This window comes from Pseudomonas sp. NPDC087029 (genome assembly GCF_044745345.1).
Lineage (GTDB): Bacteria > Pseudomonadota > Gammaproteobacteria > Pseudomonadales > Pseudomonadaceae > Aquipseudomonas > Aquipseudomonas faucium.
The window spans coordinates 405,968-463,638 of the sequence record NZ_JBIVAB010000003.1; the positions used below are offsets into that span (position 1 = coordinate 405,968).

47 protein-coding genes (2 of these 47 running past the window's edge) are annotated in these 57,671 nt (G+C 65.0%); 22 read left to right on the top strand and 25 right to left on the bottom strand.

Annotated elements, in window-relative coordinates; all coding sequences use genetic code 11:
* A protein-coding gene (locus ACIPG5_RS07775) for a lipoprotein UxpA (protein WP_401374104.1) crosses the window boundary here: on the bottom strand, window positions 1-1,370 show its 5' portion. 271 nt of this gene lie to the left of the window's left edge; 1,370 of the gene's 1,641 nt are visible here — the first part of the coding sequence; the start codon lies at window positions 1,368-1,370; the stop codon falls past the left edge of the window.
* Between the two features lie 223 nt (window positions 1,371-1,593).
* Here ACIPG5_RS07775 and ACIPG5_RS07780 point away from each other — a divergent pair, with 223 nt between their 5' ends.
* Window positions 1,594-3,666 (top strand): PhoX family protein, encoded by a 2,073-nt coding sequence (locus ACIPG5_RS07780; protein ID WP_401374107.1) that lies wholly within the window; start codon window positions 1,594-1,596, stop codon window positions 3,664-3,666.
* 133 nt (window positions 3,667-3,799) lie between these two features.
* Here ACIPG5_RS07780 and gspK read toward each other — a convergent pair whose 3' ends face one another.
* On the bottom strand, window positions 3,800-4,765 hold the full coding sequence (gene gspK, locus ACIPG5_RS07785; RefSeq protein ID WP_401374110.1) for a type II secretion system minor pseudopilin GspK: 966 nt from the start codon (window positions 4,763-4,765) through the stop codon (window positions 3,800-3,802).
* A 143-nt stretch (window positions 4,766-4,908) separates the two neighbouring features.
* Between gspK and tatA the strand changes: the two genes are divergently transcribed.
* Genes tatA through tatC form a run of 3 tightly spaced genes read left to right on the top strand, consistent with a single transcriptional unit; the run spans window position 4,909 to window position 6,169 of the window.
* Window positions 4,909-5,136 carry a twin-arginine translocase TatA/TatE family subunit gene (gene tatA, locus ACIPG5_RS07790; protein ID WP_286914445.1) on the top strand — a complete coding sequence of 76 codons (228 nt, stop codon included), beginning with the start codon at window positions 4,909-4,911 and terminating at the stop codon, window positions 5,134-5,136.
* A complete protein-coding gene (gene tatB, locus ACIPG5_RS07795) occupies window positions 5,136-5,426 on the top strand; it encodes a Sec-independent protein translocase protein TatB (protein WP_286914443.1) in 291 nt (96 codons plus the stop codon). The genes tatA and tatB overlap by 1 nt, the downstream gene beginning before the upstream one ends.
* A complete protein-coding gene (gene tatC, locus ACIPG5_RS07800; RefSeq protein WP_401374114.1) occupies window positions 5,423-6,169 on the top strand; it encodes a twin-arginine translocase subunit TatC in 747 nt (248 codons plus the stop codon). The genes tatB and tatC overlap by 4 nt, the downstream gene beginning before the upstream one ends.
* Here tatC and ACIPG5_RS07805 read toward each other — a convergent pair.
* The gene (locus ACIPG5_RS07805) at window positions 6,166-6,477 is read right to left on the bottom strand and encodes an NGG1p interacting factor NIF3 (protein ID WP_176514702.1); all 312 of its coding nucleotides are present in this window, start codon (window positions 6,475-6,477) and stop codon (window positions 6,166-6,168) included. The two genes, tatC and ACIPG5_RS07805, sit on opposite strands and share 4 nt — an antisense overlap.
* Before the next feature lie 3 nt (window positions 6,478-6,480).
* Window positions 6,481-10,380: a phosphoribosylformylglycinamidine synthase gene (gene purL / locus ACIPG5_RS07810; RefSeq protein WP_176514700.1), complete on the bottom strand. Its 3,900-nt coding sequence runs from the start codon at window positions 10,378-10,380 to the stop codon at window positions 6,481-6,483.
* A 242-nt stretch (window positions 10,381-10,622) separates the two neighbouring features.
* Between purL and mltF the strand changes: the two genes are divergently transcribed.
* The gene (gene mltF, locus ACIPG5_RS07815; protein WP_176514699.1) at window positions 10,623-12,080 is read left to right on the top strand and encodes a membrane-bound lytic murein transglycosylase MltF; all 1,458 of its coding nucleotides are present in this window, start codon (window positions 10,623-10,625) and stop codon (window positions 12,078-12,080) included.
* Window positions 12,081-12,128: 48 nt separating this feature from the next.
* Here mltF and tadA read toward each other — a convergent pair whose 3' ends face one another.
* Both tadA and ACIPG5_RS07825 read right to left on the bottom strand, forming a co-directional pair.
* The gene (gene tadA, locus ACIPG5_RS07820; protein WP_401374119.1) at window positions 12,129-12,608 is read right to left on the bottom strand and encodes a tRNA adenosine(34) deaminase TadA; all 480 of its coding nucleotides are present in this window, start codon (window positions 12,606-12,608) and stop codon (window positions 12,129-12,131) included.
* Window positions 12,608-13,990, bottom strand: a complete 1,383-nt coding sequence (locus ACIPG5_RS07825) for a multicopper oxidase family protein (protein WP_314620079.1) — start codon at window positions 13,988-13,990, stop codon at window positions 12,608-12,610. The genes tadA and ACIPG5_RS07825 overlap by 1 nt, the downstream gene beginning before the upstream one ends.
* Window positions 13,991-14,207: 217 nt before the next feature.
* Here ACIPG5_RS07825 and ACIPG5_RS07830 point away from each other — a divergent pair, with 217 nt between their 5' ends.
* The 3 genes from ACIPG5_RS07830 to ACIPG5_RS07840 all read left to right on the top strand — a co-directional run bounded on the left by ACIPG5_RS07830 (window position 14,208) and on the right by ACIPG5_RS07840 (window position 17,699).
* On the top strand, window positions 14,208-15,197 hold the full coding sequence (locus tag ACIPG5_RS07830) for a hypothetical protein (RefSeq protein ID WP_401374122.1): 990 nt from the start codon (window positions 14,208-14,210) through the stop codon (window positions 15,195-15,197).
* Window positions 15,198-15,247: 50 nt separating this feature from the next.
* A complete protein-coding gene (locus ACIPG5_RS07835; RefSeq protein WP_401374125.1) occupies window positions 15,248-16,423 on the top strand; it encodes a hypothetical protein in 1,176 nt (391 codons plus the stop codon).
* Window positions 16,424-16,505: 82 nt separating this feature from the next.
* Complete coding sequence (locus tag ACIPG5_RS07840) at window positions 16,506-17,699, top strand: hypothetical protein (RefSeq protein ID WP_176514691.1); 1,194 nt, start codon at window positions 16,506-16,508, stop codon at window positions 17,697-17,699.
* 91 nt (window positions 17,700-17,790) lie between these two features.
* On the opposite strand, the gene guaA is transcribed toward ACIPG5_RS07840, so the two are convergent.
* The 4 genes from guaA to ACIPG5_RS07860 form a co-directional block, all read right to left on the bottom strand.
* Entirely contained in the window at window positions 17,791-19,368 is a 1,578-nt protein-coding gene (gene guaA, locus ACIPG5_RS07845; RefSeq protein WP_176514690.1) for a glutamine-hydrolyzing GMP synthase, read from the bottom strand.
* Window positions 19,369-19,445: 77 nt separating this feature from the next.
* Window positions 19,446-20,915 (bottom strand): IMP dehydrogenase, encoded by a 1,470-nt coding sequence (guaB, locus tag ACIPG5_RS07850; RefSeq protein ID WP_176514689.1) that lies wholly within the window; start codon window positions 20,913-20,915, stop codon window positions 19,446-19,448.
* Between the two features lie 86 nt (window positions 20,916-21,001).
* Window positions 21,002-21,559, bottom strand: a complete 558-nt coding sequence (locus ACIPG5_RS07855; protein WP_401374130.1) for a sugar ABC transporter ATPase — start codon at window positions 21,557-21,559, stop codon at window positions 21,002-21,004.
* A gap of 45 nt (window positions 21,560-21,604) precedes the next feature.
* Window positions 21,605-22,360, bottom strand: a complete 756-nt coding sequence (locus ACIPG5_RS07860) for a sulfite exporter TauE/SafE family protein (protein ID WP_286913701.1) — start codon at window positions 22,358-22,360, stop codon at window positions 21,605-21,607.
* A 159-nt stretch (window positions 22,361-22,519) separates the two neighbouring features.
* Here ACIPG5_RS07860 and xseA point away from each other — a divergent pair, with 159 nt between their 5' ends.
* The 3 genes from xseA (at window position 22,520) to leuA (ending at window position 26,766) form a co-directional block, all read left to right on the top strand.
* The gene (gene xseA / locus ACIPG5_RS07865) at window positions 22,520-23,899 is read left to right on the top strand and encodes an exodeoxyribonuclease VII large subunit (RefSeq protein WP_176514686.1); all 1,380 of its coding nucleotides are present in this window, start codon (window positions 22,520-22,522) and stop codon (window positions 23,897-23,899) included.
* Between the two features lie 3 nt (window positions 23,900-23,902).
* Window positions 23,903-24,730, top strand: coding sequence for a peptidoglycan DD-metalloendopeptidase family protein (locus ACIPG5_RS07870; protein ID WP_401374134.1), 828 nt, complete (start codon window positions 23,903-23,905; stop codon window positions 24,728-24,730).
* Between the two features lie 362 nt (window positions 24,731-25,092).
* Window positions 25,093-26,766 (top strand): 2-isopropylmalate synthase, encoded by a 1,674-nt coding sequence (gene leuA / locus ACIPG5_RS07875; protein ID WP_176514682.1) that lies wholly within the window; start codon window positions 25,093-25,095, stop codon window positions 26,764-26,766.
* A 224-nt stretch (window positions 26,767-26,990) separates the two neighbouring features.
* Here the strand turns inward: leuA and ACIPG5_RS07880 are convergent, their stop codons facing one another.
* From ACIPG5_RS07880 to zwf, 3 genes are read right to left on the bottom strand one after another with little or no spacing between them, the layout of a single operon-like run.
* A complete protein-coding gene (locus tag ACIPG5_RS07880; protein WP_176514680.1) occupies window positions 26,991-27,665 on the bottom strand; it encodes a bifunctional 4-hydroxy-2-oxoglutarate aldolase/2-dehydro-3-deoxy-phosphogluconate aldolase in 675 nt (224 codons plus the stop codon).
* 17 nt (window positions 27,666-27,682) lie between these two features.
* Window positions 27,683-28,396 carry a 6-phosphogluconolactonase gene (pgl, locus tag ACIPG5_RS07885; protein ID WP_401374138.1) on the bottom strand — a complete coding sequence of 238 codons (714 nt, stop codon included), beginning with the start codon at window positions 28,394-28,396 and terminating at the stop codon, window positions 27,683-27,685.
* A complete protein-coding gene (gene zwf, locus ACIPG5_RS07890) occupies window positions 28,383-29,852 on the bottom strand; it encodes a glucose-6-phosphate dehydrogenase (RefSeq protein ID WP_176514678.1) in 1,470 nt (489 codons plus the stop codon). Before zwf ends, pgl begins: the two co-directional genes overlap by 14 nt.
* A 211-nt stretch (window positions 29,853-30,063) precedes the next feature.
* Here zwf and hexR point away from each other — a divergent pair, with 211 nt between their 5' ends.
* Complete coding sequence (hexR, locus tag ACIPG5_RS07895) at window positions 30,064-30,927, top strand: DNA-binding transcriptional regulator HexR (RefSeq protein ID WP_176514750.1); 864 nt, start codon at window positions 30,064-30,066, stop codon at window positions 30,925-30,927.
* Here the strand turns inward: hexR and ACIPG5_RS07900 are convergent.
* From ACIPG5_RS07900 to edd, 11 genes are all read right to left on the bottom strand, one after another.
* Window positions 30,920-31,774 carry a D-hexose-6-phosphate mutarotase gene (locus ACIPG5_RS07900; RefSeq protein ID WP_236236834.1) on the bottom strand — a complete coding sequence of 285 codons (855 nt, stop codon included), beginning with the start codon at window positions 31,772-31,774 and terminating at the stop codon, window positions 30,920-30,922. The genes hexR and ACIPG5_RS07900 overlap by 8 nt on opposite strands.
* A gap of 116 nt (window positions 31,775-31,890) precedes the next feature.
* The gene (locus ACIPG5_RS07905; protein WP_401374142.1) at window positions 31,891-33,234 is read right to left on the bottom strand and encodes a carbohydrate porin; all 1,344 of its coding nucleotides are present in this window, start codon (window positions 33,232-33,234) and stop codon (window positions 31,891-31,893) included.
* A 41-nt stretch (window positions 33,235-33,275) separates the two neighbouring features.
* Window positions 33,276-34,430 (bottom strand): ABC transporter ATP-binding protein, encoded by a 1,155-nt coding sequence (locus ACIPG5_RS07910; protein ID WP_176514675.1) that lies wholly within the window; start codon window positions 34,428-34,430, stop codon window positions 33,276-33,278.
* Between the two features lie 3 nt (window positions 34,431-34,433).
* Entirely contained in the window at window positions 34,434-35,273 is an 840-nt protein-coding gene (locus tag ACIPG5_RS07915; RefSeq protein ID WP_176514674.1) for a carbohydrate ABC transporter permease, read from the bottom strand.
* Window positions 35,266-36,174: a carbohydrate ABC transporter permease gene (locus ACIPG5_RS07920; protein WP_176514673.1), complete on the bottom strand. Its 909-nt coding sequence runs from the start codon at window positions 36,172-36,174 to the stop codon at window positions 35,266-35,268. The genes ACIPG5_RS07915 and ACIPG5_RS07920 overlap by 8 nt, the downstream gene beginning before the upstream one ends.
* Window positions 36,175-36,308: 134 nt before the next feature.
* The gene (locus ACIPG5_RS07925; RefSeq protein ID WP_401374146.1) at window positions 36,309-37,595 is read right to left on the bottom strand and encodes an ABC transporter substrate-binding protein; all 1,287 of its coding nucleotides are present in this window, start codon (window positions 37,593-37,595) and stop codon (window positions 36,309-36,311) included.
* Between the two features lie 103 nt (window positions 37,596-37,698).
* Complete coding sequence (locus tag ACIPG5_RS07930; protein ID WP_401374149.1) at window positions 37,699-38,922, bottom strand: AGE family epimerase/isomerase; 1,224 nt, start codon at window positions 38,920-38,922, stop codon at window positions 37,699-37,701.
* A 182-nt stretch (window positions 38,923-39,104) separates the two neighbouring features.
* Window positions 39,105-40,559, bottom strand: coding sequence for an ATP-binding protein (locus tag ACIPG5_RS07935; RefSeq protein ID WP_401374151.1), 1,455 nt, complete (start codon window positions 40,557-40,559; stop codon window positions 39,105-39,107).
* The gene (gltR, locus tag ACIPG5_RS07940; protein WP_286912050.1) at window positions 40,540-41,265 is read right to left on the bottom strand and encodes a two-component system response regulator GltR; all 726 of its coding nucleotides are present in this window, start codon (window positions 41,263-41,265) and stop codon (window positions 40,540-40,542) included. The genes ACIPG5_RS07935 and gltR overlap by 20 nt, the downstream gene beginning before the upstream one ends.
* A 159-nt stretch (window positions 41,266-41,424) precedes the next feature.
* Window positions 41,425-42,384 carry a glucokinase gene (locus ACIPG5_RS07945; RefSeq protein WP_176514663.1) on the bottom strand — a complete coding sequence of 320 codons (960 nt, stop codon included), beginning with the start codon at window positions 42,382-42,384 and terminating at the stop codon, window positions 41,425-41,427.
* A complete protein-coding gene (gene edd / locus ACIPG5_RS07950; RefSeq protein ID WP_314616373.1) occupies window positions 42,381-44,207 on the bottom strand; it encodes a phosphogluconate dehydratase in 1,827 nt (608 codons plus the stop codon). Before edd ends, ACIPG5_RS07945 begins: the two co-directional genes overlap by 4 nt.
* A gap of 264 nt (window positions 44,208-44,471) precedes the next feature.
* Here edd and gap point away from each other — a divergent pair, with 264 nt between their 5' ends.
* The 6 genes from gap (at window position 44,472) to ACIPG5_RS07980 (ending at window position 51,245) form a co-directional block, all read left to right on the top strand.
* The gene (gene gap, locus ACIPG5_RS07955) at window positions 44,472-45,473 is read left to right on the top strand and encodes a type I glyceraldehyde-3-phosphate dehydrogenase (protein WP_401374154.1); all 1,002 of its coding nucleotides are present in this window, start codon (window positions 44,472-44,474) and stop codon (window positions 45,471-45,473) included.
* 225 nt (window positions 45,474-45,698) lie between these two features.
* Entirely contained in the window at window positions 45,699-46,211 is a 513-nt protein-coding gene (locus ACIPG5_RS07960; RefSeq protein ID WP_176514657.1) for an RNA polymerase sigma factor, read from the top strand.
* Window positions 46,212-46,301: 90 nt separating this feature from the next.
* Window positions 46,302-47,264, top strand: a complete 963-nt coding sequence (locus ACIPG5_RS07965; RefSeq protein WP_176514655.1) for a FecR domain-containing protein — start codon at window positions 46,302-46,304, stop codon at window positions 47,262-47,264.
* A 125-nt stretch (window positions 47,265-47,389) separates the two neighbouring features.
* Entirely contained in the window at window positions 47,390-49,978 is a 2,589-nt protein-coding gene (locus tag ACIPG5_RS07970; protein WP_401374158.1) for a TonB-dependent receptor, read from the top strand.
* 206 nt (window positions 49,979-50,184) lie between these two features.
* Window positions 50,185-50,778, top strand: a complete 594-nt coding sequence (locus ACIPG5_RS07975) for a biliverdin-producing heme oxygenase (protein ID WP_176514651.1) — start codon at window positions 50,185-50,187, stop codon at window positions 50,776-50,778.
* 53 nt (window positions 50,779-50,831) lie between these two features.
* Window positions 50,832-51,245, top strand: a complete 414-nt coding sequence (locus ACIPG5_RS07980; protein WP_176514649.1) for a YbaN family protein — start codon at window positions 50,832-50,834, stop codon at window positions 51,243-51,245.
* On the opposite strand, the gene arcD (ACIPG5_RS07985) is transcribed toward ACIPG5_RS07980, so the two are convergent.
* Window positions 51,225-52,652, bottom strand: a complete 1,428-nt coding sequence (gene arcD / locus ACIPG5_RS07985; RefSeq protein ID WP_176514647.1) for an arginine-ornithine antiporter — start codon at window positions 52,650-52,652, stop codon at window positions 51,225-51,227. The two genes, ACIPG5_RS07980 and arcD (ACIPG5_RS07985), sit on opposite strands and share 21 nt — an antisense overlap.
* 432 nt (window positions 52,653-53,084) lie before the next feature.
* Between arcD (ACIPG5_RS07985) and arcD (ACIPG5_RS07990) the strand changes: the two genes are divergently transcribed.
* The 4 genes from arcD (ACIPG5_RS07990) to arcC all read left to right on the top strand — a co-directional run.
* Window positions 53,085-54,512 (top strand): arginine-ornithine antiporter, encoded by a 1,428-nt coding sequence (arcD, locus tag ACIPG5_RS07990; protein ID WP_176514645.1) that lies wholly within the window; start codon window positions 53,085-53,087, stop codon window positions 54,510-54,512.
* A 33-nt stretch (window positions 54,513-54,545) separates the two neighbouring features.
* Window positions 54,546-55,802 (top strand): arginine deiminase, encoded by a 1,257-nt coding sequence (gene arcA / locus ACIPG5_RS07995; protein WP_176514643.1) that lies wholly within the window; start codon window positions 54,546-54,548, stop codon window positions 55,800-55,802.
* A 69-nt stretch (window positions 55,803-55,871) separates the two neighbouring features.
* Window positions 55,872-56,882: an ornithine carbamoyltransferase gene (locus ACIPG5_RS08000; protein ID WP_176514641.1), complete on the top strand. Its 1,011-nt coding sequence runs from the start codon at window positions 55,872-55,874 to the stop codon at window positions 56,880-56,882.
* A 69-nt stretch (window positions 56,883-56,951) separates the two neighbouring features.
* Window positions 56,952-57,671: the 5' portion of a carbamate kinase gene (gene arcC / locus ACIPG5_RS08005; RefSeq protein ID WP_176514640.1), read on the top strand. The gene runs 219 nt beyond the window's last position; 720 of the gene's 939 nt are visible here — the first part of the coding sequence; its start codon is at window positions 56,952-56,954; its stop codon lies off the right edge, out of view.

Below are 57,671 nucleotides of genomic sequence, written 5' to 3' on the forward strand. Positions count from 1 at the left end.
TTGTCCAGCAGCAGCGGGTCGCCGAACAATTGCTCGGCGGCGTTTTCCAGCACTTGCTCGACCTGCCGCGCCGGGGCTTCGACCACCGCGGCCGGGTAGCCGCCGGTGAGGCTGATCAGGTGCTCGCGGGTGATCGTTTCGCCGGCGGCCAGCGGGTAGTCATAGCGCAGGCCCGGCAACAGCACCGGCATGCTGCTGTCATCGGCCAGGGCCTGGTGCAGCAGGCGGTCCCAACTGCCGCCACGGGTATCGCGGCGCCACAGCGCCTGCGGTGCGCGGGCCAGGGGTTGGTCGAGCCAGGCCGCGTGGCCTGCGCGCTGCTGCTGCAGCTCGCCATGCAACTGGCTGGCACGCAGCTGCGCGGCAGGCGTGAGTTGCTGGGCGAAGGCCGGGAAGAAGCGCCCCTCGAACTGCCACTGCCCGGCCACCTGCTGGCAACGCAGGCGGAACGCCCCACTGGCCCGGCAGCCGGCAAACAGCACCGGCACGCGGCGGCCACTGGCCTGGCTGGCGTACACCGGCGCCGGCCACAGGTCCTGGCCACGGGCGCACAGCAGCACATCGATTTCAGGCACCCGCTCGGCCAGCCACAGGCCCGGGCCGGTGCCCACGTCGGCCAGCGCCACCACCAAGTCCGCTTCGCGGCGCGCGCGTTCGAAGGTCGGCAGCAAGGCCTGGTACCACTGTTTCAGGGAGGCTTTCTGGTCCTGGGCGTAAGGGTCGCTGATGCCGACCACCGCGATCCGCGCACCGCCCCGTTCGAAGGTGTGCAGCGGCTCGAGGCCCAGGGCCTTGCGTTGTTCGTCGGCAAGCCCGGCGCCGAGGGTGATGGCCGAAGCTTGGCGATACAGGCCGGCACTGCGTTGCGGCCAGAGCACGCGCTCGTCGCTGCTGACCCGCACGTCGCTGCCCAGCAACTGGCTGCCCTGCACACCGCTTTCGCCGTGGGTGAGGTAGGCCAGGCCACTGCCGTTCCAGCCCTGGCCGTTTTCCAGGGTCAGGCTATTGCCCTGGCCCGCCTCGCCGCGCAACTGTTCCAACAGCGCCGCCAGTACCGCGTAACCGCCCAGGCGCACGTTCTGGGCCTGGCTGGCATCGAGCAAGGGCGCCAGTTGCGGTTGCGCGAGGCTGGCGCTGGCGCCGGTCATCCACGGCGCACGCCCCAGGTGGCTGACCGGGCCCAGGCGCGTGGCCGGCACCACGGGCAGGCCGGGCTGGCGCGCATCGAGGGTGTCGGCGACATACAGCAAATCGACGCTGGCAGCACCGCCACGCTGGCCCGGCAACGCGGAACAGGCGCCGAGCAACGGCGCCAGCGCACCGACACCCATCCAGCTGATTACTTCGCGCCTGTGCACACTGCTTGACATCGGGCTCGCCGTCCTTATCCGAGTTCACTTTGGGCCCCGGATGTTGCGGCGTTGGCATGACAGTTTGATGGCAGAAATCCGACAGCCATTCCAAATGGTTCTGTCGTGCGCAGTAGTAAGAACTTACAGTTTTAAAACCCCGTTAATATTTTTGCCAAGGAAACATCATACTTGCGCTCTAAAGTCGCGGTTTCTTACAACTCAGCCAAATCAAGGACACCTGATGAGTCGAGAATCCGGCGACAACCTGGACCGCAACCACAGCGGCAACCTGCCAATGGCCAACGTCATGGATGCTTACCTGAGCCGGCGCAGCGTGATGCGCGGCAGCCTGGGCGCGGCCATCGCCATGATCGCCGGTACCGGCCTGAGCGGCTGCTTCGACAGCGGCGGCTCCGACCATGACGACCCCGTCACCGAGCCACCGGTCACCGAGCCACCCGTGCCTGAACCGGAGCCGAAAATGGCCCTGGGCTTCCAGTCCATCCCCGGCTCGCGCACCGATGCCTGCGTCGTCGCCGCCGGTTACAGCGCCTATGTGCTGGCGCCGTGGGGCACGCCGCTGAACAGCAACGGCAACCCGTGGAAATCGGACGGCAGCAACACCTCGACCGACCAGGCCAACGCCATGGGCATGCACCATGACGGCATGCATTTCTTCCCGATCAATGGCAGCTCCGAAGACGGCCTGCTGGCGATCAACTTCGAATACATCGACACCGCCGCGCTGCACCCCAACGGCTCGACCACCGACGCCAACGGCAAGCGCCCGGTCGAGGAAGTGCGCAAGGAAATCAACGCCCACGGCGCCGGCATGGTGCGCCTGCAAAAGCTCAACGGCCGTTGGCAGGTGGTCGACAACGACCCGCTCAACCGCCGCTTCACCACCGCCTCGCGCATGGAAATCACTGGCCCCCTGCGCGGCACCGAGCACGTCAAGACCAAGTACTCGACGGTCGGTACCCACTGCCGCGGCACCAACAACAACTGCGGCAACGGCTACACCCCGTGGGGCACCTACCTGACCTGCGAAGAGAACTGGCCAGGCATCTTCGTCAACAAGGGCACCCGCCCGGAAGACCAGCGCCGCATCGGCGTCGGCACCTCCAGCGGCCAGTACAAGTGGGAGAGCGCCGCCGGCGACAGCAGCGAGGTGGCCGATGAGTTCGCGCGCTTCGACGTGACCGTCAAGGGCGCCAGCGCCAGCGACGACTACCGCAACGAAGCCAGCACCTATGGCTACATCGTCGAGATCGACCCGTACAACAGCAGCACCCTGGCCACCAAGCGCACCGCCCTGGGCCGCTTCCGCCACGAAGGCTGCTGCCCGGGCCTGCCGGTGGTGGGCAAGCCACTGGTCTGGTACATGGGCGACGACTCCAACAACGAGTACCTGTACAAGTTCGTTTCCACCGCGGTGTGGGACGCCGCCGACGCCACCCCGGCCGACCGCCTGGCCACCGGCGCCAAGTACATGGACCAGGGCAAGCTCTACGTGGCGCGCTTCAATGCCGATGGCACGGGTATCTGGCTGCTGCTGGACGTGGCCACGCCGACCAAGGATGGCCGCACCCTGGGGGCGCTGTACGGCGACCTGCCAGGCATCATCCTCAACACCCGCGGCGCCGGCGATGCCGTGGGCGCAACGCCGATGGACCGCCCGGAGTGGACGGCGGTCAACCCGCTCAATGGCGATGTCTACCTGACCCTGACCAACAACAGCGCGCGTACCCCGGAAAAGGTCGACGCCGCCAACCCGCGCGGGCCGAACCGCCACGGCCACATCATCCGCTGGCACGACAGCGACGACCAGGCGAGCTTCACCTGGGACATCTTCGTGTTCGGCGCCAACGCCGCCGGCACCGCCGACATCAACCGCTCGGGCCTGACCGAGCTCAACCAGTTCGCCAGCCCCGACGGCATGAGCTTCGATAGCCGCGGCGTGCTGTGGTTCGAAACCGACAACGGTGAAACCACGCTGACCGACTACACCAACGACCAGCTGCTGGCGGTGATCCCCACCGACCTGGTGGATGCCACGGGCAAGCAGGTGCCGATCAATGCCACCAACCAGGTGGACCTGCGCCGCTTCTTCGTCGGGCCGAACGGCTGCGAGGTGACGGGGATTGCCTTCACCCCGGACAACAAGTCGATGTTCGTCAACATCCAGCACCCGGACAACTGGCCTTACACCGACAAGGCCACCGATGCTACCCCGGCGGGTGGCAAGGTGCGGCCGCGGGCTTCGACGGTGGTGATCCAGCGCAATGATGGTGGCGAGATCGGCACGGTCTGATTCGGATCTTCAAGGGGCCGCTGCGCGGCCCAATCGCCGGCAAGCCGGCTCCCACAGATGGGCTGCGGCCTCCCACAGCCGGGTGGGAGCCGGCTTGCCGGCGATTGGGCTGCAACGCAGCCCCTAGGCCTGCTCACCAGGCAATCGGCTCGCGGCTCTTCACCCGCACCTGCTGCGCCGGCACCCGCGCATGCCACTGCACCACCCCCAGCGCTTCCACCTGAAACACGCTGCGCATCGTCCGCCCCTGCTCCTCGAACGACAGCTGCAACAGGAAATGCCCACTGTTGAGCAGCAACCCCTCGCTCAACCGCTCGAAGGTTTCGTCATCCACCGCCCCCAACGCCTGGCGCAACGCCGAGGCATCCTCGTACCCCGATGCCGGCCGGCCGCTGATGATGCGGCTGAGCAACGCGCGCGGGTAGCGCCCTTCATACAACGCCTCGAGCAATGGCAAGTTCTCAAGCCCCAAGGCGTTGGCATTCAGGCGCCAGCCGGTGGTCTGCGGCAATGCGCACAGCATCGGGTAACGCCGCTGGCGCCCGGCATCGGGCTCCAGCAACAGGTTCAATTCGCTGGTATCGAGCATCGGCTGGTTGGCCGCCAGGCGCGGCGGTTGCTGGCGCAGGTACTGGGCACTTTCGGCGCCTTGCAGGCGCGTGTCGCTGTCGTGGTCGAGCCAGTCGGCCAAGGCATCGACCAGCCGTTGTGCGGCCATGTCATCCCCCAGCAAGTGGCGCAACTGGCGCTCGGCCCGTTCACCGTCAGCGCCGAGCAGCGCGTTGACGTTGAAACAGGCATGTTGGTCGCGCACCCGCAATTGCGCCTGGCCGGCGCCAAAATCATAGGTCAGCGGCTGCCCGCGCAAGGCCTGCCAGAACAGCGGGCTGAGGCGCCAGGCAGGGTCGCGCAGGGCCTGTTCGGCGTAGGCCAGGCCAGCCTGCTCCATGGCCCGCACCTGCACCCGCTGGCGCAGCAACTGCACCTCATCGACCTGGCGCCGGCCATCCTCCACCAGCCAGGCCATGCCCGCGGCGAGCATCGCCAGCACCACCATCACCATCAGCAGCGCCGCGCCCTGCTGTCGCTTGCGCGTCATCCCTACCCCTCCTGGTTGCGTGAAGGCGCCAGTCAACACGGCGGCTGTTGCAAGCAGATGGCAATGGCCTTGCAGTCATGTTCGCGTCATCTGCATGCGGCAGGATTGGCCTTTCTTTTCATGGCCTTACAGGAGTATTCGAAATGGGTGGGATTGGAATCTGGCAACTGGTGATCGTGCTGCTGATCGTGTTTCTGCTGTTTGGCACCAAGCGCCTCAAAGGCCTGGGCAGTGATGTCGGCGAAGCGATCCAGGGCTTTCGCAAGTCGATGGGGGGTGAGCCTGACGCGGGTGGCGCTGCCCCCTCGCAGCCGCAGACCCCCGTGACTCGCCAGGCTGACGCGCAGCCACAAACGGATCGCCAAGCCTGATGTTCGAGGTAGGTTTCAGCGAGCTGCTGCTGGTGGGCGTCGTCGCCCTGCTGGTGCTCGGGCCGGAGCGCCTGCCGGTCGCCGCCCGCACCCTGGGGCGCGGCCTGGGCCAGGCGCGCCGGGCCATGCATGGCCTGCGCGCGCAGATGGAACGCGAGATCGCCATGCCCGACCTGGACAGCCAACCCTTGCAGCGCCTCGAGCAGGAAATCCGCCAGGGCATCCGCCTGCAGGCCGAGCCGGCGCTGGACGCCAAGCCCATCAACCTGCCCCAGGAGAACACGCCATGAGCACGGCCCTGGACACCGCGGCGCGCATGCCGCTGACCGACCACCTGCGCGACCTGCGCAAACGCCTGGTGCGCTGCCTGCTGCTGCTGGCACTGGTGTTCGTCGGCCTGTTTCCGTTTGCCCAGCAGCTGTACACGTTGGTGTCGCAACCGCTGCGCCGCTTCCTGCCCGAAGGCGCGAGCATGATCGCCACCAGCGTCACGTCGCCCTTTCTCACGCCATTCAAACTGACGGCCATGTGCGCGCTGTTCATCGCCATGCCGCTGCTGCTGCACCAGGCCTGGGGCTTCATCGCGCCGGGGCTGTACCGCCAGGAACGGCGCATTGCGCTGGGGCTGCTGATGTCGAGCATCGTGCTGTTCTATGCCGGCATGGCGTTCGCCTTCTACCTGGTGTTCCCGATGATGTTCGGCTTCTTCGCCAGCGTGACGCCCGAGGGCGTGGCGATGATGACCGACATCAGCCAGTACCTGGACTTCATCCTGGCGCTGTTTCTGGCGTTCGGCCTGGCGTTCGAGATCCCGGTGGCGACGTTCATCGTGGTCTGGGTGGGGTTGGCCGATGTGGCCACGTTGCGACGTAGCAGGCCCTACGTGATCGTCGGGTGCTTTGTGGTGGGGATGATACTTACACCGCCGGATGTGTTTTCGCAGACGATGCTGGCGGTGCCGATGTGGCTGTTGTTCGAGGTGGGGTTGCTGGCCTGTGCGGGCTTGCCCCGCGAAGGGGCCCGCGCAGTCTAGAACTCGGCGAGCCGCCAGGCCTCATAGGCCGGCGTCTCGTAGGGGTGGCTCTGCTTGAGCGCAGCGACGACCTGAACGATCAGGTCGTCAGCCACCACCAGCTCCACCTTCCACTCCTCGACCACCTCGACCTGGCCGGCCTGCCCGAGGAACGGCTGGCTGCCGTCCAACGGGCGGAACTGGCCCTGGCCCAAGGTCTGCCAGGCGCAGTGGTCGTAGTCACCGATCCGTCCGCCACCGGCGGCGAACACGGCGGCCTTGACCACTTCGACATGGCTGGCCGGGACGAAGAAGGCGAGCTTGTACACGCCTTAGTTCACCCACACCCGCGCATTGCGGAACATGCGCATCAGCGCGGCGTCTTCCTGCCACTCATCCGGGCGCCAGGAGTTCTGCACGGCGCGGAACACACGCTCCGGGTGCGGCATCATGATGGTCACGCGGCCGTCACGGCTGGTCAGGCCGGTGATGCCACGCGGCGAGCCGTTCGGGTTGGCCGGGTAGGCTTCGGTGACCTTGCCGTGGTTGTCGACGTAGCGCAGGGCCACGCAACCGGACAGGTCGGCTTCCAGCAGTGCCTCTTCGCTGGCGAACTCGGCATGGCCTTCACCGTGGGCGATGGCGATCGGCATGCGCGAACCGGCCATGCCCTGCAGGAAGATCGAGTTGGACTTCTGCACCTCGACCATGGCCACGCGGGCCTCGAACTGCTCCGAGCGGTTGCGCACGAAGTGCGGCCAGTACTCGGTGCCCGGAATCAGCTCGTGCAGGTTGGACATCATCTGGCAACCGTTGCACACGCCCAGGGCGAAGCTGTCGGTACGCTCGAAGAAGGCCTGGAAGGCATCGCGGGCACGGGTGTTGAACAGCGCCGACTTGGCCCAGCCTTCACCGGCGCCCAGCACGTCACCGTAGGAGAAGCCGCCGCAGGCGACCAGGCCCTTGAAGGCTTCGAAGTCCACGCGCCCGGCGAGGATGTCGCTCATGTGCACATCGATGGCGGCAAACCCTGCGCGGTCGAAGGCGGCTGCCATCTCGACCTGGCCGTTGACGCCCTGCTCGCGCAGGATCGCCACTTGCGGGCGCACGCCTTTCTTGATGTACGGCGCGGCGATGTCGTCGTTGACGTCGAAGCCAAGCTTGACCGACAGGCCCGGGTTGTCTTCTTCGAGCAGCGCGTCGAATTCCTGGTCGGCGCAGTCGGCGTTGTCACGCAGGCGCTGCACCTGGTAGCTGGTTTCGGCCCACTGGCGCTGCAGCATGCGGCGGTCGTCGTCGAACAGCACTTCGCCATTGAGGCTGATGGACACTTCGGCGTTGTTGACCGGCTTGCCGATCACCGCCACGCAACCTTCGCCCAGGCCGGCTGCGCTGAACTGCGCGAGCACGTCCGGGGTGGCGTCCTGGCGTACCTGGATGACCGCACCGAGCTCTTCGTTGAAGAGGATGGCCGGCACGTCATTGCGGTTGTCGGTCAGTGGGTCGAGCTGCAGGTCGAGGCCGCAGTGGCCGGCAAAGGCCATTTCCACCACGGTGGTCAGCAGGCCGCCGTCGGAGCGGTCGTGGTAGGCCAGCAGGTGGCCGTCGGCGTTCAGGCCCTGGATCACGGCGAAGAAGGCCTTGAGGTCTTCGGCGTCGTCGACGTCCGGTGCCTGGGCAGCGATCTTGCCGTAGGTCTGCGCCAGGATCGATGCGCCCATGCGGTTCTTGCCGCGGCCCAGGTCGATCAGGATCAGGTCGGTCTCGCCCTTGTCCATGCGCAGTTGCGGGGTCAGGGTGTTGCGGATGTCGGTGACCGGGGCGAAGCCGGTGATGATCAGCGACAGCGGCGAAGTGACGCTCTTCTCGACGCCATCCTCGCTCCACTTGGTCTTCATCGACATCGAGTCCTTGCCGACCGGGATGGTGATCCCCAGCTCCGGGCACAGCTCCATGCCGACGGCCTTGACGGTGTCGTACAGGCGGGCGTCTTCGCCCGGGTGGCCGGCAGCGGACATCCAGTTGGCCGAGAGCTTGATGTCGGACAGCTTGTCGATTTGCGCGGCGGCCAGGTTGGTCAGGGTCTCGCCGATCGCCATGCGCCCGGACGCCGGGGCGTCGAGCAGGGCCAGCGGGGTACGCTCGCCCATGGCCATGGCTTCACCGGTGTAGACGTCGAAGCTGGTGGCGGTGACGGCGCAGTCGGCGACCGGGACCTGCCACGGGCCGACCATCTGGTCGCGGGCGACCAGGCCGGTGATGGTGCGGTCGCCGATGGTGATCAGGAAGCTCTTGCTGGCCACGGCCGGGTGGTTGAGGACACGCTGCACGGCGTTGTCCAGGTCCACCTGGCTCGGGTCGAAGTCATCGCCCAGCTCCGCTTCGCGGGTCACCGAACGGTGCATGCGTGGCGGCTTGCCCAGCAGCACGTCGAGCGGCATGTCCACCGGCGTGTTGTCGAAGTGGCTGTCGGTCACGGTCAGGTGCGGCTCTTCGGTGGCTTCGCCGACCACGGCGAACGGGCAGCGCTCGCGTTCGCAGATGGCCTGGAAGCGTTCGAAGTCGGCGGCGCTGACGGCCAGCACGTAGCGTTCCTGCGATTCGTTGCTCCAGATTTCGTGCGGGGCCATGCCCGGCTCGTCATTGGGCACGTTGCGCAGTTCGAAACGGCCACCGCGGCCGCCGTCGTTGACCAGCTCCGGGAAGGCGTTGGAGATGCCACCGGCGCCGACGTCATGGATGAAGGCGATCGGGTTCTCGTCGCCCAGCTGCCAGCAACGGTCGATGACCTCCTGGCAACGGCGCTCCATTTCCGGGTTTTCGCGCTGTACCGAGGCGAAATCCAGGTCAGCCGAGCTGGCACCGGTGGCCACCGATGAAGCGGCGCCGCCGCCCAGGCCGATGAGCATGGCCGGGCCGCCGAGCACGATCAGCTTGGCGCCGACGGTGATCTCGCCCTTCTGCACGTGGTCTTCACGGATGTTGCCCATGCCGCCGGCGAGCATGATCGGCTTGTGGTAGCCGCGCACTTCTTCACCGTGCGGGGTGTTGATCGACTGCTCGAAGGTGCGGAAGTAACCGGTCAGGGCCGGGCGGCCGAATTCGTTGTTGAACGCAGCGCCACCCAGCGGGCCTTCGATCATGATGTCGAGGGCGTCGACGATGCGCTCGGGCTTGCCATAGGCCTGCTCCCAAGGCTGTTCGAAGCCCGGGATGCGCAGGTTGGATACGGTGAAGCCGGTCAGGCCGGCCTTGGGCTTGGCGCCACGGCCGGTGGCGCCTTCGTCGCGGATTTCGCCGCCGGAGCCGGTGGAGGCGCCGGAGAACGGGGCGATGGCGGTCGGGTGGTTGTGCGTCTCGACCTTCATCAGGATGTGCACCGGCTCCTGCACCGCGCCGTACTGGCGGGTTTCAGGGTTCGGGAAGAAACGGCCGGCGACGTTGCCGACGATCACCGAGGCGTTGTCCTTGTACGCAGACAGCACGCCGTCGCTGTGCATCTGGTAGGTGTTCTTGATCATGCCGAACAGGCTCTTTTCCTGAGCCTGGCCGTCGATGTCCCAACTGGCGTTGAAGATCTTGTGGCGGCAGTGCTCGGAGTTGGCCTGGGCGAACATCATCAGTTCGATGTCGTTCGGGTTGCGCTTGAGCCCCTGGAAGGCGTTGACCAGGTAGTCGATCTCGTCTTCGGCCAGGGCCAGGCCCAGGTCGATGTTGGCCTGGGCCAGGGCGGCGCGGCCACCTGCGAGGATGTCGACCGAGGTCATCGGCTTGGGCTGGGCGTGGCTGAACAGGTCCGATGCCTGCTCCAGCTGGGCCAGCACGCGCTGGGTCATGCGGTCGTGCAGCTCGGCGGCGACCAGCGCGGCGTCGGCCTCGCTCAGTTCACCGGCCACGTAGTAGGCGATGCCGCGCTCCAGGCGCTGGATCGACTGCAGGCCGCAGTTGTGGGCGATGTCGCTGGCCTTGCTGGCCCAGGGCGAAATGGTGCCCAGGCGCGGCACCACCAGGAACAGGCGGCCGGTGGGCTCCTGTACCGGCACGCTCGGGCCGTACTTGAGCAGACGGCCCAGCACCTGCTGCTGGTCGGCGGTCAGCTCGCCGGCAACGTCGGCGAAGTGGGCGAATTCGGCATACAAACCAGTAACAGCGGGGACTTTCTGGCTCAGTTGCTCGAGTAATTTACCGTGGCGAAAGGCAGAAAGGGCAGGAGCGCCGCGCAGGATCAACATCGTCGGGACAGCCTCAGGAAGGGGTGTGCTTAGAGGCCGTGCATTCTAGCCTAATTCGATGGCTTTCGGCACCCGCTCTACGCCAAGCCTGCCGGGCGGTGGAACCGGACTTTCGGGTCAAAAAAAATGGCCTGCAAAGCCCTGCGCTGGCGACAGGGGCGGGCCACCACATAACGCGCTAGCAGACAAGCTATCTGTTGTCGAGATATGGCTGGGCCAGTCCTTTGCGTATACTGCAACCTATGTTCGCCCACACTGCTTTGCGCCAGCGTTGCGCCAAATGGCTCTTCGCAACCGGACTCTTTCTGATGCTCGGTGCCTGTGTTGAAAAACCCAGCACCCTCGAGCGCGTGAAGGAGGATGGTGTGCTGCGTGTAATTACCCGCAACAGCCCGGCCACCTACTTCCAGGACCGCAACGGCGAAACCGGCTTCGAATACGAACTGGTCAAGCATTTTGCCGACGATCTCGGCGTCAAGCTGGAGATCGAGACGGCCGACAACCTCGACGAGCTGTTCGACGACCTCGGCAAGCCCTCCGGCCCGGTACTGGCGGCAGCGGGCCTGGTCAGCAGCGAGCGGCGCAAGGCCCAGGCCAAGTTCTCCCACCCTTACCTCGAAGTCACCCCGCAGGTCATCTACCGCAACGGCCGGCCGCGCCCCACCGATGCCAAGGGCCTGGTGGGCAAGAAGATCATGGTGCTCAAGGGCAGCAGCCACGCCGACCAGCTGGCCGAGCTGAAAAAGCAGTACCCGGGCCTGGAATACGAAGAATCCGATGCGGTCGAGGTGGTCGACCTGCTGCGCATGGTCGATGAAGGCCAGATCGACCTGACCCTGGTCGATTCCAACGAACTGGCGATGAACCAGGTGTACTTCCCCAACGTGCGGGTCGCCTTCGACCTGGGCGACACCCGCGACCAGCGCTGGGCCGTGGCGGCAGGCGATGACAACAGCCTGCTCAACGAGGTCAACGAATACCTCGACAAGGCGCAGAAGAACGGCACCCTGCAGCGCCTGAAAGACCGCTACTACGGCCATGTCGATGTATTGGGCTATGTCGGTGCCTATACCTTCGCCCAGCACCTGCAGCAGCGCCTGCCCAAGTACGAGAAGCACTTCAAGAGCTACGCCAAGGTCGAGCAGGTCGACTGGCGCCTGCTGGCGGCGATCGGCTACCAGGAATCGATGTGGCAGCCCGAGGTCACCTCCAAGACCGGCGTGCGCGGCCTGATGATGCTGACCCAGCGCACCGCCCAGGCCATGGGCGTGTCCAACCGCCTGGACCCCCGCCAGAGCATCCAGGGCGGCGCCAAGTACTTCATGAAGATCAAGGCCGAACTCGACGACAGCATTCAGGAGCCGGACCGCACCTGGTTCGCCCTGGCCGCCTACAACGTCGGCACCGGCCACCTGGAAGACGCCCGCACGCTGGCCAAGCGCGAGAAGCTCAACCCGAACAAGTGGCTGGACGTGAAGAAGATGCTGCCGCGCCTGTCGCAGAAGCAGTGGTACCGGCAGACCAAGTACGGTTATGCCCGCGGGGGCGAGCCCGTGCACTTCGTGGCCAACATCCGCCGTTACTACGACATCCTTACCTGGGTGACCCAGCCGCAGCTCGAAGGCCAGATGGCCGAGGGCAACTTGCATGTGCCTGGGGTCAACAAGGACAAGCCGGCGGATCAGTCGCCGCCGATGTAAGGCTTCAGCGCGCTGTCGCCGGCAAGCCGGCGACAGGGCCAGAACCTATCAGCCCTTGGCCCGCCGGGCCTTGAAGAACTCGCTCAAGATCTGCCCGCACTCCTCGGCCAGCACCCCACCCTCGAACATCACCCGGTGGTTGAGAAAACCTTGGCTGAAGAACTGCCCCTGGCTCTGCACGATCCCCGCCTTGGGCTCCAGCGCTCCGTACACCACCCGCGCCACCCGCGAATGCACGATCAACCCTGCGCACATGCTGCAAGGCTCCAGCGTCACGTACAACGTACTGCCCGGCAGGCGATAATTGCTCGCGGCCTTGGCCGCCGCGCGGATGGCCACCATCTCGGCATGGGCGCTGGGGTCGCTGTCGAGGATCGGCCGGTTGAAACCCTGCCCGATCACCTGGCCATGCTGCACCACCACCGCCCCCACCGGCACCTCGCCCAGTGCGGCGCCTTCTGCCGCCAGGCCCAGGGCCAGGCGCATGAATTCCTGATCGCGGCTGCGATCGATGATCTGCGGGCGCATCAGACCACCGCGATCGCGGCCATCAGGCCGGTTTCCATGTGGTCGATGACATGGCAGTGGAACATCCAGGTGCCAGGGTTATCGGCCACCAGCGCCACCTGGGCGCGTTCGTTCTTGCCCAGCAGGTAGGTGTCGGTGAACCACGGCTCGACGATGTCGCGGCGGTTGGAGGCGATCACCTTGAAGCTCATGCCGTGCAGGTGGATCGGGTGCTGGTACTGGGTCATGTTCTTCAGCTCGAAGATGTAGCTCTTGCCCTTCTGCAGCGTGGCGATCGGGCGGTCGGCGCAGGTCTTGTCGGTGATGTCCCAGGCCTGGCCGTTGATCTGCCACAGGCTTGGCGGCTTGCCATTTTCGGTGTTCACCGACACCTTGCCGACCCATTCGAAATTGAAGTTGAGCTTCTCGGCATTCGCCAGGTCCGGCTCGGCCACCGGGTTGGCCGGCAGTGCTGGCGGCCAGTCGCTCGGCGCGTCGTTGCTGGCCACCGAACGCAGCGTGCCCAGGCGCACGAAACCGTCACGCAGGGAAATTTCCTCGCCCGCCTCGGGGATGCGAATCGCCAGGCAGATGCGCATGCCAGGGCCCAGCCAGTACTCGTCGTCCATGGGCCGCGGGGTCACCGGGTTGCCGTCCAGGGCGTAGATCTTCGCTTCGCAGTTGCCCTTGAGGTTGAGCCGGTAGGTCCAGGTGTTGTCCAGGTTCAGCAGGCGCAGGCGCACCACCTGCCCGGCCGGCAGCTCGGTCACCGAATCGGCCTGGCCGTTGATGGTGATCAGGCGCCCGGCGGTGCCGTTGCGCGCCGCTTCGCGGGGGATGCTGAACGGCAGCCAGGCGCCCTGCTCGTCCACGTGCCAGTTCTTCAGGCTCAGCGTGCGCTCGTGGAGAAAACCGGTGGGCTCGCGCTCCTCGACGATCAGCGGGCCGACCAGGCCACGGCCCAGCTCCTCGGAGCTGCTGACGTGCGGGTGATACCAGTAGCTGCCGGCATCCGGCACGCGGAACTTGTAGTCGAAGTACTCGCCCGGCTTGACCGGCAGCTGCGACACATAGGGCACGCCGTCCATTTCCAGCGGCAGGCGGATGCCGTGCCAGTGAATGGTGGTTTCCACCGGCAGGTGGTTGATGAAGCGCACCCGCAGCCAGGTGCCCTGGCGTACCCGCAGTTCGGTGCCCGGCGCCGAGGGGCCGAAGGCCCAGGCCTCGGTCTTGAAGCCAGGCACCAGCTCCACGTCCAGGGGCGCGGCGATCAGCTCGTAGTCGTGCCCGGCGTTCTCGTCCTCCACCTTGCCCAGCCAGTAGCGCGCAGCGCCCCCGGCGCCCAGGCCTACCACAGCAAGGCCGGTCAGGCCCTTGAGCATTTGTCGACGGGTAAAGGACATCGGTGCAGGTACCTCGTTTCGGCGCAATCAAGCAGCCAGCATGGCTGGCGGTGAAGGGCGAATACGATACACCTGCAAATGGGAAAGTTTAAGTGAAGTGTTAACGGGTTGGCATTTAGCGCTCATGGCTTAAGAACAAAACCGTATATCACTGGAAAACAATATCAATATAACATCATCCCCCTTCCTCCCGACGCAGCAGTCAAGGATGAGTGAAATGGGCTTATTGAACGCTATCTGGACCGGGATCGACGATGCCGTCTGCGGCTGGGCCGAACTCTTCACCCACAGCCGTCAGGAAAAGGTCGAGGCAGCCCATCGTCGCTTCAGCTTTCTGATCGAAGACATCAAGTCGCTGGAAGCCGTACTCAAAACCGTTTGCGACACCCACCAGGACGCGATCGGCGCCCTCGCCGCACAGGCCAGCAACCTCAACCTGCATCTGGGCTACGACCCAAGCGCTTCGCAAGGTAACGCCGAGCACGTCATTCATACCGTGTCATCGGTCAGCAGCGGCGCCGGGCAACTGGCCGCAACGGTATGGCTTGGGTCGACAGCCTTGCGCGTGGCAAGCGTGGCCATGATCGCCGGCAAGGTGTTCGTGGTCACCGCCGTCATCACCACCGTGCTGCAGACCGTGCTGCAAGGCATGGAAGTAGCACACCTGCGCGAGCAGGCCCGCATACTGGATGAGGAAACGGCCAAGCTCAAACAGCTGTTGTCGGACCTGGCCATCGAGGTGGAAGCCGTCATCCAGGACCTGCAGTCGACCTACGACCCTCTCATGCCGCTCCAAGCTGGCCGGCATGTCGTGGTTGATTCTCTCGATGGGCTCAAACGACTGGAGCTCGAAAGCTTCTACGACCGTTTACGCAAGCTTCTGCTGTTGGCGCGCGAGCAGGATTCGGAAAACCGCAGCGCGTTCAACACCATGCGTGAACAGGTCGAGCAGGATAATCGATTCGTCCATGCCCACCTGATCGTCGCCATCAAACAGCACACCATTGACCAAAGCGTCGCCGCCACCCATTTGCTCAAAGCGGTCAACGCCTTGCGAAGCGGCATGCCGCTCGAACAGCTGCAGGACATCTTCGATCTCTCGCCAGATGCACTGGAAAACGTGATCGATTTCGTCAAGGCCAACCCGCGGCAACAACCTCGATTCGAATGCGGCCGCGACGGCAGCATCAAGATCCTTGCAGCCTGAGTGTTTCAACACCGCATCCACCCTCAACGTTCAACAGGAGTGATCGCGCAATGAGTGAAGTAGCAGTCGAGACAGGTATCGGCGACAGCATCATGATCGGCTTGAACGATGCAGTGGCCGGCTGGCATGAGCTGTTTACCAGCGAGCGCAAAAAGCGCCTCGAGCAGACATGCCAGCAGCTGAGGTTCATGCAGCAGGACATTCGCGACGTACAGATTCTGTATGGGCTTCTGACCGCCGGTTACAACGAAGTCATCCAGCATCTGCTGCTGCAGGCGCAGCAGTTCAAGAACATTTTCCATGTCGAACCCACCGGCGCCTTCGCGGAAGGCGTGGACATCGGCAAGCGCATCTCGCTGTTCACCTCGGGAATCACCAGCGTCGTGGCCACCGGCTCGTACCTCGCCATTGGCACCTCCCGTTTGTGGTCGCTAATGGGGCGGGTGTCCTCGACACCGGTCAACGCAGTCGCCTCGGGGGCCGAGGTCGAAATGGTGCTGATTCAGGGCATCGCGCGGCTGAACGCCGGGGCCAACGTGGCCACGGTAGCCAGCGAAGTCACCGAAACTGCCAGCACCGCACTGCGGGTCACCAACATGGTCGGCAAGGTCGCCTTCTATGCAGGATTGGTGGCGGCGGCGCTGCAAACGGTGCTGCAAGGCATCGAAGTGGCAAACATCCGCAACGCGCAGAAAGAGGTGGAAAGCAACATTCAGGAGCTGGACACGCTGCTCAAGCAGATCAAGGTCGAGCTGCTGGCGCTGTGCGGGGCATTGCGGGCCACCTACGAGGGCGTCACCAAGGTGGAAAACGGCAAGCATGTCGTGCGCCTGCCTGGCGCGCCCGAGCGGGATTTTCTGCTCGAAGACTTCCTTGCCGACATCGAAAGCCTCACCGAACTCATCACCCAGCAAAATGCCACCGATGACAAGGCATTCCAGGATGTGCGGCTTCGCCTGGTGCAAAACCAATCGACACTCAAGGCCGTGTTGGTGCCTGCCCTCACCCAGAGCATGACAGTGCTGGCAACGCTTCAGGACCAGGTGCGCATGGCGTTCAAGATGCTACGCCGCAAACGGCCGCTGGAGGAGGTCGCTGACACGGTCGAGCTGGAGCCTGGCCTGCTCGATCAGTTGGCTGCCTATGTGGAGCAACATCCGCAAGCAGCAACAGCCCCCAATCTGTTCATGAACAAACAGGGTAACCTCGAGCTGATCGACGCTTGATCCCAGGTACGCCTCGCGCTCGCTGCGAGCGCGAGGCGTTGCGCGCCTTCGCTTTCTGCCGCCCCTACAAGGAGCAAGCATCATGACCCTCTTCAACGACATCACCCAAGGCGTGAGCTACGTCATCCAGAGCTTCCACGAAAAGGCCTCCGGGCAGCGCACCCAAGCACTCAAACTGGCGTCCTTGCGTCTCAAATGCCTCGAGCAGAGCCTTGGCGATTGCCAAGCGTTCGGCCAGGCGGCCAGCAGCTACCTGCAGGACGTAGCGGAGCAGCTAGGCCGGGAAATCAAGACCATGAATCGCGTCGCCCCGCCCGACCAACCGAGCCTCAAGCTTCCGGTCGATAGCTGGCGCACACTCTACTCGGCGGGTGGCGGCACCAAGAAAGCGCTGTCCTTCAGCCTCAATGCGCTACGCACCACCCTGTTCATCGGCGAGCTTCGCCGGCTGTCGTTCAGCCAGATGCTGTCATCTGCGCCACTGGCACAGCCTGGCATCGAGATGACCGTGATCGGCGCCGCCAATCGCCCGGTAACCACCGTGGCGGGCACCGCCGAACTCTCGAGCGCTGCGCAATGGGTAAACCGGCTTGCCGCCACGGCGCGCTATTTCGGCATGTTCATGACCGCGTTCGAGCTGTTCATGAGCGCGCGCTCCATTGCGCAAATGCAAGCGCTGCAGGATCAGCTCGAGCAATATGCCCGCGAAGCCGACAAGTACCTGCAAAGCGTTCACGAGACATTCGAACAGATGGTCGCGCAAATGCGCGACCTGTATGTGCCGCTCTCGCAGCAAGGCCCTGACGGGCAAGACCAGTTGATCGATACGCAGGGCAATACGCTCGTGCTGCAAACGCATTTTGCCCAGATCGCTGGGCTGGCCGAATGCCTTGGCGAACAGGTCCATGGTGGCAGTACCGCCCAAGCGGTGAGTGAGCAGCGCCAGCGCATGCAAGCGGTTTTCCCTGAACTGCTAAGGCAGGCGAGCCTGGCCAAGGCGGTTCTCATCGACCAGAGCCAATCGAGGATGCGTGACATTGCCATCCGCGAGAGGCAGGTTCAAACGGCGATGCGTGCGCTCAGAGGCGGCATCGACAACGAACAGGTCAGCGAGATCGTGGGCCTGCCTCAGCGCTTGATCGAGCAGTTGAGCGCTTTCGCCCAAGCCACGGCGGCAACCCCATCCAAGGTGCCGCAACTGGAAACGACGGCCGCAGGCGACTGGGTTGTGCGTTCGCCAGACGCGCCCGCCGCCGAGGCGGCATCAGCCATTTAACCTCAGCGCCGTGCACAAACGCCAAGGGCCCGCACGAGTGCGGGCCCTTGGCGTTTTCAGCAAGCGCTTGCCGGTCAGCACCGGCTAGCGATCACTCCCACTCGATGGTGGCTGGCGGCTTGCTCGACACGTCGTAGGTGACGCGGGAGATGCCGTCGATTTCGTTGATGATGCGGCCGCTGACGGTTTCCAGCAGCTCGTAGGGCAGGTGCGCCCAACGTGCGGTCATGAAGTCCACGGTTTCCACGGCGCGCAGTGCGACGACCCAGGCGTAGCGGCGGCCGTCGCCGACGACGCCCACCGACTTGACCGGCTGGAACACCACGAAGGCCTGGCTGGTCTTGTGGTACCAGTCGGCCTTGCGCAGCTCTTCGATGAAGATGTGGTCAGCGCGACGCAGGATGTCGGCGTATTCCTTCTTCACTTCACCGAGGATCCGCACGCCCAGGCCCGGGCCCGGGAACGGGTGGCGGTAGACCATGTCGTAGGGCAGGCCCAGCTCCAGGCCGATCTTGCGCACTTCGTCCTTGAACAGCTCACGCAGCGGCTCGACCAGCTTGAGGTTCATTTCCTCCGGCAGGCCACCGACGTTGTGGTGCGACTTGATCACGTGGGCCTTGCCGCTCTTGGCGCCAGCCGACTCGATCACGTCCGGGTAGATGGTGCCCTGGGCGAGGAACTGGATGTTGTCCAGCTTGCTGGCTTCGGCATCGAACACGTCGATGAAGGTGCGGCCGATGATTTTGCGCTTCTTCTCCGGGTCCGCTTCGCCTTCCAGGTTGTCGAGGAACTGCTTCTCGGCGTCGGCGCGGATCACTTTGACGCCCATGTTCTCCTTGAACATGGCCATCACCTGGTCGCCTTCGTGCAGGCGCAGCAGGCCGTTGTCGACGAATACGCAGGTCAGCTGGTCGCCGATGGCGCGGTGCAGCAGCGCGGCAACCACGGAGCTGTCGACGCCGCCGGACAGGCCCAGCAGGACGTTGGCCGAACCGACTTGCTCACGCACCTGGGCGATGGCGTCTTCGACGATGTTGGAGGGGGTCCACAGGGCTTCGCAGCCGCAGATGTCCTGCACGAAGCGGGACAGGATGCGACCGCCCTGCTTGGTGTGGGTCACTTCCGGGTGGAACTGCACGCCGTAGTAGCCGCGGGCATCGTCGAACATGCCGGCGATCGGGCAGCTCGGGGTGCTGGCCAGCACGTGGAAGTCGCCCGGCATCTGGGTGACCTTGTCGCCGTGGCTCATCCACACGTCCAGGCCCAGTACGCCGTCGTCGTCGACGTGGTCTTCGATGCCATCGAGCAGGCGGCTCTTGCCGACCACGTCGACACGGGCATAACCGAACTCACGCAGGTCGGAACCTTCGACCTTGCCGCCCAGCTGCTCGGCCATGGTCTGCATGCCGTAGCAGATGCCCAGCAGCGGTACGTTCAGGTCGAACACAGCCTGCGGCGCGCGCGGGCTGTTGGCTTCGTGGACCGACTCGGGGCCGCCGGCGAGGATGATGCCGCGCGGGTTGAATTCGCGGATCGCTTCATCGTCCATGTCGAACGGGTGCAGTTCGCAGTACACGCCGATTTCGCGCACGCGGCGGGCGATCAGCTGGGTGTACTGGGAACCGAAATCGAGGATGAGGATACGGTGAGCGTGAATGTCGAGGGCCATGACTCAATCTCGTCAGTGGAAATCGGAAACGACGCGGGGCTGTTCGTGACAGCCCCGTTCGGTTATTGCTAGAAACCTCAGCCTACGCGGTAGTTAGGGGCTTCTTTGGTGATCTGCACGTCATGCACGTGGGACTCGGCCATGCCGGCACCGGTGATGCGCACGAATTCCGGCTTGGTACGCATCTCTTCGATGGTCGCGCTGCCGGTGTAGCCCATGGACGAACGCAGGCCGCCCATCAGCTGGTGGATGATCGCGGCCAGGGCGCCCTTGTACGGCACGCGGCCTTCGATGCCTTCCGGTACCAGCTTCTCGGCGCCGGCCGAGGAGTCCTGGAAGTAGCGGTCGGAGGAGCCTTGCGCCTGTGCCATGGCACCCAGCGAGCCCATGCCGCGGTAGGCCTTGTAGGAACGGCCCTGGAACAGCTCGACTTCGCCCGGTGCTTCTTCGGTACCGGCGAACATCGAACCCATCATCACGCAGGACGCACCGGCGACGATGGCCTTGGACAGGTCACCCGAGAAACGGATGCCGCCATCGGCGATCAGCGGCACGCCAGTGCCTTCCAGTGCGGCGGCGACGTTGGCGATGGCGCTGATCTGCGGCACGCCGACACCGGCGACGATGCGGGTGGTGCAGATCGAGCCTGGGCCGATACCGACCTTGACGGCGTCGGCGCCGGCTTCAGCCAGGGCCTTGGCCGCAGCGCCGGTGGCGATGTTGCCGCCGATCACCTGCACTTGCGGGTAGGTTTCCTTGACCCAGCGAACGCGGTCGATCACGCCTTTGGAATGGCCGTGGGCGGTGTCGACCACCACCACGTCAACGCCGGCGGCAACCAGGGCGGCAACGCGCTCGCCGGTGTCCTTGCCGGTGCCGACCGCAGCGCCGACGCGCAGGCGACCCTGGTCGTCCTTGCTGGCCAGCGGGTAGGCCTTGGCCTTTTCGATGTCCTTGACGGTCATCATGCCCTTGAGGCTGAACTTCTCGTCGACGATCAGGACTTTTTCCAGGCGGTGCTTGTGCAGCAGCTCGCGGACTTCGTTCTTGTCGGCGCCTTCGCGGACGGTGACCAGGCGCTCTTTAGGCGTCATCACGTCGCGTACCTTGGCATCCAGGCGGGTTTCGAAACGCACGTCACGGGAGGTGACGATACCGACCAGGTCGCCGTTCTCCAGCACCGGAACACCCGAAATGTTGTTCAGGCGGGTCAGGTCGAACAGGTCGCGCACGGTGGCGTCGGCTTCGATGGTGATCGGGTCCTTGACCACGCCAGCCTCGAACTTCTTGACCTTGCGCACTTCGCCGGCCTGCTGCTCGATGGTCATGTTCTTGTGGATGATGCCGATACCGCCTTCCTGGGCCATGGCAATGGCCAGGCGCGCTTCGGTCACGGTGTCCATGGCGGCGGATACCAGCGGAATGTTCAGCTCGATGCCACGGGTCAAACGGGTCTTGAGACTGACTTCATTAGGCAGTACCTCGGAATAGCCAGGTACAAGGAGGATATCGTCGAAGGTCAGGGCTTCTTGGCTGATACGCAGCATCGCGGGGGCTCCCGGGCGGGAAAAATGGAAGCGCGCCATTATACTCATCCACGGCGCGCCGCTCAATGCAAAATAAGGGCCTTCGGTCAGCGATCTGGCAGTTTTACCTGCACCACCGCCACTGGCTGGTCGAGCCAGTCGGCAAAGCTGTCGAGAAAGGCCTGGGTAAACCCGGCCTCGCCCCAGTTGTTGAAGATGAACCCGAGGTTGGAAAAGGCACATGGCTGCAAGTAAAGGAAGCCATTGATGTCGTCCTCGAAGCCGCACAGCGGGCAGGTGAAGTTGTCGCTCACCCCCGGCATCCACTCTTCCAGGCTTTCGAACAGAGGCTCGCCCACCTCGCGCCGGCACTGCGGGCAGCCGGCTTCTTCCAGGAAGCCCTCGGTAGGCGTGTAGATGCAGCGCTTGAGCATCACTTCCAGGCCATTGACCGGCTCGCCGAACGGCAGCTTCTCGGGGTGCAGCGCGACCTTGTGCGCCCCGGCCGCCAGGGCGTGGCCCATGCGGTTGCCGGTGCGAGCGCAGGTGCTCAACTGCTCTTCGACGATTTTCTCGCGCACTAGCCAGCGCACGATGGCCCTGGCGCGGGCCTCGTGCACCGGTACGGTGGAGAGTTTGGGGACGATGATGCTCTGGGTGTTCATGGGCGAAACGGGCCTGGGAATAGCGGTAATGCGCAATTCTACCGCTCAGGCACTCAGGTAGCGACCGATCAGCGCCAGGCCGCTGGCCAGCACCAGCCAGGTGACCAGGCGCACGAAGGCTTCGCGGGACAGTTTCAGGCTCAGCCGGCGGCCGGCCCAGAGGCCTGCGAACATCACCGGCAACAGGCAGGCGGCGAGTAGCAGCAGGCCGGTGTCGGCATACACGCCAGCGATCAGGAACAGCGACAGGCGCACCACGGTGCTGCAACTGATGAGCGCGCTCTGGGTGGCGCGCACCTGCTCTTTCACTTCAAGCCGGGCACTGAGGTAGATGGCATAAAGGAAGCCGCCGCTGCCGAACAAGGCACCGAACAACCCGCCCACCGTGCCCATCGGCACCGCCCAGAAGCCCGCAAGCCTTGCCGGACGTACCTTCACGGCCAGCATGTAGAGCGCATAGGCCGTCACGAAAAGGCCCATCAGCAACAGCAGCAGGTCGCTCTTGAGGTGCAGCAGGAATATCACGCCCAAGGTGCAGCCGATGGCCATGCATGGCAGCAGGCGCAGTAGTTCGCTGCGCACCACGTCGCGGCGCGAAGGCAGCAGGTTGCCGAAGGCGGCGACGAAATCCAGCAACACCAGCAGCGGGATGATCCGCGACAGGGGCATGAAGTGGATCAGCACGGGGCCGGCGACCAGCGCGGTGCCGAAGCCGGCGATGCCGAAGACGATGTAGGCCACGGCGATGGCCAGGAGGATGGGCAGCCAGTCGAATGCGGACAGCGAGAGTTGGGCAAGCATGGGGTCAGTTCCAGAAGAGGCAGGCACAGGGTAGCGCGTCCTGGCCCGATTGCCGGCAAGCCGACGCCACAGGGATCAGCGCCGACCTTGTGGGAGCCGGCTTGCCGGCGACAGGGCCGGGACAGACAAGCGGGCCTGATGTCCTTTATGATGCCCGCCATGATCAAAGACCCCTTCGAACGACTCGGCCTGGACCGCGAGGTCCTCACCGTCAGCCAGCTCAACGGCCGCGCCCGCGTGCTGCTGGAAGACGTGTTCCGCAGCGTCTGGGTGGAAGGCGAGATTTCCAACCTCGCCCGCCCGGCCTCCGGCCACATGTACTTCACCCTCAAGGACAGCGGCGCCCAGGTGCGCTGCGCGCTGTTCCGCCAGAGCGCCACGCGCGTGCGCCAGGCCCTGCGCGATGGCCTGGCGGTGCGGGTGCGCGGCAAGGTTTCGCTGTTCGAAGGGCGTGGCGACTACCAGCTGATCCTCGACACGGTGGAACCGGCCGGTGACGGCGCCCTGCGCCTGGCCTTCGAGGCACTGAAGGAAAAGCTCGGTGCCGAGGGGCTGTTCAGCGCCGAACGCAAGCAGCCGCTGCCCGCCCACCCACGGCGCATCGGCATCATCACCTCGCCCACTGGCGCGGTGATCCGCGACATCATCAGCGTGTTCGCCCGCCGCGCACCGCAGGTCGAGCTGAACCTGATCCCCACCGCCGTGCAGGGCCGCGAGGCGATCAAGCAGATCGTGCGCGCGTTGCAGCAGGCCGACCGGCTGGGCTTCGACGCGCTGATCCTGGCCCGCGGCGGCGGCTCGCTGGAAGACCTCTGGTGCTTCAACGAAGAAGCCGTGGCGCGCGCCGTGGCCGCCTGCGTGACGCCGATCGTCAGCGCCGTGGGCCATGAAACCGACGTGTCGATCAGCGACTTCGTCGCCGACGTGCGCGCGCCCACGCCGTCGGCCGCCGCCGAGCTGCTGGCGCCCGACAACAGTGGCCTGCAGCAGCGCCTGGACGGCCTGCAACGGCGCCTGCTGCTGCGCATGCAGAACCGCCTGACCCATGACCGCCTGCGCCTGGATTCGCTGGCCCGGCGCCTGCGCCACCCCGGCGAGCGCCTGCGCCAGCAGGCCCAGCGCCTGGACGACCTGGACATGCGCCTGCGCCGGGCCTTCCTGCTCAACCTCAACCAGCGCCGCGAGCGCCTGGGGCGCCTCGACACGCGCCTGGCCGCGCAGCACCCCGGGCGCACCCTGAAGCTGCTCGGCCAGCGCCTGGACAGCCTCGCCGAGCGCCTGCCACGGGCCATGCGCGAGGTGCTCAAGGACCGCCGCCAGCGCTTCCAGGCGCAGCTGCAGACGCTGCAGGTGGTCAGCCCGCTGGCCACCCTGGCGCGCGGCTACAGCATCCTGCTCGACGAGCGCGGCCAGGCCATCCGCAGCGCCGAGCAGACCCGCAACGGCCAGCGCCTGACCGCGCGCCTGAACGAAGGCGAGCTGCAGGTGCGGGTCGAGGACAACCACCTGACCCCGGTCACCCTCTCTCTACTGGACTGACACATGCCTCGCCTGCTCGCGCCCCTGCTCGCCCTTTCTCTCCTGCTGGTGGCCAGTGGTGCCCAGGCCAGCTACATCACCCGCACCCTGAACAAGCCTGTGCCCGGTGGCGTGGCCGTGGTCGACCTCGGCCCGGCGGCCGCCGCGCCCGGCGCACGCTTCGATGGCAAGCCGGTGCTGGTGGTCAAGGAGCAGGACAACTGGCTGGCCATCGTCGGCATTCCGCTGACCCAGAAGCCCGGCACCGCCGTGCTGACCCAGGGCGGGCGCACCCTGCCCTTCACGGTTGGCAGCAAGAAGTACCCCGAGCAGCACATCACCTTGAAGAACACCCGCCAGGTCAACCCGAACCCGGACGACCTCAAGCGCATCGACCGCGAGCTGGCCGAGCAGATCAAGGCCTACCGCAGCTTCAGCCCCAACCTGCCGAGCAACCTGGTGCTGGACAAGCCGGTCAGCGGGCCGCTGTCGAGCAAGTTCGGCGTGCGCCGCTTCTTCAATGGCGAGGAACGCAACCCGCATGCCGGGCTGGACTTCGCGGTGCCGGCGGGCACGCCGATCAAGACCCCGGCCAATGGCAAGGTGATCCTGGTGGGTGACTACTTCTTCAACGGGCGCACGGTGTTCGTCGACCATGGGCAAGGCTTCATCAGCATGTTCTGCCACATGTCGAAGATCGATGTGAATGTCGGCCAGCCGTTGCGCCGTGGCGATGTGGTCGGCCGGGTCGGCTCGACCGGGCGCGCGACCGGGCCGCACATGCACTGGAACGTCAGCCTCAACGATGCGCGGGTGGACCCGGCGATCTTCATCGGTGCGTTCCAGCCCTGAGGTCGCGGCGCCTCTGCCCTTGTGGGAGCCGGCTTGCCGGCGATGAGGCCAACGCGGCGCTTGCGCGATCAAAAAATACCGCGCAACACATTAAAAGCTCGAAAAGATTCTTAGCCATAAAATCTCGCCATCCGGCCTTTTTTAAGCATTTCTCTCAATTTTCTGCCAGCACTTGCCATCCCTGACCCCACTGGTTAGGGTTGAAGGCATGAAAACCTTCAGCACCCTCATCCTGCTCCGACAACATCGCAGCCTCTGCCTGGTCAGCGCCCGACTACCAGGCTGAATCGCGTCGCCTCGCCTCCTCATCTCGTTATCGCTCGGCAGGCCCGATCTCGGCCGCACATAAAAGGATTGCTTCCATGTCCATGCTCAAAGACCCATCGAAGAAATACCGCGCTTTCCCGACCATCGACCTGCCTGACCGTACCTGGCCGTCGAAGACCATCACCGAAGCGCCGATCTGGTGCAGCTCCGACCTGCGTGATGGCAACCAGTCGCTGATCGAGCCGATGGACTCGGAGAAGAAGCTGCGCTTCTGGAAGACCCTGGTGCAGGTTGGCGTGAAGGAAATCGAAGCCTCGTTCCCGTCCGCTTCGCAAACCGACTTCGACTTCGTGCGCACCCTGATCGAAGACGGCCACATCCCGGACGACACCACCATCCAGGTGCTCACCCAGGCCCGTGAAGACCTGATCGCGCGCACCTTCGAATCGCTGCGCGGGGCCAAGAAGGCCATCGTTCACCTGTACAACGCCACCAGCCCGTCGTTCCGCCGCATCGTCTTCAACCAGGACAAGCAAGGCGTGAAGGACATCGCGGTGAACGCGGCCAAGCTGTTCGTCAAATACGCCGCCCAGCAGCCGGAAACCCAGTGGACCTTCCAGTACTCGCCCGAGACCTTCAGCGCCACGGAGCTGGAGTTCGCCAAGGAAGTCTGCGACGCCGTCATCGAAGTGTGGAACCCGACCCCTGAGCACAAGCTCATCCTCAATCTGCCGGCCACCGTGGAAGTCGCCACGCCGAACATCTACGCCGACCAGATCGAGTGGTTCTGCCGCAACATCAGCCGCCGCGACAGCGTGATCATCAGCCTGCACTGCCACAACGACCGTGGCACCGGCATCGCCGCTACCGAACTGGGCCTGATGGCCGGCGCCGACCGCGCCGAAGGCTGCCTGTTCGGCAACGGCGAGCGCACCGGCAACGTCGACCTGGTGACCCTGGCGCTGAACCTCTACACCCAGGGCATCGACCCTGGCCTGGACTTCTCCGACATCGACGGCGTGCGCAAGGTGGTCGAAGAGTGCAACCAGCTGCCGGTGCACCCGCGCCACCCTTACGTCGGTGATCTGGTCCACACCGCCTTCTCCGGCTCGCACCAGGACGCCATCCGCAAGGGCTTCGCCAAGCAGCAGGAAGGCGAGCTGTGGGAAGTGCCGTACCTGCCGATCGACCCGGCCGACATCGGCCGCAGCTACGAGGCGGTGATCCGCGTCAACAGCCAGTCCGGCAAGGGCGGTATCACCTACCTGCTCGAGCAGGAATACGGCATCAGCCTGCCGCGCCGCATGCAGATCGAGTTCAGCCAGGTGGTGCAGGGTGAAACCGACCGCCTGGGCCTGGAAATGACCGCCCAGCAGATCTACAGCCTGCTGCACAAGGAATACCTCCAGGCCAACAGCCCGTATGCCCTGGTCAGCCACCGCCTGCAGGAAGAAAACGGCCACAGCGCCGTGGAAGTGGAAGTTGCCGGCGAAGGCGAAACCACCCTGCACTGGCGCGGCAAGGGCAATGGCGCCCTGGAAGCCCTGGTGGCCGGCCTGCCGGTTGCCGTGGAGATCATGGACTACAACGAGCACGCCATCGGTGCCGGCACCAACGCCAAGGCGGCGGCCTACATCGAACTGCGCGTGGCCGGTGGCCGCCCGGTGCATGGCGTGGGTATCGATGAGAACATCACCACCGCCAGCTTCAAGGCACTGTTCAGTGCGCTGAACCGCTCGCTGAGCCAGCAAGAGGCCAAGGCGGCGTAAGCTGCCGGTTGGTGCTCAAGAGCCCGCATCCTGGATGCGGGCTTTTTTATTGCCTGTACCGGCCCCATCGCCGGCAAGCCGGCTCCCACAAGTCCCCCCGCAGCTTCTGTGGGAGCCGGCTTGCCGGCGATAGGGCCAGCCCAACCCACACAAAACCTGCAGGCAAAAAAAAGGGGCGCCGACCAAGCGCCCCATAAGCCGTAAAGCACACAACGAATTCGCTTTCAGTCCAGCAGCGCCATGGCCTCGGCGCTGCACGCCTCGATCCGCGCCCACTCGCCGTTCTTTATCCAGCTGCTGTCGAGCATCCAGGTCCCGCCCACGCACATCACATTGGGCAAGGCCATGTAGTTGCGCACATTGGCAGGGTTCACCCCGCCCGTCGGGCAGAAGCGGATATCCCCAAACGGGCCGGCAAAGGCCTTGATCGCCGCCACGCCACCGCTGATTTCCGCGGGGAACAGCTTGAAGCGGCGGTAGCCCAGGGCATAACCCATCATGATTTCCGACGGCGTGCTGATGCCAGGCAGCAGCGGGATCTCGCTGTCCACGCCCGCTTCGAGAATGTCCGGGGTGATGCCCGGGGTGACGACGAACTGCGCGCCAGCCGCTTCAACCGCCGCGAACATGCTGCGATCGAGCACGGTACCGGCGCCCACGCACAACTCCGGGCGCTGCTCGCGCAGCACCTGGATGGCCTTCAGGCCATGCTGGGAGCGCAAGGTCACTTCCAGGGTGCGGATGCCGCCGGCAGCCAGGGCGTCGGCCAGCGGCAGGATGTCTTGCTCACGGGCGATGGTGATTACCGGCAGAATGCGCGCCGCGCCGCAGATCGCATCGATCCGGGCAGCTTTCTCGGCCATCGAGAGCTTGGGCTGTGGGCGTTCAAGGGTGGTCATGACAGTGGATCCTTGGCTCATGGGCACCAGTAGATGTCCAGGGGGTCGTGAAGAAAGGCGCGAATCGGCATTTCGGTAATATCGTTGCCCGCCAGCGCGGCGCGCAGGGTAGCGAGTTTGCCCGGGCCTTGCACGGACAGCGCGATGAAGCCAGCGCTGGCCAGCAGCGAACGGGTCATCGACAGGCGCTGGTGCGGCACGCTCGGCGCCAGCATCGCCAGGCAGCGGCGCTGGCTGTCGCGCGCCAGGCCCTCGGCCAGGTTGGGGCTGCTGGGGAACAGCGACGCGGTATGGCCATCGTCGCCCATGCCCAACACCAGCACATCGATGGCTGGCAGCGCGGCCAGCGCCTGGTCGGCGCCCAGCGCGGCTGCATCGAGGCTCTCGGCCTGGCGGTAAAGGCCAAGGAAACGCGCCTTGGCCGCCGCCCCCTTGAACAGGTGGCGGGCCAGCAGGCCGGCGTTGCTGTCGGCGTGTTCCACCGGCACCCAGCGCTCGTCGGCCAGGCTAACGGTCACCTTCGGCCAGTCCAGCACCTCGGTAGCCAGCTGTTCGAGAAACGGCACCGGGCTACGGCCGCCCGACAGCACCAGGCACGCCTGGCCCTTGGCACTGATCGCCGCGCGCAGGCGCTCGGCCACATCACGCGCCAGGGTCGTCGATAGCGCCTTGGCGTCAGCCAGTGCATGCGCCTTCACGCTTGCCGGCAATTTCAGCTCAGATATCCCCATACCACGCCCTCCCATCACGTGTGATCAATGCAATCGAACTCATTGGCCCCCAGGTGCCCGCCGCATACGGCTTGGGGGCATCGCCCGCGTTGCGCCAGCCGGCGATGAGCTGGTCGCACCACTTCCAGGCGTACTCGATCTCATCCTTGCGCACGAACAGGTTCTGGTTGCCACGCATCACTTCGAGCAGCAAGCGCTCGTAGGCATCCGGAATCCGCGCAGTACGCCAGGTGTCGGAAAAATTCAGTTGCAGCGGCCCGCTGCGCAGCTGCATGCCCTTGTCCAGGCCCTGCTCCTTGGTCATCACCCGCAAGGAAATGCCCTCGTCCGGTTGCAGGCGGATGATCAGCTTGTTGCCGATCTGCAGGCGCTGCTCGGGGGCGAAGATGTAGTGCGGTGTTTCCTTGAAGTGGATGACGATCTGCGAGAGTTTCTGCGGCATGCGCTTGCCGGTGCGCAGGTAGAACGGCACGCCGGACCAGCGCCAGTTGCGGATGTCGGCGCGCAGGGCGACGAAGGTTTCGGTGTCGCTCTGGGCGTTGGCGTTGTCTTCCTCGAGGTAGCCGGGCACCGCCTTGCCGTCGCTGTAGCCGGCAATGTACTGGCCGCGCACCACGCGGGTGCTCAGGCCGTCGCCGGTGATCGGCGCCAGCGCCTTGAGCACCTTGACCTTCTCGTCGCGGATGCTGTCGGCCGAGAGGTCGCTGGGCGGGTCCATGGCGATCAGGCACAGCAGCTGCAGCAGGTGATTCTGGATCATGTCGCGCAGTTGCCCGGCCTTGTCGAAGTAACCCCAGCGGCCTTCGATGCCGACCTTTTCGGCCACGGTGATCTCCACGTGGGAAATCGAATTCTGGTTCCACTGGGTTTCGAACAGGCTGTTGGCAAAGCGCAGGGCGATCAGGTTCTGCACCGTCTCTTTGCCCAGGTAGTGGTCGATGCGGTACACCCGGCTTTCCGGGAAGAAGCGCGCCACCGCATCGTTGACCCGGCGGGACGACTCCAGGTCGTGGCCGATGGGCTTTTCCAGCACCACCCGGGTGCGTGCGGCGAGGCCCGCCTTGTCGAGGTTTTCGCAGATCGCGCCATACACCGCGGCGGCGGTGGCGAAGTAGGCGATCAGCGGCTGCTCGCCGGGAGCCTGCTCGGCCAGGGCCTGGTAGCCCTCTGGCTGGAGGAAGTCCAGGTGCTGGTAACGGAGGCGGGCGAGAAAACGCTCCAGCGCCGCAGGCTCCAGGTCGGCGTCGGCGACGTGCCGGCGCAGGTGGGTTTCGATGGTAGCCAGATGCTCCTGGGCACTGCCGGCCTCGCGGGCCAGGGCCAGCAGGCGGGTATCGGCGTGCAGCAGGTGGGCGCGGTCGAGCTGGTAGAGCGCAGGAAACAGCTTGCGCAATGCCAGGTCGCCCAGGGCGCCAAACAGGGCAAAGGTGCAAGGTTCGACACTGATCGCAGCCATGATGTTGGTTCTTTCCTAAAGTTGGTCTAGGAATACCGCTTTCACATACGGTTTTCAAGGAATAATGTAGTAAAAACCACAACATTACACACAAAGGTTACAGACAAGTGGTGCGCCACCCGCACCAACAGTACGATACATGACCCTGCAAAAAGCCTGCTGCTCCGTCAGCCGGCTGTCTTCCCGACCCAAGGACATCCCCATGGACCGCGTGCGAAACCTCCTGGAGCAGATCCAGGGACGCCTCGACGAGCTGAATAAGGCCGAACGCAAAGTCGCCGAAGTCATCCTGCTCAACCCGCAACAAGCCACCCGCTTCAGCATTGCCGCGCTGGCCCAGGCGGCCAAGGTCAGCGAGCCGACCGTCAACCGCTTCTGCCGCTCGTTCGGCGTCAACGGCTACCCGGAGCTCAAGCTGCAACTGGCGCAGAGCCTGGCCAGCGGCGCGGCCTACGTCAGCCGTGCGGTGGAAGCCGACGATGACCCGGCGGCCTACACCCAGAAAATCTTCGGCAGCGCCATCGCCTCGCTCGACGCCGCCTGCCAGCAACTCGACCCGCAGCAGGTCAGCCGCGCCGTGGACATGATGATCCAGGCCCGGCAGATCCACTTCTTCGGCCTCGGCGCTTCGGCGCCGGTGGCGCTGGATGCCCAGCACAAGTTCTTCCGCTTCAACCTGGCGGTGTCGGCCCACGCCGACGTGCTGATGCAGCGCATGCTGGCCTCGGTGGCCCACACCGGCGACCTGTTCGTGATCATCTCCTACACCGGGCGCACCCGCGAACTGGTCGAGGTGGCGCGCCTGGCGCGGGAAAACGGCGCCTCGGTGCTCGGCCTCACCGCCGCTGGCTCGCCGCTGGCCCAGGCCTGCAGCCTGAGCCTGCATATTCCGCTGCCCGAAGACACCGACATCTACATGCCGATGACCTCGCGGATCATCCAGCTCACCGTGCTCGACGTGCTGGCCACCGGCATGACCCTGCGCCGTGGCGTGGACTTCCAGCCGCACCTGCGCAAGATCAAGGAAAGCCTCAACGCCAGCCGTTACCCGATCGAGGACGACGAACTCAACTGAGCCGGTGCGCCTGCAGCCGCAAATGGGCGCGCTGCCCCGGCGCCAGGCTCAGGCCCTCGCCGCTGCCGCTGGCCGCCTCGACGCAGACGAAGCCCTGGCTCTCGCGCCCGCTCACGCCCATCAACGGGCGGTTGCCGGGGTGCCAGACCACCGTGTCGTCGCTGTCGCCGGTGTCGATGCACAGCTCGCGCTGCCAGGCCGGGTCCTGCAGCTGCACCCGTGGCGTGCCCGGGTAGACCTTCTGGCAGCCGCCCTTGAGCTTCAAGGCGCCACCCTCGCGGCAGGCCTGGCGGTTGAGGCGGTCGTAGCCTTCGATGTCTTCCAGCCCAGACAGCGCTATCTCGGCAACGTCACTGATACGCCAGTAGGCCAGCAGCGCATGGCTCAGCTGGCACGGCTCGCTGTCCTGGTGCTCGGTGCTCAGGCTCAGCTCCATGCGGCTGCCCAGCCGGGCCTGCAGGTCGACCTGCCAGTCGCACAGGTCCAGGCGCCACTTCAGGGTCACGCCCTCCTCGTCCTCGCGGCTGTCCACCAGCTTCCAGTCCAGCAGCCGAGCCCAGCCATGGGCCGGCCACAAATCTTCGCTGGGGTGGCGGCCATACCAGGGCCAGCACACCGGCACGCCCCCGCGGATCGCCCCCACCTGCGGCCACTGCTCGGCGCACCACAGCCACGGCCGCTCCCCAGCCGGCTGAAAGTGCAGCAGTTGCGCGCCCTGGCGGCTGAACACCGCCTGGCAACGGGGGTGATCGATGATCAGCACATCGCGCTGCTGGTAACGCTCCCACTCGAACGTCGGCCTGGGCCGTTGCGAGGAAAAGAAGCGATGTAGCGGATGTTCGGGCATGGTTCCAAGCTCTTGTTGTTTGAGATAGCGCTGTCTCGGCCTATCCCCGACAACCACTGCAAGCCAGTGGATGCCGGGAGCCGAATTGGATTGGCGTAAATTTACAACAAATCGGCTTAGAAAGACGACTGAATCTTCAGGCCGGCGACCAGCGCGTTGTCCACCTCGTCGACCCCGCCCGGGCTCTTGATGTACTGCAGGTTGGGCCGCACGGTGAGCCAGTTGGTGACGTGGAAGCCGTAGTAGAGCTCGGCGTTGTATTCGGTGCGCTGCAGCGGTACGAAACCTGCGTCGTCGTAGTCGCTGATTCCGCTCTGGGCATTGAGCAGCTCGGCCCGTTTCTTCACGTCGTCGTTGACGTGAATGCGCGCCACGCCGAAGCCGATATCGTCCTTGGGCCGGGCATCGAACGCGCCCTTGTACACCAGGCCGACCTGCTGGTAGTTGTCGACCACGTTGGTGGCCTTGTCGTGCACGGTGAAGTTGGCGAACAGGCTCAGGCCGCGGTTGACGTCGCCGCCATGGGCCGTGACCTGCTGCTGCGCCACCACCCACCAGCCGTGCTTGCTCGAATGCGACTTGAAGTCTGCGCCGCTCAGCGCCTGTGGGTTGCCGTTGACATCGTCATACACGTCATCGGCCTTGGCCGTGCTGTAGTAGTAACCCAGGCGGTATTCGCCCGGCAGGTCGTTGACCTTGGGCGACCAGACCATTTCCACCGGCAGGATCGCGCCCTTGGTGCCGCTGCCGCTGAGCTTGAAGCCATTGCCGGTTTCCAGGTTCGAGGGGTTCTGCTCGAACGCGCCAACCTGGACGAAGAACTCCGGCGTGATGTTGTACTTGACCCGCAGCGCCCATTGGCTGACCGGCCAGTTGTACCAGATGCCGCCCACCCAGTTGCCCACCTGCGAGCCGCAGAAGGCCAGGTTCTGGAAGTCGCAGGGGAAGCTGTTGAAGTCCTCGCCCTCGCCGAAGCGGCCGAATTTCATGTCCAGCGCGCCGTCGAAGTACTTCTGCTTGACCCACATCTGCGTCAGCCGCCAGGTCTGGCCGCGGCCCCACACCTCCTGCACCGAGCTGAACTGCCCGGCACGCGGGTCGCTGATGCGGTCGTTGGACAGGTTGCGCCCGCTGCGCTCGGTGATCGCCAGCTTGAACTCGGCATCGTGCCACCCGAGGATCTTCTGCAGGTCCAGGTGCGCGCCGAGGGCGAACTGGTCGCTGTAGCGGGCGGTCTTGTCGTCGTTGTAGCCGCCATTGAGGTTGCCGGCCACTTCTCCTACATAGTCGAGGGTGAAGTCGTAGCCCTTTTCCAGCAGTTCGGTGCGGGCGCCACCCCAGTCGCCGGTCATCCATTTCGACTCGCTGGAAAAGGCCTCGGCAGCCTGCACGCCGCTGCTGCCGACCGCAGCGAGCAACGCCAACGAGCCCAAGGTCCTGATGCGATTGCGCTGTTCCATCCCTTTGCGTCCTCTTTTTTCTTATTGATGGTGTAGACGATTCAACGGCTCTTGAAGTGAGCCACGTTGTCCTTCACTGCCGCGTTGCCATTGCCCAGGCCCAGGCGTTCGCCGCTGGCGGCGTCGAACAGCAGCACCCGCGCCGGGTCGAACTGCAGGTGCAGGCTGTCACCGACCCGGCACGCCACATCCGGCGCCAGGCGGCAGCAGACCTTGGTCTGGTTGAGGGTGACGAACACCAGCAGGTCCGGCCCGGTGGGCTCGGTAACCTGCACCTCGGCGCGAATGCCCGGCAGGCCATTGCCCTCCCCCGTGCCCAGGGTGATCTGCTCCGGGCGGATGCCGAGGATGATTTCCCGGCCCTCCAGCCCTTCGCCGGCCACCCCCAACGGCAGCTCGCAACGGGCCTGGCCGCTGTCGAGCAGGGCCAGCAGGCGCCCGTCCTGCTTGCTCAGGCGCACTGGAATGAAGTTCATCGGCGGCGAGCCGATGAAGCTTGCGACGAACTGGTTGGCCGGGTCGTTGTAGATCTGCTGCGGGGTGCCGAACTGCTGGATGATGCCGTCCTTCATCACCGCTACCTTGTCGCCCAGGGTCATCGCCTCGATCTGGTCGTGGGTGACGTACACCGTGGTGGTCTTCAAGCGCTGGTGCATCAGCTTCATTTCGGTGCGCATCTCGACCCGCAGCTTGGCGTCGAGGTTCGACAGCGGTTCGTCGAACAGGTAGATCTTCGGCCGCCGCGCCAACGCCCGGCCCATGGCCACCCGCTGCTGCTGGCCACCGGAAAGCTGCGCCGGCTTGCGCGCCAGCAGGTGCTCGATCTGCAGCAGCTTGGCCACCCGCGCCACTTCCTCGTCGATCGCCGCCTGCGGCAGTTTGCGGATCTTCAGGCCGAACTCGATGTTCTCGCGCACGCTCATGGTCGGGTACAGCGCGTAGGACTGGAACACCATGGCGATGTCGCGATCCTTGGGGCTCATGCCGCTGACGTCCTGCTCGTCGATCAAAATCGCGCCGCCGGTGATGTTCTCAAGCCCGGCGATGCAGTTCATCAGGGTCGATTTGCCGCAGCCCGACGGGCCGACCAGGATCAGGAACTCGCCATCCTTGATCGACAGCTGGATGTCCTTGAGGGTGTCCGGCAGGCCGCTGCCGTAAGTCTTGTTCACATTGCGAAGTTCAAGCGTTGCCATGTCTTACCCCTTGACGGCGCCGGCGGTGAGGCCGCGCACGAAATACTTGCCTGCCACCACGTAGACCAGCAGGGTTGGCAGGCCGGCGATCATCGCCGCCGCCATGTCGACGTTGTATTCCTTGGCCCCGGTGCTGGTGTTGACCAGGTTGTTCAGGGCCACGGTGATCGGTTGCGAGTCGCCACTGGAAAACACCACGCCGAACAGGAAGTCGTTCCAGATCTGGGTGAACTGCCAGATCAGGCAGACCATGATGATCGGGGTCGACATCGGCAGGATGATGCGCCGGAAGATGGTGAAGAACCCCGCGCCATCCAGGCGCGCCGCCTTGACCAGCGCCTCGGGCACGCTGACGTAGAAGTTGCGAAAGAACAGCGTGGTGAATGCCAGGCCGTAGACCACGTGCACCAGCACCAGGCCTTCGGTGGTGCTGGCCAGGCCCAGCTTGCCGAGGGTGAACGAGGCCGGCAGCAGCACGGTCTGGAACGGCAGGAAGCAGCCGAACAGCAGCAGCCCGAAGAACAGCTGCGAACCGCGAAAACGCCACATCGACAGCACGTAGCCGTTCAGCGCGCCGATGGCGGTGGAAATCAGCACCGCCGGCACGGTGATCATGATCGAGTTCCAGAAGTAGCCGCTGACCGTGTCCCAGGCCTTGGCCCAGCCGATGCCGGTGAACACCGCCGGCCAGCTCAGAAGGTTGCCGCTGCTGATGTCTTCCGGGGTCTTGAAGCTGGTCAGCAGCATCACCACCAGCGGCACCAGGTACAGCAGCACCGCCGCCAGCAGCACGGCGTAGATGGCAATGCGGCTCAGGCTGATTCTTGCAGCAGGGCTATGCATGGCGTTTGCTCCGCAGCTCCGAGTACAGGTAAGGCACGAGGATCGCCAGGATCGCCCCGAGCATGAGGATGGCGCTGGCCGAGCCCATGCCCATCTGGCCGCGGCTGAAGGTGAACGAGTACATGAACATCGCCGGCAGGTCGGAGGAGTACCCCGGGCCCCCTGCGGTCATCGCCGCCACCAGGTCGAAACTCTTGATGGCAATGTGCGAGAGGATCATCAGCGAACTGAAGAACACCGGGCGCAGGCTGGGCAGCACCACCTTCCAGTAGATGCGCGGCAGGCTTGCGCCGTCGATCTGTGCGGCGCGGATGATTGAAGGGTCGACCCCGCGCAGGCCGGCGAGGAACATCGCCATGATGAAGCCCGAGGCCTGCCACACGGCCGCGATCACCAGGCAGTACACCACCCGGTCGGGGTCGATCAGCCAGTCCAGGCGAAAGCCCTCCCAGCCCCAGTCGCGCAACAGCTTGTCCAGGCCCATGCCGGGGTTGAGCAGCCACTTCCAGGCGGTACCGGTGACGATCATCGACAGCGCCATGGGGTAGAGGTAGATCGTGCGGATGAAGCCTTCGCGGCGGATGCGCTGGTCGAGCAGCACCGCCAGCAGCACGCCGATGGCCAGGCTGATGGCGATGAACAGGCCGCCGAACAGCAGCAGGTTCTTGCTCGCCACCCACCAGCGGTCGTTGTCGAACAGCCGGGCGTATTGCGCCAGGCCCGCCCACTTGTAGGTGGGCAGGAAGGTCGAGGTGGTGAAGGAGAGGACGAAGGTCCACAGGATGTAGCCGTAGAAGCCCACCAGGACGATGAACATGCTCGGCGCCAGCACCAGTTTCGGTAGCCAGCGCTGCAGCGCGTCCAGGGGGGAGGCCCGCAGGCGGGCGGTAGCTGTGGTCATGGAGTGAATACCTGGGGCCTGGGCGGCCCTTTGGGTTGTCGGTACTGGCCTCATCGCCGGCAAGCCGGCTCCCACAAGGAAGCCGATGGGGTAGCTGTGGGAGCCGGCTTGCCGGCGATGAGGCCGTCAGCGCTTCACTTGGCCGCCTTGACCGCCGCCGCCAGCTGCTTGGCCGCCTCGGCCGGGTCGGCCTTGGGGTCGTTGATGTAGTTGGTCACCACATCGAAGAACGCGCCCTGCACGGCCAGCGTGGTGGCCATGTTGTGCGCCATGCTCGGCTGCAGGCCGCCATTCTTGGCATCGGCCAGGAAGTCCTTGGCGGAAGTCTGGGCGCAGGCGTCGAAACCGTACTTGCCCATGTCGGCGAGCATGTCGTTGCGCACCGGGATCGAGCCCTTGTTGGTGCTGAAGACTTTCTGGAAGTCCTGGCCCAGCACCTTGCGCGCGATGTCCTGCTGGCCCGCGGCAGTGCCCTTGTCGTTCTGCTTGAACACCACCAGCGAGTCGATGTTGTAGAGGAAGGCCTGATCGGTACCAGGGAAGGCCACGCACTGGTAATCCTTGCCGGCGACCTTATTGGCCAGGGTCCACTCGCTCTTGGCCCAGTCACCCATGATCTGCATGCCGGCCTTGCCGTTGATGACCTTGGCCGCTTCCAGGTTCCAATCCTGGCCCTTGCCGTCCGGGTCCATGTAGGTGGCGACCTTCTTCAGCTCGGTCAGCGACTTGACCATCTGCGGCCCTTTGAGCGTCGCGTCGTCGAGCTCGACCAGGGCTTTCTTGTAGCCGTCCACGCCCATCACCGAGAGCACCACGCTTTCGAACACGGTGCTGTCCTGCCAGGGCTGGCCACCGTGGGCGAGCGGGATGAAACCGGCGGCCTTGAGCTTGTCGGCGGCGGCATAGAATTCGTCGAGGGTGGTCGGCGCCTTGTCGATGCCGGCCTTCTTGAACACTTCAGGGTTGATCCACAGCCAGTTGATGCGGTGGATGTTCACCGGCACGGCGACGTAGTCACCCTCGTACTTCACGGTGTCGGCGACCTTCTTGTCGAGCAGCGTGTCCCACTTTTCTTCCTTGGCCACATCCTTGAGCACATCGCTGTCGAGCAGGCCGGTGGCCGCCCAGTCCTGGATATCCGGGCCCTTGATCTGCGCCACGCCCGGCGGGTTGCCGGCCACTGCGCGGCTCTTGAGCACAGTCATCGCGGTGGCGCCGCCGCCACCGGCGACCGCGCCGTCCTTCCAGGTGAAGCCATCGCCCTCGACCTGCTGCTTCAGCACATCGACGGCGGCCTTTTCACCGCCGGAGGTCCACCAGTGCACCACCTCGACGCTGCCTTTGGAGTCGGCAGCCAGGGCACTGAGCGGGAAGACGGAGGCAAGGGAGATCGCGGCAGCGAGACGGAGCGTGGAATTCATCGGAGTACCTTTCTTGTTGTTATGCGGGCAAGTCTTTCGCTTGCATGGCATGGAGTCTAAACAGGGTGCTCGCAGCGTCTGGTAACGAAGCGATGCGTGAATGTCATCGTCTGGTTACATTGCGCGCCAAGGCCGAAGCCAGGCTGGGCGCCAGCGCCACACCGGGCAGCAGCACGGCCTGGTAGGCATGGTAGAGGTCCCGTTTGCCGGCCCAGAGGGTGGCGGCGGGCTGGTTTGTTGGGTCGAGCTGGTGATGCCAACTGCCGGCGCTGCGGTCGATGAAGTGGCGATCGATGAACTGCCAGAAGCGCTGGTACCAGAGTGCGTAGGGTTGCTCGCCAGTGCGCCGCAGCAGGGCTGCAGCCGCAGCGCAGGCTTCGGCATGCACCCAGTGCAGGCGCTCGCGCACCAGCGGCCGATTGTCCCAGCCCAGGGTGTAGACCAGGCCTTGCCCGCCATCGACGTTCCACGCCAGCCGGCACGCGCTGTCGAACAGGCCGCGGGCACTGCTCAGCAGCCACTGCGGCGAAGGCAGCCCGGCCTGGTGCCGCGCCGCTTCCAGGTGCAGCAATAGGCGCGCCCATTCGAAGGCGTGGCCTGGGGTGGTGCCATAGGGGCGGAAGGGGTCGGCCGGGCGGTCGCGGTTGTAGTCGGGCAAGGGTTGCCAGTGCGCGTCGAAATGCTCGATCACGCGGTAATCGTTGTCGGCGGCGTGGCGCTGGATGATCCGCTCGGCGATGCGCAGGGCGCGCTCCAGCCAGCGGCTGTCGCCAGTGACATCGGCCAGGGCCAGGAAGGCCTCGGTGGCGTGCATGTTGCTGTTGGCGCCGCGGTAGGCCTCGGGCTGTTGCCAGTCAGCCGCGAACGACTCGCGCAGCGCGCCCTCCTCTTCGCTCCAGAAATGCGCCTCGATGACCCGGATCGCATCTGCCAGCAAGCCTTGCGCGCCATCGGCGCGGGCGACCACGGCGGAGCTGGCGGCCAGGGCGACGAAAGCATGCAGGTAGGCCGCCTTGCGCGAGTCGCCCGCCCCGAACGGAGTGGCGAACCAGCCGCCATTGCGGGCATCGTGCAGCGGCCCATGCAAGGCCGCCACGCCATGTTCCACCAGGGCCAGGCAAGCGGGCTCGCCGCGCAGGTGGGCCAGGGCGAAGCTGTGGGTCATGCGGCTGGTGATGAGGGTTTGGGCAGTGGCCGCCGCTGGCAGCTCGCCGTGGCAGCCGAGGCCGGCAAAACCCAGGGGCACCCGCGAGCCCTTGGCGAATGCCAGCAGGCGCTGGCCTTCAGCCTGGAGCCAGGGCTCGGTGGGGAAATCCAGGGGGACCATGTACGGCTTCATCCATGCCAGAGGTGTGCAAAGTCTAGCCAGCCATCCAGACGGGAATGTCACGAAGGCGGGGGGCTGTGTCACCGAGTGGTGACATTCGTGGCCCTATCGCCGGCAAGCCGGCTCCCACAGAGTGCGGGCTGTTTGTGGGAGCCGGCTTGCCGGCGATGGGGCCAGCAGCTTCAATCGACCCCTCGCGGCAGGCACAAGGTCACCCGCAACCCACCCTCGCGCAAGTTCAGCAAGCTCACCTCGCCGCCATGGCTGTGGGCGATGTTGCGCGCGATGCCCAGGCCCAGCCCGTACCCCTGCTGCTGCCCAGCCAGCCGAAAGTGCGGCTCGAACACCTGCTCCAGGCGCTGCTGCGGCACCCCCGGCCCCTGGTCATCGACCTGCAGCACGAAGGCGTCGGCGCTGTCGATGATGCGCAGGCGGGCGCGCTCGCCATACTTGATGGCGTTGTCGATCAGGTTGCCGATGCAGCGCCGCACCGCCAGCGGCTTGCCTGGGTACGGCGTCAGGGCCTTGCCTTCGACCGTGATGCGGCCGTCGCCCAGGTAAGGCTCGGCGAGGATGTCCAGCACCTGGTTGAGGTCGATCGGCTCGATGTTCTCGTGGATGTCGGTGTCCTTCACGCACTGCAGCGCGCCTTTGACCAGCAGCTCCAGCTCGTCCAGGTCCTGGCTGAACTTGGCCTGCAGGCGTTCGTCCTCCAGCAGCTCCACGCGCAGCCGCAAGCGCGTGATCGGCGTGCGCAGGTCATGGGAAATCGCGCTGAACAGTTGCGAGCGTTCGGTGAGGTAGCGGCTGATGCGCTCGCGCATGCTGTTGAAGGCACGCGCTACCTCGACCACCTCGCTGCCACCGCCTTCGGCCACCGGCGCCACCTCGGCGCCCAGCGACAGCTCCCGCGCAGCCCGGGCCAGGCGCTTGAGCGGCCAGCTCTGCCAATGCACCAGCAGGCCGATGAACAGCAGCAGCAAGGCGGTGGTCAGCACGATGAACCCGAGCTGCTGGCGCGGCAGGCGCTCGGCCTCGAGGCTGGTATAGGGCGCGGGCAGCAACGAGGCGATGTACAGCCATTCGCCCTCGCCCAGGCGGATCTGGGTGACCAGCACCGGCGGGTTGAGCGGCTCCAGGGTCAGCGAATAGTGCGCCCAGGAGCGCGGCAATTCGTCGAGCTTCAGGCCGCTGTTGAAGATGCGCAGGTCATCGGGGGCGACGAACTCCACCGAGATGTCCATCTGCGCGCCCAGGCGCTGGCGCAGCACCTGCTCGAACACCTCGATGACCGCCTGCTTGCGCGGCGTGATGGGCAATACCGGCATGTCCAGCGGCTTGTCGTTGAGCGAGACGAAAAAGCGCGTGCCGCCCATGCTGCGCAACTGGTCCAGGACCATCGGCCGATATGCCACCGGCAAGGAGCGGAAGTAGCTGACGCTGGCACTCATGGAATGGGCCAGGCTGCTGGCGCTGGCGCGCAAGCCCTGCAACTGGCTGGCGCGCAATTGGGAAACCCAGATCACGCTGGACAGGCCCTGGGCCAGCAACACCACCAGCAGGGTCAGCAGCAGCATGCGCCCCAGCAGCGAGCGTGGCAGCAGGCGCCAGCGCCGCTCAGCTCGCGCAGCAGACATGCGCCGCCAGGAGGTAGCCACTGCCGCGCACGGTGCGGATCAGCCGAGGGGGTTTGGCGGTATCACGCAGGCGTTGGCGCAGGCGGCTGACCGCCATGTCGACGATGCGGTCCAGCGGCATCGGCTCGCGACCTCGGGTGGCGTTGCCGATGGTGTCGCGGTCGAGGATCTGCTGCGGGTGGTCGAGAAACAGCTTGAGCAGGGCGAAGTCGGCGCCCGAGAGGATCACCTCTTCACCGTCACGGTGGAACAGGCGGTGGCTGACCGTGTCCAGGCGCCAGTCGTCGAAGGCCAGCACGGCGCTGGCCGGCGCGGCCTGGCCGAACTCTGCGCGGCGCAGCAGGGCCTTGATCCGCGCCTGCAGTTCGCGGGGGCTGAACGGTTTGCCCAGGTAGTCGTCGGCGCCCAGTTCCAGGCCGATGACGCGGTCGGCTTCGTCGGAGCTGGCCGTCAGCATGATGATCGGCACCCGCGACTGGCGCGGGTGCTGGCGCACCCAGCGGCACAGGCTGAAGCCATCTTCATCGGGCAGCATCACATCGAGGATGACCAGGTCGCACGGGGTGCTTTCCAGCGCCCGGCGAAAGCCCTGGCCGTCGGCTTCGGCATGCACCTGCAGGCCGCAGCGGCTCAAGTAGGTTTGCAGCAGCTCGCGAATTTCCTGGTCGTCGTCGACCATCAGGATCGATTTACCGGCAGTGCTCAAGGTGTCCCGCCCTCTTGTTATTGTCACAGGTCTTGGTTGCCTGCTGTGCATTGGGGCTGCTTTGCAGCCCTTTCGCGACACAAGGCCGCTCCTACAAGCGACCGCGATCCCCTGTAGGAGCGGCCTTGTGTCGCGAAAGGGCCGCAAAGCGGCCCCCTTTCAATGATCCAACGCCTGCTGCAACGCCACCCCAGCGCCCAGCAACCCGGAAAACTCCGCCGTCACCAGCCACACCGGCACGCCGGCAAAGTAGCCACTCATGCAGCCCTTGTCGGCAAAGCTTGCAGCAAAGCCACTGCGCAGGAACAGTTCGGCAAAGCGCGGAATCACCCCGCCAACAATATAGACCCCACCCCGCGCCCCCAGCGTCAGCACATTGTTGCCGGCCACCCGGCCGAGGAAGCGGCAGAACTGCTCGACCACCGCCAACGCCCGTGGCTCGCCGTTCAAGGCCGCATCGGTAATCTGTGCTGGGGTCTTGTGCCGCGGGGTATCACCGTCCAGCGCACACAGGGCCTGGTACAGGCGCACCAGGCCGCCGCCGCTGAGCACCGTCTCGGCGCTGACATGCCCGATCTGCTGGTGAATCTGCTGATGGATCGCCGCCTCGCGGGCATTGCCCACCGGCAGGTCGACATGCCCGCCCTCGCCCGGCAAGGCCTGCCAGCGCTGCTCGCCCAGGCGCAGCAGGCTGCCGACGCCAAGCCCGGTGCCCGGGCCGATCACCAGCGCCGGCCGCACGGGGTCGGCCTGGCCGGGGCACACTTCGCGAAATTCGCCCGGCTGCAGGCGGGTCATGCCCAGGGCCATGGCCGAGAAATCGTTGATCAGCAGCAGCTGCTCGACCTGCAAGGTCTTGCAGAAGGCGCTGCGGCTCAGCCGCCAGTGGCTGTTGGTAAAGCGAAATTCATCGCCATCGACCGGCCCAGCGACTGCCAGGCACACCGCCGACAAGCCACCGCGGGCGATGCCCTGGTCATCCAGGTAAGCCTCGATGGCCTGCTCGGGGCTGGTGTAGTCCGCCGTGGCGAATACCTTCACCTCATGCAGCTGGTTGCCACGCCACAAGGCAAAACGGGCGTTGGTGCCACCGATGTCGCCAACCAGCAAGTCCTTCATTTGAGGTTCTCCAGGGCTGAGGTGAAGGCGCTGGCACCCTGCTCTGCCGGGCTGAACGCCATGCGCATGAAGCCGAACAGCTCGCGGCCACAACCCAGGTCGTTGCCCTGGGGCGGTGCCGGCAGGTCGCGGCTGGCCAGCTCATCGGCCGAGACCATCACCTGCAGCGTACCTTCGACACCATCGACGCGCACGATATCGCCGTCGCGCACCCGCGCCAGCGGGCCACCGTCGAAGGCTTCGGGGCACACGTGGATGGCTGCCGGGATCTTGCCCGAGGCGCCAGACATGCGCCCGTCGGTCACCAGGGCCACCTTGTAGCCGCGGTCCTGCAGCACGCCGAGGAACGGCGTTAGCTTGTGCAGCTCGGGCATGCCGTTGCAACGCGGCCCCTGGAAGCGCACCACGGCAACGAAGTCGCGCTCAAGCTCGCCGGCCTTGAACGCATCGGCCAGCGATTGCTGATCGTTGAAGATGCGCGCCGGCGCTTGCACCACCTGGTGCTCGGCGGCCACGGCAGACACTTTCATCACGCCACGGCCGAGGTTGCCTTCCATCACCCGCAGGCCGCCTTCGGCCGAGAATGGCCGCGACACCGGACGCAGGATGCTCTCGTCCAGGCTCTGCAGCGGGCCTTCGCGCCACACCAGCTTGCCGTTGTCGAGGAACGGCTCCTGAGTGTAGCGGCGCAGGCCGTGGCCGGCCACGGTGTTGACGTCTTCGTGCAGCAGCCCGGCATCGAGCAGCTCGCGGATCAGGAAGGCCATGCCGCCTGCCGCCTGGAAGTGGTTGATGTCGGCCTTGCCGTTGGGGTAGACGTGGGACAGGGTCGGCACCACCTCGGAGAGGTCGGCCATGTCCTGCCAGGTGAGCTGGATGCCAGCGGCCTGGGCAATCGCCGGGATGTGCAGGGTGTGGTTGGTCGAGCCGCCGGTGGCGTGCAAGGCCACGATCGAGTTGACCAGCGCCTTCTCGTCGACGATCTCGCCCAGGGGCATGAAGCTGCCGCTGGCCTTGGTCAGGCGCGTGACCTGCTGCGCGGCCTCGGCGGTGAGGGCATCGCGCAAGGGGGTATACGGGTTGACGAACGAGGCGCCGGGCAAGTGCAGGCCCATCACTTCCATCACCAGCTGGTTGGTGTTGGCAGTGCCATAGAAGGTGCAGGTGCCGGGGCTGTGGTAGGACTTCATCTCCGACTCCAGCAGCTCCTCGCGGCTGGCCTTGCCCTCGGCATAGCGCTGGCGCACATCGGCCTTCTGCTTGTTGGAGATGCCCGACACCATCGGCCCGCCGGGCACGAAAATGGTCGGCAGGTGGCCGAAGCGCAGGGCGCCCATCATCAGCCCGGGGACGATCTTGTCACAGATGCCGAGCATCAGCGCGGCATCGAACATGTTGTGCGACAGCGCCACGGCGGTGGACATGGCGATCACTTCGCGGCTGGCGATGGCCAGCTCCATGCCGGGCTCGCCCTGGGTCACGCCATCGCACATGGCCGGCACGCCGCCGGCGAACTGGCCGACCGAGCCGACCTCGCGCAGCGCCTGTTTGATCTGTTCGGGGAAATGCAGGTAGGGCTGGTGGGCCGAGAGCATGTCGTTGTAGGCCGAGACGATGGCCACGTTGGCCGCGTTCATCAGCCGCAGGCTCTGCTTGTCGTCGGCGCCACACCCGGCCACGCCGTGGGCGAAGTTGGCGCATTGCAGGCTGGCCCGCATGGGTCCGTCACTGGCCGCGCCGCGAATCAGCTGCAGGTAGCGTTCACGGGTGGCACGGCTGCGTTCGATCAGCCGCTGGGTGACCTCAAGGATGCGCGGGTGCATGTACTGGACTCCAGGCTAACGATTAGGGCGGCTTAGCGGGCATTTCCCCTCCAAACGATTGCGACCTAGGCTCAAGGTTAAGGGCCTGGTGCATCGACGGAGGCGGCTCACCCGACCGCTCGTTGTATATTTAAACAAAATACTGCCAGCAAAAAGGCTTGTTTTCTATCGCTCAGTGAATAATCTTGTAATTCCAACAACAAAACCGTTTCAGTGAAGCTACTTTGTGCCACAGGTTTCACTCCGACTGCCAGAGGTACTGCCATGACCCTACGCATCGCCATCAACGGATTCGGCCGCATCGGGCGCAACATCCTGCGCGCACTGTATACCCAAGGCTACCGCCAGGACCTGCAGGTCGTCGCCATCAATGACCTGGGCGACAGCGCGATGAACGCCCACCTGCTCAAGTTCGACAGCGTGCACGGCATTTTCGCTGCATCGGTCGAGGCCGATCATGAAAGCCTGACGGTGGACGGCGATCGCATTGCCGTGAGCGCCATCCGCAACCCGGCCGAACTGCCCTGGAAGGCCGAGGCGATCGATGTGGTGTTCGAATGCACCGGCTTGTTCACCGACCGCGCCAAGGCGGCCGCGCACCTGGCTGCGGGGGCTGGCAAGGTGATCGTCTCGGCGCCGGCCAAGGGCGCCGACGCCACGGTGGTGTATGGGGTCAACCATGACGTGCTGCGTGCTTCGCACCAGGTCATTTCCAGCGCCTCCTGCACCACCAACTGCCTGGCACCGATCGCCCAGGTGCTGCACCGCGAGTTCGGCATCGAGCAAGGGCTGATGACCACCATCCATGCCTACACCAACGACCAGGTGCTGACCGACGTCTACCACAGCGACCCCTACCGGGCCCGCTCCGCCACCCAGTCGATGATCCCGAGCAAGACCGGCGCCGCCGAGGCCGTGGGCCTGGTGCTGCCGGAGCTGGCCGGCAAGCTCACCGGCATGGCGGTGCGGGTGCCGGTGATCAACGTGTCGCTGGTCGACCTCACCGTCAACCTCAAGCGCGAGGCCACCGCCGAGCAGGTCAACCAATTGTTCCAGGAGGCCAGCCTGCACTCCAAGGTGCTCGGTTACAACGCCTTGCCGCTGGTGTCGTGCGACTTCAACCACAACCCGCTGTCGTCGATCTTCGATGCCAACCACACCCGCGCCAACGGGCGGATGCTCAAGGTGCTGGCCTGGTACGACAACGAGTGGGGGTTCTCCAACCGCATGCTGGATAACTGCCTGGCGCTGTGCAGCGCCCGCTGATAGCGCGTCGGCCTGGTTGTAGGAGCGGCCTTGTGTCGCGAAAGGGCTGCGCAAGCAGCCCCAGGATATCTGCAGCGCAGCAGGAATCTGGGGCCGCTGCGCAGCCCTTTCGCGACACAAGGCCGCTCCTACAGACAATCTTTACCTTTTCCTAACACTTCCAGGCTTGACCTGCAGGCAAGATGATAAGCATTATCATTCACCTTTCGTCGGCCAGGTCACCCCGTGAGTCAGTCCCGGTTCAACTCCGTCTTCCTCGTCCAGCGCCTTTCCCTGCTGCGCACCCTGCAGCGCATGGTGGGCAACCCCAGCACTGCCGAGGACCTGCTGCAGGAAACCTACCTGCGGGTTTCCCGTGCCCTCGGCGAGCGGCCCATCGAGCACCTCGAACCCTTCGTGTTCCAGACCGCCCGCAACCTGGCCCTGGACCACCTGCGCACGCGCCGCGTGCAAGCGCGCATGCTGGTCGACGATGTGCCCGACGAGGTGCTGCACAATGTGGCGGCGCCGCTGAGCAGCAGCGAAGACGCCGCCCATGCCGAGCAGTTGCTCAAGCACCTGAGCGTCAGCCTCAACCAGCTGACCGAGCGCCAGCAACGGATCTTCATCCTCAGCCGCCTGCATGGCGCCAGCTACCTGGAAATCGCCGAACAACTGAAGGTTTCGGCCAGCACGGTACAGAAGGAACTGAAACTGATCATGGCCATCTGCATGGGCGTGGCCGATCGCCTCAAATGAGCCGACCGTTGGCCGCCTGGATAGGCCGAAACCCTTGCCACGCCCCGCCTTAGCCTTGATCATTCGAAAAAATCCATTCAAGGACTCACCGTGACCGACAGCCCCGCCCCTCGCCCGCCTGCTGCCGGGCCCGACGCCCGTGCCCGTGCGATGAGCGAGGCGCTGGACTGGCTCGTGCGCCTGCAATGCGCCAGCGACGCCGACACCCTGGCGTTCGAGCAGTGGCTCAGCGCGGCGCCGGAAAACGCCGAGGCCTATGTCGAGGCCGAGGCCCTGTGGAACGGCACGCCACTGCGCCAGGCCGCCACCCAGATGCACCAGGGCCGGCGGCGCTCCGTGCGCGGGCGCCTGCGCAGCCATTGGAAACCGCTGGCCACTGCCGCCGTGCTGCTGGTCGGGCTGTTCACCTTCGGCAACCTGCCGGTGCGCCTGCAGGCCGACCACCTGACCGTGGTTGGCGAGCGCCAGCGCCTGCAGCTGGACGATGGCGCCAAGGTGCTGCTCAACACCAACTCGGCGTTCGCCAGCGACCTGCGCGAAGGCCGCCAGGTGGCGCGCCTGCTGCAGGGCGAGGCGTACTTCCAGGTAACGGGCGCTGCGCAACTGCCGCTGGAGGTGCAGGCCGGGCCGCTGCGCGCGCAGGTGCGCGACACCGACTTTGCCGTGCGTTACCTCGATGGCGAGGCGCAGGTGCGCGTGCAGCGCGGTGACGTCGACCTGCAGGCCGCCAGCGACCAGCGCATCCGCCTCAGCGCCGGCGACAGCATCAGCGTCGGCCCGCAGGGCTTCGGTGAGCGCCAGCGCCCCGACATGCACAAGGACCTGGCCTGGGTCGAAGGCCGCCTGGTGTTCGAGAACTGCCCGCTGAGCCAGGTGCTGGCCGAAGTGCGCCGCTATTACCCCGGCTGGATCATCAACCGCAACGGCCACCTCGACGACATGGCCGTGACCGGCAACTACCGCCTCGACCAGCCCCTGGAGACCTTGCGCGCCCTGGCGCACATCACTTCCGCGCAGCTTCACGAATACCCCGCCGTGGTCATCCTCAACTGACCTGAAATTATTTTTACGCGATCGCGCTGCCCCGTCCGTCTCGTTATAGCCAATGCAACTGATTCTTGTTTGAAAACGAGAACAGTCATCACCTATAACAGTTCGCGCGTCAGGGAGCGCTTTCGATGTCCACAGGTCCAACTCGCCCGTCCACCCTTCCCCGCCGCACAGGGCAATTGTCCCTGCTGACGCTGGCCCTGCTCGCCAGCGGCGCCTGCAGCCTGCCGGCGCTGGCCGCAGAACCGGCCCAGGCCAGCAGCCCGCGCATGGGCGACTACCGCTTCAGCATCGCCCAACAGCCGCTGGTCGAGGCGATCAACGCCTTCAGCCAGGTCACCGGCTGGCAGGTCGGCTTCAGCGCCGAGCTGGCCGACGGCGTGGCGTCCCCTGGCGTGCAGGGTTCGCTGCCGCCGGAGGCCGCGCTCAAGCGCCTGCTGCAAGGCACGGGCCTGGGCTACCGGAAGATCAGCAACGGCAACGTGGTGCTCGAGCGCCAGTCGGCGGGCAACGCCATCGCCCTGCAGCAGATGACCGTCAGCGCCACCCGCAGCGCCCAGGACGTAAGCCAGGTGCCGAGCACCGTGAGCGTGCAGACCCGCGAGCAACTGGACCGGCAGAACGTCAACAGCATCAAGGAACTGGTGCGTTACGAGCCCGGCGTGTCGGTTGGCGGCGTCGGCCAGCGCAGTGGCCTGAACGGCTACAACATCCGCGGCATCGACGGTGAGCGCATCCTGACCCAGGTCGACGGCGTGTCGATCCCCGACAGTTTCTTCTACGGCCCCTACGCCCAGACCCAGCGCAACTACGTCGACCCGGAAATCGTCAAGCGCGTGGAAATCCTCCGCGGCCCGGCCTCGGTGCTGTACGGCAGCAACGCCATCGGCGGCGCGGTGAGCTATTTCACCCTCGACCCGGACGACATCATCAAGCCCGGCAAGGACGTGGGTGCGCGCCTGAAGACCGGCTACAGCTCGGCCGATGAGAGCTGGCTGACCTCGGCCACCGTGGCCGGCCGCCAGGGCGACTTCGACGGCCTGCTGCACCTGAGCCAGCGCAACGGCCACGAGACCGAGTCCTATGGCGAGCACGGCGGCACCGGCCTTGGCCGTACCGAAGCCAACCCCGAGGATGTGCGCACCACCAACGTGCTGGCCAAGCTGGGCTGGAACTACGCCGACGACGCGCGCCTGGGCTTGACCTACGAGCGCTACAAGGATGACCGCGACCAGAACATCCTCAGCGCCGTGGGCGGCCCGTTCATTCCAGGCTTCGGCGCCATGAACTCCTACCGCATGCGCCAGGGCAACGACACCGTCACCCGCGAGCGCTTCGGCATCAACCACGAATTCGGCCTCGACAGCCTGGTCGCCGACCACGTGAAATGGAGCCTGAACTATCAGATCGCCAAGACCGACCAGCGCACCGACGAGCTGTATGTGGCCTCGGGGCGCCAGGTCATGCGCGACCGCCAGACCACCTACAAGGACCGCCAATGGGTATTCGACGCCCAGCTGGACAAAGCCTTCAGCCTCGGCCAGACCGACCACCTGCTGACCTACGGCACCACCCTCAAGCATGAGGAAGTGACCGGTTCGCGCAGCGGCTCCGGCACCTGCGTGGCGGTTGGCGGTGGCTGCAGCGCCATCGGCCAGGACAGCCCGCGCGACGGCCAGGCGCTGGTCAGCGACTTCCCGGACCCGACCGTCAACACCTACAGCCTGTTCGTGCAGGACGAGATCCGCTGGAACAACTGGACCTTCCTGCCAGGCGCCCGTTACGACTACACGCGCATGGAGCCGAAATTCACCGACGAATTCCTGCGCGGCATCCAGGGCACGGGCACCGCGCCCAGCGAGCTGGACGACTCGGACAAGAAGTGGCACCGCGTGTCGCCCAAGCTCGGCATCACCTACGCCTTCAACGACAACTACACCTGGTACGGCCAGTACGCCGAAGGCTTCCGCACGCCGACCGCCAAGTCGATGTACGGCCGCTTCGAGAACCCGGGCCTGGGCTACAGCGTACGCGGCAACCCGAACCTGGAGCCGGAAAAGAGCAAGAGCTACGAAACCGGCCTGCGCGGCAACTTCGATGCCGGTAACTTCAGCGCGGCGGTGTTCTATAACAAGTACCGCGACTTCATCGACGAAGACGCCGTGCAGTCGGCCAACCTGGGCACCACCTTCCAGGCCAACAACATCAAGCACGCCACCATCAAGGGTGCCGAGGTCAAGGGCCGCCTCAACCTCGACCACTTCGGTGCGCCGCAGGGCCTGTACACCCAGGGTTCGATCGCCTATGCCAACGGGCGCAACGATGACAACGGCCAGCCGCTGAACAGCGTCAACCCGCTGACCGGCGTGTTCGGCCTGGGCTATGAGCAGCCGAACTACGGCGGCTTGCTGAGCTGGACCCTGGTCAAGCGCAAGACCCGCGTCGATGACACCACCTTCTACGCCCCCGACGGCGCCAGCTCGCAGTTCCGCACCCCCGGTTACGGCGTGCTGGACCTGAGCGGCTTCTACAAGGTGACCGACGATGTGACGGTGAACGCCGGGCTCTACAACCTGACCGACAAGAAGTACTGGCAGTGGGATGACGTGCGCGGCTACGACGGCCAGGGAGAAGCGGCTGTGACCCAGCCGGCCAACCTCGACCGCCTGACCATGCCGGGGCGCAACTTCGCCATCAATGTGGTGTGGGATATCTGATGTGAGCTGATCCGTTCTGGCCTCATCGCCGGCAAGCCGGCTCCCACAGGTGCAGCACAGGTTTCGAATACTGTGCAGTTCCTGTGGGAGCCGGCTTGCCGGCGATGAGGCCAGCACAAACACCACAAGGCCACAGTTTTTTTACTGTCCCCGTCCCGCTGTTTCGTCTTGTCACTAGACGCCCTCATTTTCCAAGGACCCACCCCATGACCGACCGCCCAGCCCTGCGCTCGCAACGCCTCAACCAGGTCACCCACGCCCCTCACACCGAACTCGACGCCCTGGTCAAATCGCACAAGCCGTTCGACAGCCGCGAAAGCTTCGCCCGCTTCGTCGTCGCCCAGTACCTGTTCCAATCCGAACTGCAGGCCCTGTACAACGACCCGCAACTGATCGCCATCGTCCCGGACCTCGCCGAGCGCTGCCGCGCCGAACAAGCCCGCCTGGACCTCGCCGACCTGGATACCGAAGTGCCGGCCGCAGTACCCGGCGCACTGCACACGCCAAGCCTGGGTGAGGCATTGGGCTGGATCTTCGTCTCCGAAGGCTCCAAACTGGGCGCTGCGTTTCTGATCAAGCGCGCCGTGGCGCTGGAATTGTCCGACAGTTTCGGTGCCCGCCACCTCGGCGAACCGGCCGGTGGCCGTGCCGAAGGCTGGAAGCAGTTCACCCGTATCCTCGATGGCCTGGCGCTGTCGGCCGAAGAAGACGCTGCTGCCGAACGCGGTGCAGTCGCCGCCTTCGAGCGCTTCACCGAACTGCTCAAGCATGCCTACGCCGCGGACGCCGCGCTGGCCTGACACGCATCACCCGGCCGCCCCTCCGGTGGCCGGACGTTTTACGCAGTGAGACCATGACCCGACCTGCCCGCTCGAAACTGACGCGCCTGCTGTACGGCATCCTGGCTTACGTGAGCCTGGGCATCGGCCTGGTGGCGATCGTCATCCCCGGCCTGCCGACCACCGAATTCATCCTCCTTGCCGCCTGGGCCGCGACCCGCAGCTCGCCACGGCTGTCGGCCTGGCTGGAGAACCACCGGCTGTTCGGGCCGATCCTCTACAACTGGCGCAATGGCAAGGTGATCCAGCGCCGGGCCAAGGTCAGCGCGACGATCAGCATGCTGCTGTGCGCAGGCCTGATGCTGACCTTCCTCGAGCACCACTGGCCGGTGTTCCTGGCCATTGCCGGCATGACCCTGGGCAACCTGTGGATCTGGTCGCGCCCGGAGCGGGCATGCCCTGCCGGGTCACAGGCTCAGCAGCCCTGAATACAGCAAGTAGGCCGCCAGCGCAGCGCCAGCCAGCACCGCCGCGAAGATCAGCTTTTCCCAGGTGGTGAACAAAGGCTGGCCCTGCTCGCGCTTGGCCCGGGCGAACAGGATGACCCCGGGGGCATACAGCAGCGCCGACAGCAGCAGGTACTTCAGCCCACCGGCGTACAGCAGCCACACCGCATACACCAGTGCCACCGACGCCACCAGCAGGTCCTTGCGCCGCAGCGCCGGCTGCCCGGCGTAGCTTTCGCCGCGCACCGCCAGCAGCACCGCATAGGCTGCCGACCATAAATAAGGCACCAGGATCATCGACGAGGCCAGGTAGATCAGGCTGGTGTAGGTGCCCGCCGACACCAGGGTGATCAGCAGGAAGCCCTGGATCATGCAGTTGGTCAGCCACAGGGCGTTGGCCGGCACGTGGTTGGCGTTTTCCTTGGCCAGAAAGCGCGGCATGGTCTTGTCCCGCGCCGTGGCATACAGGATTTCGGCGCACAGCAGCGCCCACGACAGCAGCGCACCGAGCAGCGAGATGGCCAGGCCGACGCTGATCAGCAAGGCGCCCCAGGGCCCGACAATGTGCTCGAGCACCGTGGCCAGCGACGGGTTCTGCAGCCCGGCCAGCTCCGGCTGGGTCATCACCCCCAGCGACAGCACGTTGACCAGCACCAGCAGCGCCAGCACGCCGATGAAGCCGATCACCGTGGCCTTGCCCACGTCCGAACGGCGCTGCGCCCGCCCCGAGTACACGCTGGCGCCTTCGATACCGATGAACACGAACACCGTCACCAGCATCATGTTGCGCACCTGGTCCAGCACATTGCCGAATTGCGGGTTGCTCAGGCCCCAGATATCGCGGGTGAAGATGTCGGCACGGAAGGCAAAGGCAGCGATGACGATGAAGATCAGCAGCGGCACCACCTTGGCCACGGTGGTCACCTGGTTGATGAACGCCGCCTCCTTGATGCCGCGCAGCACCAGAAAGTGCACCGCCCACAGCAGCAGCGACGCGCAACCGATGGCGACCGGCGTGTTGCCCTCGCCGAACACCGGAAAGTAGAAGCCCAGGGTGCTGAACAGCAGCACGAAGTAGCCGACGTTGCCCAGCCAGGCGCTGATCCAGTAGCCCCAGGCCGAGGAAAAGCCCATGTACTCGCCAAACCCGGCCTTGGCATAGGCGTATACGCCTGAGTCCAGCTCAGGCTTGCGGTTGGCCAGGGTCTGGAACACGAAGGCCAGCGCCAGCATGCCCACCGCGGTGATGCCCCAGCCGATCAGCACGGCACCGACGTCGGCGCGTGCTGCCATGTTCTGCGGCAGCGAGAAGATCCCGCCGCCGATCATCGAACCGACCACCAGCGCGATCAATGCACCAAGGCGCAATTTCTGTCCTGGTTCGCTCATGGAGATCTTTTTTCCTGTGTTGTCATGCAGTTGAAACAGCCGAGAAGGCCATATGAATAGCGCGTTCTTATATATCCGAGGGTATTTGTGACAGGCTGCTCATAACTGCTTTGTCTATCAACCCTACCTGTGAAAATTAGCAGCATCCGAGCAACTAGAAAAGAAACTGATAAAACTCAATATTCTTGTGAAAAATTTGCGAAAGCGACAAAAGCGTCTAGCTTCAGACATCGCAGGTGTAACAGAGCGTTTGCTCTAGTAGTACATGGAGGTGCCAGCGCACAAGGCCTGCGGCAGAGCGGTTGGCACTCTCCGGGAGCCCGGGTGTGGGAAATTTCCTACATTTCGCGACCATGAACTGATCTAGGTCAGGGCATGGCTTAGGCGTCGGAACTATTCTGTCGTCAACTTTCTCCTGGCAGGAGTTGTTAAATGTCTGATTCATCCGGAAAACTAAAACTCGGCGCGTTAGTTGCACTTGTGGTCGGGTCAATGATCGGCGGCGGGATCTTCTCGCTGCCACAAAACATGGCGGCCAGCGCCGGCGTCGGTGCCGTGCTGATCGGCTGGGGGATCACGGCGGTCGGCATGCTGATGCTGGCATTCGTGTTCCAGACCCTGGCCAACCGCAAGCCTGACCTGGACGGCGGGGTATATGCCTACGCCAAGGCGGGTTTCGGTGACTACATGGGCTTCTCGTCAGCCTGGGGTTACTGGATCAGCGCCTGGCTGGGCAACGTCGGTTACTTCGTCTTGCTGTTCAGTACCCTCGGTTACTTCTTCCCGATCTTTGGCGAGGGCAACACGCCCGCAGCCATCATCGGCGCCTCGATCCTGCTCTGGGCGGTGCATTTTTTGGTGCTGCGAGGCATCAAGGAAGCGGCGTTCATCAACCTGGTCACCACCGTGGCCAAGATCGTGCCGCTGGTGCTGTTCGCCCTGATCTGCCTGTTCGCCTTCAGGCTCGACATCTTCACCGCCGACATCTGGGGCACCGGTACGCCTGAGCTGGGTAGCGTGATGAACCAGGTGCGCAACATGATGCTGGTCACCGTCTGGGTGTTCATCGGCATCGAAGGCGCGAGCATCTTCTCGTCCCGTGCGGAAAAACGCTCCGACGTCGGTAAGGCCACGGTCATCGGCTTCATCACCGTGCTGCTGTTCCTGGTGCTGGTCAACGTGCTGTCGCTGGGTGTGATGACCCAACCGGAGCTGGCCAAGCTGCAGAACCCGTCGATGGCGGCCGTGCTCGAGCACGTGGTCGGCCACTGGGGCGCGGTGCTGATCAGCGTCGGCCTGATCATCTCGCTGCTCGGAGCCCTGCTGTCGTGGGTGCTGCTGTGCGCCGAGATCATGTTCGCCGCGGCCAAGGACCACACCATGCCGGAGTTCCTGCGCCGCGAAAACGCCAACCAGGTACCCGCCAACGCGCTGTGGCTGACCAACGCCATGGTGCAGATCTTCCTGGTCATCACCCTGTTCTCCAGCAGTACCTACCTGTCGCTGATCTACCTCGCCACCTCGATGATCCTGGTGCCTTACCTGTGGTCGGCGGCCTATGCGTTCCTGCTGGCCATGCGCGGCGAAACCTATGAGCAAGCTGCCAAAGAGCGCAGCAAGGACCTGCTCATCGGCGCCATCGCATTGGTCTACGCCATCTGGCTGCTGTACGCCGGCGGCGTGAAATACCTGCTGCTCTCCGCCCTGCTGTATGCCCCGGGCGTGATCCTGTTCGCCAAGGCCAAGCACGAAATTGGCCAACCGATCTTCACCAACGTGGAAAAACTGATCTTCGCAGCCGTGGTCATCGGCGCCCTGGTGGCGGCCTATGGTCTTTACGACGGCTTCCTGACCTTGTGATCCCACGTCTTTGCACTAATGGAGGATTGAACCATGTCCGCTGAAAAACAGAAGTACGGTGTCCACTCCGAAGCCGGCAAACTGCGCAAGGTGATGGTTTGCTCCCCGGGCCTGGCGCACCAGCGCCTCACCCCGAGCAACTGCGATGAATTGCTGTTCGATGACGTCATCTGGGTCAACCAGGCCAAGCGCGATCACTTCGACTTCGTCACCAAGATGCGTGAGCGCGGTATCGAAGTCCTCGAGATGCACAACCTGCTGACCGAGACCGTCTCGAATCCAGAAGCCCTGAAATGGATCCTCGATCGCAAGATCACCCCCGATACCGTCGGTGTCGGCCTGACCAACGAAGTGCGTAGCTGGCTCGAAAGCCTGGAGCCTCGCAAACTGGCCGAGTTCCTGATCGGCGGCGTTGCCGGTGAAGACATTCCGGACAGCGCCGGCTCCAACGTGATCAAGATGTACCGTGACTACCTCGGCCACTCCAGCTTCCTGCTCGACCCGCTGCCCAACACCCAGTTCACACGTGATACCACTTGCTGGATCTATGGCGGTGTGACGCTGAACCCGATGTACTGGCCAGCACGACGTCAGGAAACCCTGCTGACCAGTGCCATCTACAAGTTCCACCCAGAGTTCACCAATGCCGACTTCGAAGTCTGGTATGGCGACCCGGACAAGGACCACGGCAAGTCCACCCTCGAAGGCGGCGACGTGATGCCTATCGGTAACGGCGTGGTGCTGATTGGCATGGGTGAGCGCACTTCGCGCCAAGCCATCGGCCAGCTTGCTCAGGAGCTGTTCAAAAAAGGCGCGGTAGAGAAAGTGGTGGTCGCCGGCTTGCCAAAATCCCGCGCTGCCATGCACCTGGATACCGTCTTCAGCTTCTGTGACAGAGACCTGGTTACGGTCTTCCCGGAAGTGGTCAAGGAAATCGTGCCATTCGTTATCCACCCAGACACAAGCAAACCTTATGGGCTGGATGTGCGCCGCATCGATAAATCGTTCATCGAAGTGGTGGCCGAATCGCTCAACCTGAAAAAACTGCGCGTTGTCGAAACCGGTGGCAACAGCTTCGCCGCCGAACGCGAACAGTGGGATGACGGTAACAACGTGGTCGCGGTAGAGCCCGGCGTGGTCATCGGCTACGACCGCAACACCTACACCAACACCCTGCTGCGCAAGGCCGGGGTCGAAGTCATCACCATCAGCGCCGGCGAACTGGGCCGGGGCCGTGGCGGCGGCCACTGCATGACCTGCCCGATCATCCGCGACCCAATCGATTACTAACGTCCATACACCCGGCCGCGCCCACGAGGCGGCGGCCGGGACCCTCACCGAATTCAAGGAGAATCAGTCATGGCGTTCAACATCCACAACCGCAACCTGCTCAGCCTCGAGCACCACACCACGCGCGAGCTGCGCTACCTGCTGGACCTGTCCCGCGACCTCAAGCGCGCCAAGTACACCGGCACCGAGCAGCAGCACCTGAAGGGCAACAACATCGCCCTGATCTTCGAAAAGACCTCGACCCGCACCCGCTGCGCCTTCGAAGTCGCCGCCTATGACCAGGGCGCCAACGTCACCTACATCGACCCCAACTCCTCGCAGATCGGCCACAAGGAAAGCATGAAGGACACCGCCCGCGTACTCGGGCGCATGTACGATGCCATCGAATACCGTGGCTTCAAGCAGGAAATCGTCGAAGAGCTGGCCAAGTTCGCCGGCGTCCCGGTGTTCAACGGCCTGACCGACGAATACCACCCGACCCAGATGATCGCCGACGTGCTGACCATGCGCGAGCACAGCGACAAGCCACTGCACGACATCAGCTACGCCTACCTGGGCGATGCCCGCAACAACATGGGCAACTCGCTGCTGCTGATCGGCGCCAAGCTCGGCATGGACGTGCGCATCGCCGCGCCGAAGGCGCTGTGGCCACATGACGACCTGGTCGAGCGCTGCAAGAAATACGCGGAAGAAAGCGGTGCCCGCATCACCCTGACCGAAGACCCGAAAGCCGCAGTCAAGGGCGTGGACTTCGTCCACACCGACGTCTGGGTATCGATGGGCGAGCCGATCGAAGCCTGGGGCGAGCGCATCAAGCTGCTCAAGCCCTACCAGGTGAACAAGGAGCTGATGAAGTCCACCGGCAACCCACGCACCAAGTTCATGCACTGCCTGCCGGCGTTCCACAACTCCGAGACCAAGGTCGGCAAGCAGATCGCCGAACAGTACCCTGAGATGGCCAACGGCATCGAAGTGACCGACGACGTGTTCGAGTCGCCCGCCTGCATCGCCTTCGAGCAGGCGGAAAACCGCATGCACACCATCAAGGCGATCCTCGTCTCGACCCTGGCCGACCTCTGACGGCGCACCTCGCCCCCCTTGTGGGGGCGAGCTGCTTTCTCTTCTGCACATCCGCAAAGGACATTCCCCATGCGTATCGTTGTTGCATTGGGCGGCAACGCCCTGCTGCGCCGCGGCGAACCCATGACCGCTGACAACCAGCGCGCCAATATCCGCACCGCCGCCGAACAGATCGCCAAGGTTCACCCGGGCAACGAGCTGGTCATCGCCCACGGTAACGGCCCGCAGGTCGGCCTGCTGGCCCTCCAGGGCCTCTCCTACAAGCCGGACGAAGCCTACCCGCTGGACGTGCTGGGTGCCGAAACCGAGGGCATGATCGGCTACATGATCGAACAGGAGCTGGGCAACCTGCTGCCGTTCGAAGTGCCGTTCGCCTCGTTGCTGACCCAGGTCGAAGTCGACCCTAACGACCCTGCCTTCAAAGACCCGACCAAGTTCATCGGCCCGGTCTACGACAAGGACGAAGCACTGCGCCTGGCCGACGAAAAGGGCTGGAAGGTCAAGCCCGACGGCGACAAGTACCGCCGGGTCGTGGCCAGCCCCAAGCCGATCCGTATCTTCGAGATCAAGCCCATCACCTGGCTGCTGGAACGCGGCACCGTGGTGATCTGCGCCGGCGGCGGTGGCATCCCCACCATGTACGACCCTGACAAGACCAAGCGCACCCTCAAGGGCATCGAAGCGGTGATCGACAAGGACCTGTGCTCGGCCCTGCTGGCCAGGGAACTGCGCGCTGACCTGCTGGTGATCGCCACCGACGTCGATGCCGCGTACATCGACTACAAGAAG

Coding starts and splice junctions, on each gene's coding strand:
- ACIPG5_RS07780 (WP_401374107.1), top strand. CDS start 1,594: ATGAGTCGAGAATCCGGCGACAACCTGGACCGCAACCACAGCGGCAAC.
- gspK (WP_401374110.1), bottom strand. CDS start 4,765: ATGACGCGCAAGCGACAGCAGGGCGCGGCGCTGCTGATGGTGATGGTG.
- tatA (WP_286914445.1), top strand. CDS start 4,909: ATGGGTGGGATTGGAATCTGGCAACTGGTGATCGTGCTGCTGATCGTG.
- tatB (WP_286914443.1), top strand. CDS start 5,136: ATGTTCGAGGTAGGTTTCAGCGAGCTGCTGCTGGTGGGCGTCGTCGCC.
- tatC (WP_401374114.1), top strand. CDS start 5,423: ATGAGCACGGCCCTGGACACCGCGGCGCGCATGCCGCTGACCGACCAC.
- purL (WP_176514700.1), bottom strand. CDS start 10,380: ATGTTGATCCTGCGCGGCGCTCCTGCCCTTTCTGCCTTTCGCCACGGT.
- mltF (WP_176514699.1), top strand. CDS start 10,623: ATGTTCGCCCACACTGCTTTGCGCCAGCGTTGCGCCAAATGGCTCTTC.
- tadA (WP_401374119.1), bottom strand. CDS start 12,608: ATGCGCCCGCAGATCATCGATCGCAGCCGCGATCAGGAATTCATGCGC.
- ACIPG5_RS07825 (WP_314620079.1), bottom strand. CDS start 13,990: ATGTCCTTTACCCGTCGACAAATGCTCAAGGGCCTGACCGGCCTTGCT.
- ACIPG5_RS07830 (WP_401374122.1), top strand. CDS start 14,208: ATGGGCTTATTGAACGCTATCTGGACCGGGATCGACGATGCCGTCTGC.
- ACIPG5_RS07835 (WP_401374125.1), top strand. CDS start 15,248: ATGAGTGAAGTAGCAGTCGAGACAGGTATCGGCGACAGCATCATGATC.
- ACIPG5_RS07840 (WP_176514691.1), top strand. CDS start 16,506: ATGACCCTCTTCAACGACATCACCCAAGGCGTGAGCTACGTCATCCAG.
- guaA (WP_176514690.1), bottom strand. CDS start 19,368: ATGGCCCTCGACATTCACGCTCACCGTATCCTCATCCTCGATTTCGGT.
- guaB (WP_176514689.1), bottom strand. CDS start 20,915: ATGCTGCGTATCAGCCAAGAAGCCCTGACCTTCGACGATATCCTCCTT.
- ACIPG5_RS07855 (WP_401374130.1), bottom strand. CDS start 21,559: ATGAACACCCAGAGCATCATCGTCCCCAAACTCTCCACCGTACCGGTG.
- ACIPG5_RS07860 (WP_286913701.1), bottom strand. CDS start 22,360: ATGCTTGCCCAACTCTCGCTGTCCGCATTCGACTGGCTGCCCATCCTC.
- xseA (WP_176514686.1), top strand. CDS start 22,520: ATGATCAAAGACCCCTTCGAACGACTCGGCCTGGACCGCGAGGTCCTC.
- ACIPG5_RS07870 (WP_401374134.1), top strand. CDS start 23,903: ATGCCTCGCCTGCTCGCGCCCCTGCTCGCCCTTTCTCTCCTGCTGGTG.
- leuA (WP_176514682.1), top strand. CDS start 25,093: ATGTCCATGCTCAAAGACCCATCGAAGAAATACCGCGCTTTCCCGACC.
- ACIPG5_RS07880 (WP_176514680.1), bottom strand. CDS start 27,665: ATGACCACCCTTGAACGCCCACAGCCCAAGCTCTCGATGGCCGAGAAA.
- pgl (WP_401374138.1), bottom strand. CDS start 28,396: ATGGGGATATCTGAGCTGAAATTGCCGGCAAGCGTGAAGGCGCATGCA.
- zwf (WP_176514678.1), bottom strand. CDS start 29,852: ATGGCTGCGATCAGTGTCGAACCTTGCACCTTTGCCCTGTTTGGCGCC.
- ACIPG5_RS07900 (WP_236236834.1), bottom strand. CDS start 31,774: ATGCCCGAACATCCGCTACATCGCTTCTTTTCCTCGCAACGGCCCAGG.
- ACIPG5_RS07905 (WP_401374142.1), bottom strand. CDS start 33,234: ATGGAACAGCGCAATCGCATCAGGACCTTGGGCTCGTTGGCGTTGCTC.
- ACIPG5_RS07910 (WP_176514675.1), bottom strand. CDS start 34,430: ATGGCAACGCTTGAACTTCGCAATGTGAACAAGACTTACGGCAGCGGC.
- ACIPG5_RS07915 (WP_176514674.1), bottom strand. CDS start 35,273: ATGCATAGCCCTGCTGCAAGAATCAGCCTGAGCCGCATTGCCATCTAC.
- ACIPG5_RS07920 (WP_176514673.1), bottom strand. CDS start 36,174: ATGACCACAGCTACCGCCCGCCTGCGGGCCTCCCCCCTGGACGCGCTG.
- ACIPG5_RS07925 (WP_401374146.1), bottom strand. CDS start 37,595: ATGAATTCCACGCTCCGTCTCGCTGCCGCGATCTCCCTTGCCTCCGTC.
- ACIPG5_RS07930 (WP_401374149.1), bottom strand. CDS start 38,922: ATGGTCCCCCTGGATTTCCCCACCGAGCCCTGGCTCCAGGCTGAAGGC.
- ACIPG5_RS07935 (WP_401374151.1), bottom strand. CDS start 40,559: ATGTCTGCTGCGCGAGCTGAGCGGCGCTGGCGCCTGCTGCCACGCTCG.
- ACIPG5_RS07945 (WP_176514663.1), bottom strand. CDS start 42,384: ATGAAGGACTTGCTGGTTGGCGACATCGGTGGCACCAACGCCCGTTTT.
- edd (WP_314616373.1), bottom strand. CDS start 44,207: ATGCACCCGCGCATCCTTGAGGTCACCCAGCGGCTGATCGAACGCAGC.
- gap (WP_401374154.1), top strand. CDS start 44,472: ATGACCCTACGCATCGCCATCAACGGATTCGGCCGCATCGGGCGCAAC.
- ACIPG5_RS07970 (WP_401374158.1), top strand. CDS start 47,390: ATGTCCACAGGTCCAACTCGCCCGTCCACCCTTCCCCGCCGCACAGGG.
- ACIPG5_RS07975 (WP_176514651.1), top strand. CDS start 50,185: ATGACCGACCGCCCAGCCCTGCGCTCGCAACGCCTCAACCAGGTCACC.
- ACIPG5_RS07980 (WP_176514649.1), top strand. CDS start 50,832: ATGACCCGACCTGCCCGCTCGAAACTGACGCGCCTGCTGTACGGCATC.
- arcD (WP_176514647.1), bottom strand. CDS start 52,652: ATGAGCGAACCAGGACAGAAATTGCGCCTTGGTGCATTGATCGCGCTG.
- arcD (WP_176514645.1), top strand. CDS start 53,085: ATGTCTGATTCATCCGGAAAACTAAAACTCGGCGCGTTAGTTGCACTT.
- arcA (WP_176514643.1), top strand. CDS start 54,546: ATGTCCGCTGAAAAACAGAAGTACGGTGTCCACTCCGAAGCCGGCAAA.
- ACIPG5_RS08000 (WP_176514641.1), top strand. CDS start 55,872: ATGGCGTTCAACATCCACAACCGCAACCTGCTCAGCCTCGAGCACCAC.